A 49,907-nucleotide genomic window follows, 5' to 3' on the forward strand; every position below is an offset into this window, starting at 1 on the left:
CGACCTTGGCGGCGCCGTAGCCGTCGCGACCGGTGGGGTCGCCGTCGCCCGCCGCGACGGTCGGCTGCACCTCGGTCACCGCGCCGCCGAACACGGGCTTGTCGAGCAAGTTCGCGTGCCGACCCTGCTCGTCGGCGTACACGGCCTTCGACGACACGAACACGGTCGAGCCGACGTCGTCGAGGAAGGGCAGGAGCTGCCGGGCGTCGTCGCGGGTGAGGCCGACCGTGTCCACCAGCAGGTCGGCGCCGGGGCGGAGGAGGTCGCGGAGGACGGCGGTGTCGCGACGGTCGCCCGGGAGGAACGTCGCTCCCGCCGCGGTGAGTTCGTCGGCGACGGGGCCACCGCGGCGGGCGACCACGTCCACCTGCCAGTCGTCGCCGCCGCGTCCGGAGGCGTCGAGGAGCGCACGCGCGACGGCCGAACCGATCCCGCCGGTACCGCCGAGGACGACCGCGCGTCTGGTGCTCATGGGTCAACGGTAGTCGGCGCGGGCGTGGGGCCACCCGAGACGGCCGCCGGTGTCGGCCGCCGGTGGCGCCGGGGTCGGCCGCCGGTGTCGGCTGCCGGTGTCACCGGTGTCGGCCGCCGGTGTCACCGGCGTCGGGCTAGGAGGCCAGCGCCTCGGGCTCGCGCCGCCACCAGTCGAGCAGGGACCCGTCGTAGACCCGGACCTTCTCGTGGCCGAGCACCGTCAGCGCGAGGGCGTCGACGCACGCGGCACTGCCGACACCGCAGTACGTCACGATCTCGTCGGCGTCGAGCACCGATGCGAAGGCCTGCTCGAGGGCGGGACGGCGCAGGTAGGCGTTCGTCGCGGGGTCCACGAGCGTGTCCACGGGGATCGGTGTGCTGCCGGGGACGATCGGCGGGTGCTCGGCGCCGAGGGCGGACTCGGGCGCGGCGAACACCAGCGACGCGGGCTGCTCGCCCGAGACGGCACGGAGGACTCGTTCGTGGTCGGCCCAGAGCGGACGCTCCTCGCCCGCGAGGAAGGTCGTGGTCGCCGTCGCGTCGCCCACGTGCGACGCCGGCTTCGGCGCCGATCGGAGCGCACCGACTCGCACCGGGCGACCCTCGTCCCGCCACTTCGTGAAGCCCCCGTCGAGCACAGCGACGGAGTCGAAGCCGAACGAGCGGAAGATCCACCAGAGCCGCGCCGACCACTCGCCGACGCTGTCGTCGTAGACCACGACCGTCGAGGTGTTCGTCACGCCGAGGTCGCCGGCCGCGGACTCGAACCGCTCGGCACCGGGTCGGGTGAACGGGACGTCGGCGTCGGGCGTGGAGAACGCCTCGACGAGGTCGGCGTACCGGGCGCCCGGGACGTGTCCGCGCTGCTCGTAGGACTCCCGCGCCGTCTGCCACGTCGTCTCGAGACCGGTCCCCGCGGTGTGCACGGACGCGTCGAGCACGACGAGCTCGTCAGCACCGAGGTGGTCTGCGAGCCACTGCGTCGACACGAGCGGCGAGGTCAGGACGGGGGCCATGCCGGAAAGGGTAATCGGCACCCCTGACGTGTGCGAGGGAAACCGACACACGACGCAACCGGGCCGCGTCCCGCGGCGGATCGTCAGACCGGACGGAGCGGTTCCGGCGTGCCGGCGGGGACCTCGACGCGGATGCGGTCTCCGGGGCGGACCACCCCGCCGGTGACGACGACGGCCATCACACCACCCTTGCGCTCGACCGAGCCGTCCTCGGCGCGACCGAGCACGGCGCGCAGGAGCCCGGGCTCGAAGTCGTTGATCTGCTGGCACGGGTTCCGCAGGCCGGTCACGCGGACGCACGCGTCGTCGCCGAGGTGCAGGAGCGTGTCGGTCGGCAACCTGAGCAGGTCGACACCGCGGGTGGTGACGTTCTCGCCCATCTGGCCCGGAGCGACCTCGTACCCGGCCTCGGCGACCTCGTCGAAGAGTTCGGTGTGCAGCAGGTGGACCTGCCGCAGGTTCGGCTGCGAGGGGTCCCGCGCGACCCGGGACCGGTGCTGGACGGTGGTGCCGGCGTGTGCGTCGCCCTCGATGCCCCAGCCGGCGACGAGCACGATCTCGTCCACGACCGGCTTGCTGAACCGGTGGTCGGTGTCGCGGCTGACGGAGACGACGTCGGCGTGGTCTTCCTGGTGTTCGGTCACCCCTCGATCCTGGCGCGGATCGGGTCGGGGCGCGAGGGGGTCCCGCGCGGAGTGCGACGTTCCGCGAGTCGATCCGCCCGCGGGTTGTCGAAGACCGCGTGCAACCCAGGGCGAGCCCGCGCACACGAACGGCCCGCCCCGGAGAATCGGGACGGGCCGTACGTGTCGAGCGGGACGGGTCAGTGCGCCGCGGTCGGGATGCTGCCCGTCGTCGCCGCGCTGGCGTGCTCGAGCTTCGCGAGCCGAACCGACTGGCGGTTGATGAGGAGCCCACCGGCCAGGGCGACCAGGACGAGCACGCCCGCCGAGATGCCGAACGCCACGTGGTACCCGTCGAGCACGGCCTGCGCCTGCTGGAGCTTCGTCGGCGCCGCGGAGAGCCCCGAGAGACTGTTCGCCACGACGTCCGCGAAGATCGTCGACAGGAGCGCGGTGCCGATCGAGCCGCCGATCTGCTGCATCGTGTTCACCGTCGCCGAGGCCACGCCCGCGTCGGCACGGGCGACCCCGGTCGTCGCGGTGTTCATCGCGGACGAGAAGATCGTGCCCATGCCGAGGCCGATCACGATGAGCGCCGGCAGGACGGTGCCCGCGTAGGAGCTGTCGAGGTCCGTGCGGAGGAGCAGCAGCAGACCGATCGACGCGACGAGACCACCGGCGAAGATGAGCACCTTCGGCCCGACGCGGGGGAGCAGGCGACCGCCGATCTGCGTCGCCGAGATCATGATCGAGAGCGGCATCGGCAGGAACGCCAGACCCGTCTGCAGCGAGCTGAACCCGAGGGTCTGCTCGAGGTAGTAGGTCAGGAACAGGAAGATGCCGAACATGCCGATCGCCACCAGGCCGATCGCGATGAACGAGCCACCGCGGTCACGGTCGAGCACGACCCGGAGCGGGAGCAGCGGGTGCGCGACGCGGGTCTCGATGAAGACGAACGCCGCGATGAGCACCACGCCCGCGGCGAGCATGACGATCGTGAGCGGGGAGTCCCAGCCGTTGGTCTCGGCGTTGGAGAAGCCGTAGACGACGCCGACCAGGCCGGCGGTGATCGTGAGGACGCCGGCGACGTCGATGCGCGGGCGCTCGACCTTCGGCGGCTTCGCCATGAACACCAGGGCGCCGATCACGCCGAGCACCGCGAACACGACGTTCACGTAGAGGCACCAGCGCCACGACGCGTACTCGGTGAGCACGCCGCCGAGAAGGAGGCCGATCGCGGCACCGGAGCCGGCGATCGACCCGAAGATGCCGAACGCACGGCCGCGTTCCTTCGGGTCGCGGAAGGTCGTCGTCAGCATGCCCAGCGCGGAGGGGGCGAGGAGCGCGCCGAACACGCCCTGCAGTGCACGAGCGGCGACGAGCAGGCCGAACGAATCCGCCAGGCCGCCGAGCACGGACGCCACGGCGAAGCCGACGAGTCCGATGATGAAGGTGTTCTTCCGGCCGAAGAGGTCGCCGAGCCGCCCGCCGAGGAGCAGCAGCGACCCGAACGCGAGCGAGTACGCCGTGACGATCCACTGGCGTTGGTCGGTGCCGAAGTCGAGGTCGGCCTGGGCCGAGGGCAGGGCGATGTTGACGATCGTCGCGTCGAGCACGACCATCAGCTGCGCGAGGGCGATGACCGCCAGGGCGATCCAACGGTGGTTGCTCTTGTCGGGCGTGGAGCCGGAAGTCGTGGGTGCGGTCCCCGTGGGGGTCGGCACGGTCTGTTCTGCCGTCACGGCAGCCTCCTTCGAGAAGGTGGAGGGATGGTGGAGCACGCGCCGTCGGGCGCTCCGGGAGAGGGAGGGGTGAAGCGGATGCGATGCATCCGCTTGTGACCAGTGTAGACCGAAACGGAAGGTCCGCATCCGCTTATTCCCAGAAAGTTCAACTAGCGTCGAGGCCGTGAGCACCACCGACCTCGAGCGCCCCCTCCGCGCCGACGCAGCACGCAACCGCGAGCTGATCCTGCAGACGGCACGCAAGTGCTTCGCAGAACGCGGGTTGTCGGTCACGCTGAACGACATCGCGCACGAGGCCGGGGTCGGCGTCGGGACGGTCTACCGCCGCTTCGCCGACAAGGACTCCCTGATCGAGGCGCTGCTCGCCACCAAGTTCGAGGCGATGAACGACGCCGCGGCACGTGCGGCGGACGAGTCCGATCCGCGCGAGTCCCTGCGGGTGTACCTGATGGGCGTGTTCGAGTTCCGTGCACGCGACCGGGCCCTCGCCGACGCCATCGTGCGTGCCGGCAAGTCGCGTCCGTCGATCGTGCAGGAACGCGATCGACTCGAGACCCAGGTCTCCGAGATCATCCGCCGTGCGCGGGACGCCGGCGTCGTTCGGGTCGGGTTCGACTACCGCGACCTGCCGATGCTCACCTCGATGGTCGGCGCCGTCGCGGACACCACCCGCGCGCACGACCCGAACGCGTGGCGCCGCTACGCCGAGGTCCTCATCGAGGGCGTGCTCCCGGGCGAACGGGAAGCGCCCATGCTCGGCGACCCGCTCGACCGCGAATCGATCGAGCGAGCGCTGCACGCGCAGTCCTGACGGCGCACACGCGCAGTCCCGGCACCTCCGAGCACTACAACCAGCTCGGCACCCAGTAGTGGGACCGGACGAAGTCCCACGGCATCTGCATGCCGGTCCACATCGGGAACCAGTACGCCGACGCGAGCACCACGACCCCGAGGTACACGCCGACCCAGACGACCGCTCGGGTCCGGCGTGGCCGGAGATCGTCCCGTGAACCGAGCACCAACCCGATCGCCGCGGCGAGCGCCATCACCATGAAGGGCTCGAACGAGACCGTGTAGAACTGGAACACCGTTCGGTTCACGTAGAGCAGCCACGGCAGGTACCCCGCCGCGACGCCCATCAGGACGAAGGCGTACTCCCACCGGCGGCGCAGGATCCAGAGCACCAGCAGCGCCACGGTCGCGATGACCGCCGCGTACCAGATGAACGGGTTCGCGATGCCGGTGATGGCCTCCCCGCAGCGGGTCGCCGTGCAGCCGTCCTGGCCGGCGTTCGTGCCGACGTAGTACATCGACGTGGGCCGCTGCATGACCAGCCAGAGCAGTGGGTTCGCCTGGTACGAGTGCGGGGTGTGCAGGCCGATGTTGAAGCCGTAGATCTCGGACTGGTAGTGCCACCAGTTCTGCAGGCTGTCCGGTACCCACGACAGCACGCCGGTCCAGCGCTGCCCGCCCGTGGCGATCCAGTCGCGGTCCCAGCCGTCCTTCGACACGAACCACCCGGTCCACGACGCGACGTAGGTGACCGCCGCGATCGGCACCGTGAGCAGGAACGACGCCGGCCCCTGCTGCAGCCAGGCGCTCGAGGACCAGAACTCGATGCCGGCCCGCTTCCGCAGCATCATGTCGGTCAGCACGGAGTACACCGCGAAGAACGCGAGGAAGTACATGCCGGACCACTTCGTCGCGGTCGCGAGTCCGAGGGCCACCCCCATCGCGATCAGCCACGGACGCCACCAGAGCACCGGTCCCCAGAGCGTGTCGCGGCCGGCTGCCGTGCGCCGGGCGACCCAGGCGTCGAGCCGCTTGGACGTCCAGCGACGGTCGAGCAGCAGCGCGCCGAAGCCGAGCACCACGAAGAACGTCAGGATCCCGTCGAGCAGGCTCACACGGGACAGCACGATCGCCTGCCCGTCGATCGCGAGCAGGAAGCCGGCGAGGGTGCCGACCAGCGTCGATCGGAAGAGCGACCGGGCGATGACCGCCGTGAGGAACACGGTCGCGATGCCGAGCACCGCCACGGCGAACCGCCAGCCGAACGAGTTGTCCGCGCCGAACAGGAGCATCCCGAGGCCGATGAGGTACTTGCCGAGCGGCGGGTGCGCGATGAACTCCGCAGCGCTGGTGAACAGCGAGGTCTCACCGGACGCGAACCGCTGGTCCGTCGTCGGCTGGGAGCTGTCGGCGGGGTTGCCCGGCCAGGTGCCCTCGTACCCGAGGTGCACGATCGACCAGCCGTCCTTGACGTAGTACGTCTCGTCGAACACGAGCGAGTGCGGGTGCCCGAGGGCGACGAGCCGCAGCACCGCGGCCAGCAGCGTGACGGCGAGGGGCCCGGCCCAGCGCCAGACGGCGACGCGCCTGGCGGTCGAGAGCGTGCGCGCCCACCAGTCGTCGAGACGGGAGCCGACCGGCCCGTCGGGGACGGCGGTGCGGTCGTCGGTCAGCTCGCTGGTCATCGGAGAGCATCCTACGGATCGGCGCCATGTCCCCGCAGCCGCGCACAGGCGACCACAATGGTCCCGTGATCGTGCTCGCAGCAACGCCCATCGGCAACCTCGGAGACGCCTCCCGGAGGTTGGTCGAGACCCTCTCGAACGCGAGTGTGGTCGCCGCCGAGGACACCCGCACCGCGATCCACCTCATGCGGGCGCTCGGCATCGAGAACCGCCCGCGCCTCATCGCACTGCACGAGCACAACGAACGGGCGAAGGCGGCCGAGGTCGTCGAGCTCGCGCGGGACGAGGACGTCGTCGTCCTCACCGACGCCGGCATGCCCGCCATCAGCGACCCGGGCTTCCCCCTCGTCGAGGCCGCCGCGGCCGCCGGGGTCACGGTCACCGCGCTGCCGGGCCCCTCGGCGGTGCTCATGGCGCTCGCCGTGTCGGGGTTGCCGACGGACCGCTTCAGCTTCGAGGGGTTCCCGACACGGAAGGGCGGGGAACGTCGGCGGCTCTTCGCGTCGCTCGCCGGGGAGCAGCGGACGATGGTGTTCTTCGAGTCGCCGCACCGGTTGGGCGACACGCTCGCGGACATGGCCGCGGGCTTCGGGGACGACCGGCGCGCGGTCGTCTGCCGCGAGCTGACGAAGCTGCACGAGGAGGTCCGACGCGGGTCCCTCGCGGAGCTCGCGGCGTGGGCAGCTGACGGGGTGCGCGGTGAGATCTGCGTCGTCGTCGAGGGGTCGACCGGAGCGCTCGACGACACGACGATCGAGGACGGCGTCCGGCTCGTGCTGGAGCGGGTGGCCGCCGGGTCGCGTATGAAGGAGGCGGCCGCAGCCGTCGCGGACGCGACGGGGCTGTCGAAGCGCGACCTCTACGAGGGCGCGCTGGCGGCGCGGTAGACGCGAGCGTCACCGGACGGGAGGCGCGGTTCCGGACGCGCACCGCGCCTCCCGTCCGGTTCTCCACAGGTGGCGCGCGGGGCGCGTCATGCGGCTCCCGCCCGCCCGTAGGATGGTCCGCATGTCCGACGGGTCCTCGTTCAGCATCACCACGCCGATCTTCTACGTGAACGACGTGCCCCACATCGGGCACGCCTACACCGAGGTGGCCGCGGACGTCCTCGCGCGCTGGCACCGGCAGCGCGGCGACGACACGTGGCTGCTCACCGGCACCGACGAGCACGGGCAGAAGATCCTGCGGACGGCCTCGGCCAACGACGTCACGCCCAAGGAATGGGCCGACCGGCTCGTGACCGAGGCGTGGAAGCCGCTCCTCGACACCGTCGACGTGGCGAACGACGACTTCATCCGCACCACGGACGAGCGCCACGAGCGCGGCGTGACGGCGTTCCTGCAGAAGCTGTACGACGACGGCTACATCTACGCGGGCGAGTTCGAGGGCTTCTACTGCGTGGGCTGCGAGGAGTACAAGCAGCCGAGCGACCTCGTCCCCGGCACCGGTGCGTACGAGGGGCAGCAGGTCTGCGCGATCCACTCGATCCCGGTCGAGGTGCTGTCCGAGCGCAACTACTTCTTCCGCATGTCCGACTTCGAGCAGCGCCTTCTCGACCTGTACGAGTCGAACCCGCTGTTCATCCAGCCGGAGAGCGTCCGCAACGAGATCATCTCGTTCGTCAAGCAGGGTCTGCGCGACCTGTCGATCTCGCGGTCGAGCTTCGACTGGGGCATCCAGATCCCGTGGGACCACGACCACGTCCTCTACGTGTGGTTCGACGCACTGCTCAACTACGTCACGGCGCTCGGGTACGGCACCGACGACGACGAGGCCTTCCAGCGCCTCTGGCCGAGCGTGCACATCGTCGGCAAGGACATCGCCCGGTTCCACGCGGTGATCTGGCCGGCGATGCTCATGGCCGCCGGGCTGCCCGTCCCCGAGCGGGTGTTCGGCCACGGCTGGCTGCTCGTCGGCGGCGAGAAGATGTCGAAGTCGAAGCTGACCGGGATCGCGCCGTCGGAGATCACCGACACGTTCGGGTCCGACGCCTTCCGCTACTACTTCCTCCGCGCCATCACCTTCGGGCAGGACGGCAACTTCAGCTGGGAGGACATCTCCGCCCGCTACCAGGCCGAGCTCGCGAACGGCTTCGGCAACCTCGCCTCCCGACTCGTCGCGATGCTGCAGAAGTACTTCGACGGTGCGGTGCCCGAGCGTGGGTCGCTGACCTCGTCCGACGAAGCGATCGACGCGCTCGCGGTCTCCGTCACCGAGCGCGCCGACGCCGCCATCGCCGCGTTCGCCCCGCACGAGGCCATCGCCGCGGTGTGGGAGCTCGTCGACGCGCTGAACGGGTACATCACCGAGCAGCAGCCGTGGGCGCTGGCGAAGGACGACGCGCAGCGCGAGCGGCTCGGCACCGTCCTGACCACCGCGCTCCGTGGGCTCGGCACCGTCGCCGTCCTGCTCTCGCCGGTCATGCCGAAGGCGACCGAGAAGCTCTGGGCGTCGATCGGTGCCGGCGGATCGATCGCCGAGCAGCGGGTGGACCGTGCGTGGGAGTGGCAGGGTGCCTCGACCGTGGTCCCGCTCGAGTCCGGGTTGTTCCCGCGCATCGAGCAGTCGGAGCAGGGCGCAGCGTGACCGACGCCCACCTCCGCGCCCGTGGTGACGGCGACGGGTCCAAGCGGGACCTGACCTACCCGCCCCTGCCCGAGGCGCTCGTCGTCCCGGTCTACGACAACCACACCCACATGGAGATCGCCGACGGCGGCGACGGCGCGCTCGACTACCGGGAACACCTCGACCGCGCGTCGAGCGTCGGCGTCCGCGGTGTCGTGCAGGTCGGCACCGACCTGGCGACCTCGGAGTGGTCGGCGGCCATCGCTGCTCGTGAGCCCCGGGTCCTCGCAGCGGTGGCGCTGCACCCGAACGAGGCGCCGTCGCTGCAGGAACAGGGTCTGCTCGACGAGCACCTCGCCGGCATCGAACGGCTCGCGGCACTGCCCCGGGTCCGGGCGATCGGCGAGACCGGTCTCGACTTCTTCCGCACCGGCGAGGACGGCCGCGACGCCCAGGTCCGCTCGTTCGAGGAGCACATCCGCATCGCGAAGGCGCACGACCTCGCGCTGACGATCCACGACCGCGACGCGCACGACGCCGTGGTCGAGGTCCTCGACCGTGTCGGCGCTCCCGAGAAGACCGTGTTCCACTGCTTCTCCGGCGGTCCCGACCTCGCCCGGCTCTGCGCGGAGCGCGGCTGGTACATGTCGTTCGCCGGCACCGTGACCTTCAAGAACGCGGCCCCCCTGCGTTCCGCGCTCGAGGTCGCACCCCGTCACCTGATCATGGTCGAGACCGACGCCCCGTACCTCACGCCGACGCCGTTCCGCGGCCGCCCGAACGCGCCGTACCTCATCCCGCTCACCCTCCGGTCGATGGCCGAGACCCTCGGGACCGACGCCTCGATGCTCGCGGCACAGATCGCCTCGAACACCGAGCTCGTCTACGGCGCGTGGGACGCCGAGCCCGTGACGGTGGAGCAGTAGTGGCATCGCTCCTCGGCCCGGCGGAGATCCGGGACCTCGCGGCCCAGCTCGACGTCACGCCGACGAAGAAGCTCGGCCAGAACTTCGTGCACGACGCGAACACGGTCCGTCGCATCGTGGCGTCCGGTCGGGTCACCGCCGACTCGAAGGTGCTCGAGATCGGTCCCGGTCTCGGCTCGCTGACGCTCGGGTTGACCGAGACGGGCGCCTCCGTCACCGCGGTGGAGATCGACGGCCGGCTCGCCGCCCAGCTGCCGAACACGGTCGCCACGATGCAACCGGCGGCCCGGCTCGAGGTCATCCACCAGGACGCCCTCACCGTCGCCGCGACGGACCTGCCCGAGGCGCCCACGCACGTCGTCGCGAACCTGCCCTACAACGTCTCCGTCCCGGTGCTGCTCCACCTGCTCGCGACCTTCCCGTCGATCGAACGGGCGCTCGTCATGGTGCAGGCCGAGGTCGGCTACCGCATCGCCGCGGGCCCCGGAAGCAAGGTCTACGGAGCGCCGAGCGTGAAGGCCGCCTGGTACGGGTCGTGGTCGATCGCCGGACAGGTCAGCCGGCAGGTGTTCTGGCCGGTGCCGAACGTCGACAGTGTCCTCGTCGGGTTCGACCGGCACGACCCGCCCGGGGACGAAGCACTGCGGGCGCAGGTCTTCGCGCTCGTCGACGGGGCGTTCCAGCAGCGGCGGAAGATGCTCCGCCAGAGCCTCTCCGGTGTCCTCGGCAGCAGTGCCCGGGCGTCGGAACTCCTCACCGCCGGCGGGGTCGACCCGACGGCTCGGGGCGAGATGCTCAGCGCCGACGACTTCGTGCGCCTCGGCCGGACGGTCCTCGCCGCAGCGGAGTGACCCCGGCGGCCGCGTCCGCCGTCGTGCTCCAGTGCCCGGGGCGCTGGAACCCCTCCGGTAGGACCGTGGCCGCGTCACCCCGCGCCGCGTTGACCTGCATCTGCGTGAGGAACACCGCGCCACGGAGATCGGTGCCGCGCAGGTCCGCGTCGCGGAGGTCCACGCCGAGCAGATCGCAACGGTCCAACCGGGCGCCCCGCAGGTCCGCCGCGATGGCGAGCGACCCCCGCAGCGTCGCCCCGCGCAGGTCGGCCCCGCGCAGGTCCGCGCCGACGAGGTCCGTCCCCGGACCGACTCGCTGGTCGTGGGCACCGACCGGACCCTGCCGACGCGCGATCGCACTCGCCTCGAGCAGGAGCGGACGGGCACGGTCGTACTCCGCGTCGACGTCGAGGGTGGCGAGGTCCTCCGGCGTCCCGTCGCTCAGCAGGCGGACGCGCTCGAAGCCCGCGACCCAGGGGGTCTCGTCGTGTGTCGCTCGCACGAGGGTGATCGCCTCGTCGAGGTACCGCAGGAGGTCGTGGAGTCGTCGGACGATCGGGAACGTGGCGAACATGGACCGCTGCGTCTCGGGGTCCTCGCGCCACGAGCGGCCCGCGAAGGTGTGCCGGGAGACCTTCTGCCCTGCCCCCGAGCAGTCGAACACCGTGCAGCCGGAGAAGCCCCGCTCGCGCAGGTGCGGGTGGATCCGGCAGTCGTCCGCGTCGTCGAGGTTCGTGCACGGGTCGCCGGCGTCCTTGTCGAACGGGAAGTCCGCGGACTTCGCGAACGCCAGGGCGACGCAGCACAGGCCGAAGCAGTTCGCGCAGTCGGCGCCGAGGTCCTCTCGTCGCCCCAGCTCGACCCGCGTCCGCGTCGCCATCAGTGGTCGTTGACCCGGACGACCGTCCCACCGGTCAGCGACAGCAACTGCTCGAAGGTCAGGGGGAGCACGCTGTTCGCGGTCCCCGCGGCCGACCAGACCGTGTCGTACTCGCGGAGCGCCTCGTCGACCACCGTGCGGATCGGGGCCGGGTGCCCGACGGGGGAGACGCCGCCGATCGGCTGCCCGGTGATCTCGCGGACCTGCTTCGCGGTGGCCATGGTGAGCTCGGTCGCGTCGATCTGGGCGGCGAGCAGGTCGGTGTCGACCCGGTGCCGGCCGGACGTCATCGCGAGCAGGGGTTCCCCGTCGGCCAGGAACAGCAGGCTGCTCGCGATCGCTCCCGGTTCGGTGCCGAGCGCGGCGGCGGCCTGCGCGGCGCTGTGGGTCGAGTCGGGGAGTTCCCGGGCGGTCGCGTCGATGCCGGCTTCGGCGACGATGCGCTGGACGGTGGCGAGGCGGTCGTTCATCACCGTCCATCCTCGTGGGAAGCGGTGTCGAGCGCGAGCACCTGCCCCGAAGTCATGGAAATCCAACATGTTTGCAGACCGGCTCCGTGCCCGCCTAAGGTCGTCCCCACGAACCGAAGGAGACACCATGAGCGTCCAGTACCGACCGCCCGCCACCGACACCGCTCCGGCAGAGGTGCGTCACGGAGTCCGCGTGTTCACCGCGGCGGAGATGGCATCGATCCTCACACGAACGCCGCCGCGCGAAGGGACGCGGGAAGAGCGTCGAGCTCGGCTGCATCGCGCGCTGAACTCGTTCCAGGGTGAGGTCAGGCCCGCACCGGTCGAACACTTCCGACGCACCGCGGTCTGAGCCGGTGTTCGAGCCGCTCAGCCCGACGGCGTTCGGTGACCGCGGAGTGCTCTCCTACTCCACCTGCACCGCGCGTCCGGACCAGGTACTCCTCGACAGCAGTTTCATGCTGCGCGCCCTGAACCCCTCCGAGCCGGGTCACGTCGAGGCCGTCGCGTTCCTCGACCGCCTCGACCTGATGGACACCAAGATCCTCTACACCACGCTCCTCGAGCTCGACGTGTTCGACGCGGCGTTCGACATCGGCCAGGACGCCGCGGCCTCGTACATCGCGGCTTGGCAGGGCATGCTCGGGTCGATCTCGATGCACTGGGTGGGCGTGGACGAGGTCGCGTCCGATCTCCCGCTCCTGATGTCGACGTGGGGGCTCACCACCCGGGGAGCAGTTCAGGTCGCGACCGCGATCGCCGCCGAAGTCAGCGCCATCGTCACGTGCGACGTCGCGTTCGGCACCGTTCCGCGCGAGGAACTCCCGCTCCTCATCTCGCCTGACGGCGTCGATGCTGCGCGGCGACTGCGGTCCGGATCCGCGAGCTGACGAGATCACGAGCGTGAAGCGATCGCACCGCCCCTACGATGGCGGCATGACCGACGGGACGGTGCGATCGCACGCGCAGGGGATGGCCGCCGACAACGTGCTCGCGGCGACCGGTCGCACGCCGGACGACTGGTACGCCCGCATCGACGAGATCGACGGACGGACGATCGGGCACACCGCCATCGCCGCTTGGATCGTCGAACAGGGCGTCGAGCCGTGGTGGGCGCAGGGCGTCACGATCGGGTACGAGCAGGCGAGGGGCCTCCGGATCCCCGGGCAACGATCGGACGGCTCGTTCGCGGTGTCGGCGTCGCGCCAGGTGCCCGGGGAGCGCGAGACGGTGCTCGACGGGGTCGTGCCGGTCTGCACGACGGCGTTCGGGTTCGCCCCGACCTCGGAACGCCGGGGCGGGAAGCGGCCGTCGGCGCGGTGGACGTTCCCCGATCGCGAGTCGGTGCTGCTCACCACCGAGGACGGCTCCCGGGCGGGCACGGTCCGGATCGCCGTGCAGCGGGAACGGCTCACCGGACCGGAACGCATGCCCGACGCCAAGGCGGAACTCCAGGACCTGCTCGCGGCACTCTGAACCGGGGTCCTGAACGGGGCACGCGCGGATCGATCGGATGGCCCTAGGCTTCGACGGGTGTCTGCACCGCGTTCCCGTTCCGCACTCGTCCTCCTGCTCACGGCAGTGATCGCGGGGTGCGCCATTGTGGTCTTCGCCGTGCTCGCGCTCCTCCGGGATCCGTCCGACGACGCCGCGTGGGTGGCCGTCGTGCTGGGCGGGCTGTTCGTCGCGTGGGGGATCACGTTCGACCGCCTCCCCGACGATGACGATGACGATGACGGCGACGGCGACGGCGACCACCACGACCACAGCCACGGCCAGGGCTGGACGCCCCGCCGCCTCAACGCCGCCCTGTCGACCGGCCTGGCGATGACGGGCGCGTACGTCGTGATCCGCGCGCTCGGCCGCCCGGTCGACACGGCGCTGGTCGGGGCCCTCGCGTGGCCGGCCTGGCGACTCGTCAACCGGATCCTCGACGGCGTGATCCGACGGCGCGGAGCCCGCGGCGAGGCGGACGGCGCCACCGACTGAGCGAGACGGACGGCGAGCCGGTCGTCAGTGCCCCCGCGACGCCAGCGCCTCGATGAGCTGCTGCTGCGTCCCGTCCCGCTCCGACCACCGCAGCGGCAGCACGTTCTGCACCAGGATCTCTGGCGCGGCGCCGGCCTGCAGCAGCGACACCACCTCGTCGAGGAACGAGGACAGCGGCATCCCGCCGAAGTCGACGCCCTCGCCCATCAGGTCCGTGGCGACCGCCGGCGGCACGAGCTCGAGTACCGCGACGGGTGACCCGGTCAGCTGCTGGCGGAGCGACTGCGTGTACGAGTGCACCGCGGCCTTCGTGGCGCTGTAGGTCGGGGTCGCGGCGAGCGGTGTGTACGCCAGCCCCGACGACACGGTGACGATCGTCGACGCCGGACGACCGAGCAGGTGTGGCAGGAAGGCGTCGATGAGGCGGATGGTGCCGAGCAGGTTCGTCTCGACGGTGGCGACGGCGTCGGCCAGGTGTTCCGACGATCGCAGGTCCTCGGCGCGCATGATGCCCGACATCGTGACGAGGGCGTCGAGCGACGGGTAGGCGTCGATGACGGAGGCGGCCGCGGCGGTGATCGACGCCGGGTCGGTGACGTCGAGCTCGACGGTGCCGAAGCCGTATTCGTCGTGCAGTGAGTCGAGCAGGGCGCGACGTCGGCCGCCGATGACGACGGTGCTGCCCGCTGCCTGCAGGCGCTGGGCCAGCCCGAGGCCGATGCCCGAGGTCGCGCCGGGGATGAAGACGGTGGAGTTCGTGATGTCCATGACGACCACGATCCACCCGCCCGACCGCCCGAACCAGAGCGCCGTCATCGGGGGACCGCCGATCCCTGGCACGGTCGCCGGAGCCGGTGCACGATGAAGGCATGGACCGCCCCGGGCTCGCCGACTTCCTCCGCCGCCGCCGCGAACTGCTGCGCCCCGAGGACGTCGGACTCGGATCCGGGCAGCGCCGCCGCACGCCGGGCCTCCGGCGCGAGGAGGTCGCCGCGCTGGCGGGGATGTCCGCCGACTACTACACGCGCCTCGAGCAGCAGCGCGGACCGCAGCCGTCCGAGCAGATGGTCGCGGCGATCGCTCGGGCGCTCCGCTGCAGCCTCGACGAGCGCGACCACCTGTTCCGCCTCGCCGGGCACAACGCGCCCGCTCGGGTCCACCGTTCCGACCACGTCGACCCCGCGATCCTCCGGGTGCTCGACCGCCTCGAGGACACCCCGGCGATCGTGGTGAACGACCTGGGGGAGACCCTCGTCGAGAACCGGCTCGGGGCGGCGCTCCTCGGCACGACCACGGGGTTGCCGGGCAACGAGCGGTACCAGCCGTGGCGCTGGTTCATGACGGGCTACGAACGGGCGAAGTACGCGCCGGAGGAGCACGAGCGGCTCGCCCGGGCACAGGTCGCCGCACTCCGCGCAGCGGTCGGCGCCGCGGGACCGACGGACACCCGGGCAGCGGAGCTCATCGCCGACCTCGAGGCGAACAGCGCGGACTTCCGAGCGCTGTGGTCCCTGCACGAGGTGGCGAGCCGGTGGGAGGACCACAAGACGTTCGTCCACCCCGAGCTCGGTCGCATCACCGTGGACTGCCAGGTGCTCCACACGACGAGCCAGACGCAGGCGCTGCTGCTCTTCACGGCACCGACGGGCAGCGAGGACGCGCAGAAGCTCGAGCTCCTCGGCGTCGTCGGCCAGCAGACCTTCGCCCGCTGACGGAGTAAACCCGCGTCACACACCTGGCGACTCCCGGCAGGCCGTGCCTAGGGTGGCGAGGTGAGCACTCCCCGCGTGTACGTCATCCACGAGAACCCCGAGTGGTTCCCGCCGCTCGCCGCTGCCTTCGAGGCCGAGGGGGTCCCCGTCGAGGAGATCCTCCTCACCGAGGGACAGATCGACCTCGGAGCCGACCCCGAACCGGGCGTGTACTGGTCGCGGATGTCGGCGAGCTCCCACACGCGCGGGCACGAGCACTCGAAGGAGTACACCCGCGCGGTCCTCGGCTGGCTCGAGCGTGCCGGTCGACCGGTCGTCGGCGGCAGTCACGTCCTCGAGCTCGAGGTCTCGAAGGTCGCCCAGCACGGACTGCTCCGGAACGCCGGGTTCGACGTGCCCCGCACCACGGCCGTTTTCGGGCGCACGACGCTCAAGCAGGCGGCCCACGACTTCACCGGCGGCCAGGACGTGCCGTTCATCACGAAGCACAACCAGGGCGGCAAGGGCCTCGGCGTCCGCCGGTTCGACTCGCTCGCCGAGTTCGACGCCTACGTCGACAGCCCGGAGTTCGAGGAGCCCGTCGACGGCATCACCCTGCTGCAGGAGTACCTCACGGCCCGCGAGCCGTTCATCACACGCGTCGAGTTCGTCGGCGGCGAGTTCGTCTACGCCGTCCGCGTCGACACGAGCGCCGGCAGCTTCGAGCTGTGCCCGGCCGACGCGTGCGAGGTCCCCCAGGTCATCGCGGGAGCAGTCTGCGACGTGCCGGGAGCCGAAGAGCCGAGCGCGTTCAGTGTCCGGACCGAGGTCACGGCCGAGCACCCGCTCGTCCAGCAGCTCCGCACGTTCCTGGCCGATCAGCGGATCCAGATCGCGGGCGTCGAGTTCATGGAGACGACGGACGGTCGCACGGTCGTCTACGACATCAACACGAACACGAACTACAACCCCGCCGTCGAGGAGACCGCGCCGGCCTCCGGCCCGCGCTCCATCGCGCGGTACCTCGGCGGCCTGCTGGAGACGCAGTACGCGGCGCAGCTCACGGCCTGAGAACGCAAGATCCACCGGACTGGAGGCGCGGTGCGGGCCCGCCCCGCGCCTCCAGTCCGACCCTCCCCACCTCCCCAAGGAACTCACCCCGTGCGATTCGGATACTGGACCCCGCTCTTCGGCGGCTGGCTGCGCAACGTCGACAACGAGAACATGCCGGTCACCTTCGACTACGTGAAGCGGCTGGCGCAGCGCGCCGAGCGGATCGGCTTCGACCTGACGCTCGTGCCGGAGCTCAACCTCAACGACATCAAGGGCACGGCCGCGCCCTCGCTGGAGGCCTGGTCGCTCGCCGCGGCCATCGCGGCGACGACCGAGCGCCTCGAGATCATGGCGGCGATGCGTCCCGGGTACCACCTGCCCGCGGTGACGGCGAAGCAGGCCGCGACGATCGACGACATCTCGTGCGGCCGGTTCACGTTCAACGTGGTGAGCGCGTGGTGGGCGGAAGAGGCCAAGCAGTACGGCGGCATCTTCTCGGAGCACGACGACCGGTACAAGCGCACGGCGGAGTTCGTCGAGATCATGAAGGGGCTCTGGCGGGAGACGCCGTACTCCTTCCACGGCGAGTACTACGACATCGAGAACAGCCACCTCGAGCCGAAGCCCCGGGTCACCCCGCGCATCTACGCTGGCGGCGAGAGCGAGGCCGGCAAGGCGGCGATCACCGGGTACGCCGACGCCTACGTGACCCACGGCGGCACCGTCGAGGAGCTCCGGACGAAGATCGCCGAGATGAAGCAGCGCCGCGTCGACGCCGGCCTGCCGCCGTTCGAGGCGTTCGGCATGGCCGCCTACGTCATCGTGCGCGAGACCGAGGAGGAGGCGCAGGCCGAGCTCGCCCGGATCACGGACGTGCAGCACGGCAGGGCCTACGAGTCGTACCAGGACTTCATCTCGAAGTCGCAGCTCGAGCACGTGCCGTCGCTCGAGGACTACTCGGTGTCGAACCGTGGGCTCCGCCCCGGGTTCGTGGGGACGCCGGAGCAGGTGGCCGCGCGGATCCGCGAGTTCGAGGACGCCGGGGTGGACACGCTGCTGCTGCAGTTCTCGCCGCAGCTCGAGGAGATGGACCGGTTCGGCGAGCAGGTCATCCCGCTCGTCCGGCCGTCCGTGGCCGCGCCGTCCGGGGCGGTCGTCTGATGGGCGACGCCTCCGACGGCACCGAGGCCGGATGGGCCTTCGAGACCCGGCAGATCCGTGCCGGCTTCCGGGCGGACCCCGGGTTCGGTGCCAACGTGCCGCCGATCGCGCAGAGCGCCGCGTTCGTGTACCCGTCGGGTGAGGACGCGGCCGACCGCTTCATGCTCAACGCGCCCGGTCACACGTACTCGCGGGTGAACAACCCGTCGGCTGCGGCGCTCGAGCGTCGCATCGCCGACCTCGAGGGTGGTGTCGGCGCCCTCGCGCTCGCGTCCGGGCAGGCTGCGACCTCGCTCGCCGTCCTCGGCCTGGCCCGCGCCGGAGACCACATCGTGTCGAGTGCGTCGCTCTACGGCGCGACCTACACGCTCTTCGCCTCCACCCTGGGCGACCTCGGCATCGCGTTCACGTTCGTGCAGGACCCGACGGACCTCGACGAGTGGGCTGCGGCGGTCCGTCCGGAGACGAAGGCGTTCTTCGGCGAGTCGATCCCGAACCCGCGCGGCGACGTCCTCGACTTCGCGGGGGTGGCCGGTGTCGCGCACGAGCACGGCGTGCCGCTCATCGTCGACAACACCATCGCCACGCCGTACCTCGTCCGGCCGATCGAGCACGGTGCGGACATCGTCGTGCACTCGGCGACGAAGTACCTCGCCGGGCACGGCAGCGCCATCGCCGGGCTCATCGTCGACAGCGGGAACTTCGACTGGGCGGCGCACGCCGAGCGGTACCCGCAGCTCGCCACGATCGAGCAGTCCGGGTTCGCGAACACGAACTTCGCGGCGAAGTTCGGGCGGCGCGCCTTCATCCAGCGCACCCGCTCGAAGCTTTCCGCGGACCTCGGGCCGGCGATCGCACCCTTCAACGCCTTCCTCGTGCTGCAGGGCATCCAGACCCTGTCGCTCCGGATGGACCGGCACGTGTCGAACGCGGCCGCGGTGGCGACGTGGCTCGATGCGCACGACCAGGTGCTCGGCGTGCACTACGCCGGGCTTCCGTCGTCGCCGTGGCACGAACTCGCCCAGCAGTACGTGCCGGCGGGTCCGTCGGCGGTGCTCGCGTTCGACCTCGACGGCGGGGTCGACGCCGGGCGGCGGTTCGTCGCGGCGCTCGAGCTGTTCGACCACGTGTCGAACATCGGCGACGTGCGCTCGCTCGTCGTGCACCCGGCGTCGACGACCCACGTGCAGATGACCTCGGCGGAGCGGGCGGCCGCGGGGGTCGGGGACGGGTTGATCCGGCTGTCCATCGGACTCGAGCACGTGGACGACATCCTCGCGGACCTCGCGCGCGGCTTCGCGGCTGCGTCGGGATAGGTTGGGGGCATGACCACGCTGGCCGCACCGACCCGTGTGCGGACGCGCGCCCCCGGGAAGATCAACGTCTACCTGTCGGTGGGGGCCCTGCAGGACGACGGGTACCACGACGTGGCGACGGCGTACCAGGCCGTCTCGTTGTACGAGGACGTCTCGGCCGAGCCGGCGGACGACTTCTCGGTGACCTTCACCGGGCCGATCGACACCCGGTCGGTCCCGGTCGACGAGTCGAACCTCGCGATCCGGGCCGCGCGCCTCGTGGCCGACGCCGCCGGGTACCGCGGGGGCGTCCGGCTCACCATCGACAAGCAGGTCCCGGTCGCCGGTGGGATGGGCGGTGGATCGGCCGACGCCGCAGCGACCCTGCTCGCCGTCGACACGCTGTGGGGGACCGCGCTCGGGCGTGAGGAACTGCTGCGTCTCGCCGCGCAGCTCGGCGCCGACGTGCCCTTCGCCTTCGCCGGCGGGACCGCCGTCGGGACCGGGCGCGGCGACGAGCTGAGCCCGGCGCTGGCCAAGGGCGAGTTCCACTGGGTGCTCGCCCTGAGCGACGCCGGCCTCTCGACGCCCGCCGTGTACCGGGCCCTCGACGAACACCGTGAGCGGTACCGTGCGGACATCGCGCCGGCACCCACCACGCCCGTGGTCGAGGCGAACGTGCTGCAGGCCCTCCGCGCCGGCGATCCCGACCTGCTCGCGGACTGCCTGCACAACGACCTGCAGGCCCCGGCGATGCGCCTCCAGCCCGCGCTCGCGACGACGCTCGAGATCGGGGAGAAGGCCGGTGCCCTCGCCGGACTGGTGTCGGGCAGTGGGCCGACGGTGGCGTTCCTCGTCGCCGACCGCGATGCCGCGCTCGAGGTGCAGGTCGAGCTCAGCGCCGCCGGCATGGTCGCGGTGCGTGCCGCCGGACCGGTGCACGGCGCCCGCGTCCTGCACTGACCGTCCAGCACTGACGGCGGGTCCCGTCGGCCGGTCAGTTCCGGACGTACTCCGTGATGACGACCGTGCCGGTCTTCCAGTGCTCCTTCGCCGTGAAGCCGTGCTCCGCGAGCACCGCGGCCGTCTCCGGCTCGATGTTGCGCGCCTTCACCGTCCCGCCGACGAACCAGACCGTGTCGATGTCGCCCAGGCGGCTCGGGATCGTCGTCTCGAGGTCCCCGGTCTGGTTCCACAGGACGCCGGACTCGGCTCCGACCTTGCGCACGCCGAGGTCCGTCATGCCGGCGAACGCCGACGGGTAGGAGACGCGGATGACGTCGGCGGTGGTGCCGGGGTGCCCGTAGACGCTGCCGAACACGACACCCTCGTCGGCGTCGGCGCGGTTGGTGCTCCGCTCGGCGGCGATGATCGAGGCGGCACGGGCCCAGGTCGAGTCCTGCTTCGCGAGCGGCTCCTTCACGGCCACGGCCGTCGGCACCGACAGCACGAGGACGGCGGCCACGGCTGCGGCGAGCAGTGCCTTCGGCCGGACCAGCGTCAGGGCGAGGGCGATGAGCAGCGCGACGAACGGCAGGCTGAGGGTGGCGTACTTCGGGGAGTACAGGTGCTTCCCCATCGCCGTGGCGAGCACGAGCGCGGCCGTCGGGATGACGACGAGGGGCACGGCGACGCGGACCGCCTGCGCCCGGACGAGCGACCGGACCGTGGCGGAGCGCCGGTGCGCCTCGACGAGGGCGAACACCGTGCCGACGAGCATGAGCGCCCACGCGCCCGCGGCGTACACGTCGACGCCGCCGAACCAGGCCGTGGCGAACACCTGCACACCCGTGCGCTCGCCGATGCCGGCGATCCACGCGACCTGCTTCGACTGCGAGGCGACCTCGACGACGAGCGGCGAGACGGCCACGGCGGCGAAGGCGGCTGCGACGGCCCAGCGGACCAGGACCCCGCGGGTGACGAGCGCCGGACCCAGGTCGTGGCCGCGGCGGGACACCGTGGCGCGACGGACGGCCGCGCGGCGGGCGAGCAGCGTCCACAGCAGGGTCACGGCGTGCGCGACGACCGCGAGCGAGAGGTAGACGTTGAAGGTCACCGAGACGAGTGCGAGTGCTCCGTAGGCCGCCCACCAGTGCAGGCTGCGACCCGTCCGGGTGCGGCGGACCGCGGTCAGGCCGACGAGGGTGAGGCAGACGGCCAGGGTCGTGATCGTGGCGTACGGCCGGCCCTCGGACCCGGCCCACTGCACGCGGGGCAGCGCGAGGAACACGAGCCCGGCGGTGATGCCCAGGCGAAGTCCGCCGAGCCGGCGCCCGAGCGCGACGAGGAGCCCCGCCGCCACGCCGATGGCCAGGGCGCTCGGGAACCGCAGCGTGAACGGTGTGTACCCGACGAGCCAGAACCAGACGTGCATCAGCGAGTAGTAGAGCCCGTGCACGGCGTCGACGCTGTGCAGCTCGGCCCAGAGCTGCGGCCAGGTCCGCTGGGCGCTCGTGACCGTCGCGGCCTCGTCGTACCAGAGCGACGGGACCCAGGCGAAGGCGGCGCAGACGATCACGCCGAACGCGCCGACCGTCAACTCGGGCGTACGGACGACGGCGGTGCCGATGCTCGACACGAGGCCGCGGAACCAGGAGCGGGAGCGGGCACGAACCGGCGCGATCCCCGACGTTCGGGGGATGCTGATGGTGCCGGTCCGTGGTGCAGTCACGGTGAGGACGGTATCCGCGGCGGCTGGGCAGGTGCCCGGCGTCCCCGCAGCCCAGACTGAGAGTTCCACATACCGGTATCGTGCGGAGGACCATGACGAAGCTCCGCATCCGCGACGCCGCGCGGTACCTCGGCGTCAGCGACGACACCGTCCGGCGGATGGTCGACGCCGGGACCTTCACGCGGGGGACCGACCCCTCCGGACGGACCGTCGTGGACGGGCGGGAACTCGCGGCGCACATCCGCGGCACCGGCGGGCAGCTCGACGACCCGTCGGGGACCAAGAGCTCGGCTCGCAACCGGTTCGTCGGGATCGTCACCGACCTCGTGGTCGACGGCGTGATGGCGCAGGTGGAGCTGCAGAGCGGCCCGCACCGGGTCGTGTCGCTCATGAGCGCCGAGGCCGTCCGCGACCTCGGGCTCGAGGTCGGGACGGTCGCCGTCGCATCGGTCAAGGCGACGATGGTGTCGGTCGAGGTGCCGGCGGAACCGACGGACGCATGACCGACGACCGGCACCCGAGCGACGACCGCCGTCGGTTGCTGTCCCGGACCGCGGCGCTCCAGGGCGCGGGGGACCGGGCCGTCCGGGCGCTGTCCGAGGCGAGCGTCCTCGTCGTCGGCGCCGGTGGCCTCGGCGCGCCCGTGCTCACGTACCTGGCCGGGTCGGGGCTCCGCCGCGTCACCATCGTCGACCACGACGTCGTCGACACGTCCAACCTGGCACGGCAGACGCTCTTCGCCGCGGCGGACGTCGGACGGCCCAAGGCCGAGTGCGCGGCCGAGCGGGTGCGGGGCGTCGATCCGGAGCTCGAGGTCGTCGCACTCGCCGAGCCCTTCCACGCCGACCACGTGGCGGGCCACGACGTGGTCGTCGACGCCGCGGACAGCGTCGAGGTCACCCGGGCGATCTCGGACGCCTGCTCCACGGCCGGGGTGCCGTTCGTGTGGGGCACGGTCCTCGGCACCGACGGGCAGGTGTCCGTGTTCCACGACGCCGGGCCGGAGCCGATCGACTTCCACGACCTGCACCCGGACGCCCTGCCGGACGAGGGGTCCTGCGCGCTCGACGGCGTGCTGCCCGCGCTGTGCGGCGCCGTCGGCTCGGTGATGGCGGCCCAGGTGACCGCGCTCGTCGCCGGCATCGGGGAGCCGTTGACCGGCCGGGTGCTCACGGTCGACGCGCGACGGTGGCGCTGGACCGAGAGCACGCTGCGACGCGGCCCGGGCTCCCGGCGTCCGGCCCCCTCGGTGGACGAGGCCCCGCCCCGGATCGCCCCGGCGGCACTCGCCGCCCGACTCGACCGGACCGCCGGCGGCAGCGGCGGACCCGTCCTCGTCGACGTCCGCACCCCGGCGGAACGCGCCACCGGGATCGTCGCCGGCAGCCTCCCGCCGGACGACCTCGCCGCAGACGACGACCGACCCGTCGTCGTGGTGTGCGCCAGCGGCGTCCGCGCGACCGCCTGGGCACGCGCAGCCCGTGCCGCAGGTCGTGACGCGACGGTCCTCGACGGTGGGATCCAGGCCTGGGACCGGGAGGGCCTGCCGACGATCCGGCCCACAGCGACCGCAGATGCGGATACGATCGAGCGATGACGACGCACGTGCGGAACGCCGCCTTCTTGATCGCCGCGACCGCCCTCGTCGCCGTCGGCCTCGCCGGCTGCAGCACGGCCGACACGGCCGACACGGCTGGCACGGCCGGCACGACGGACACGACCGCCCCGAGCAGCAGCGCGAGCAGCACGGCCGGGGCCCCGACCGGGAAGATCACCGTCTTCGCCGCGGCGTCGCTCCAGAAGACGTTCACGACCCTCGGTGAGCAGTACGAGGCCGCCCACCCGGGGACCACGATCACCTTCTCGTTCGCCGGCTCGAGCGACCTCGTCACGCAGATCCAGAACGGTGCCCCCGCCGACGTCTTCGCGTCCGCCGACGAGGCGAACATGGACAAGCTGGTGAAGACCGACATCGCCGCCGGTTCGCCGCGGGACTTCGCCACGAACGTCCTCGAGATCGCCGTGGCTCCCGGCAACCCGAAGGGGATCACGACCCTCGACGACCTGACCGCCTCGGACGTGCAGCTCGTCACCTGCGCCACCCCGGTGCCGTGCGGTGCCGCGACGGCGAAGGTCGAGCAGGCCACCGGTGTCGACCTGCAGCCGGTCAGCGAGGAGCAGTCGGTGACCGACGTCCTCGGCAAGGTCGAGTCCGGCCAGGCGGACGCGGGACTCGTCTACGTCACCGACGTCGAGGGTGCCGGCGGCAAGGTCGACGGCGTCCGGTTCGACGCGGCGTCGAAGGCCGTGAACACCTACCCGATCGGTGTCCTGAAGGACGCGTCGAACCCCGACCTCGCGGCGGCGTTCACGGCGTACGTGCGTTCCGACACCGGCCAGAAGGTGCTCGCCGACGCCGGCTTCGGAGCCCCCTGAGCCGTGCCCGACCACACTGACCGAACACCCCGGGCGAGCCCGTCCGTCCGCACCCCGGTGCCGTGGTGGCTGCCGGTCCCGGCGGTCCTCGGCGGCCTGTTCGTGGTGGTCCCGGTCCTGGCGATGGTCGGCCGCGTCGACTGGGGGTCGTTCGGCGCACTCGTCACGTCGCCCGCGTCGCTCACCGCCCTCGGACTGAGCCTCGGGACCGCTGCCGCCGCGACGGGCATCGCCTTCGTGCTCGGCTACCCGCTCGCCGTCCTGTTCGCCCGGTCCACGTCGCGGTGGATCGGGGCCGCACGCGCCCTGGTCCTGCTGCCGCTCGTGCTGCCGCCGGTCGTCGGGGGACTGGCCCTCCTCGCGGCGTTCGGTCGGCTCGGCGTCGTCGGGGCGTGGCTCGACGAGCACGGCCTCCGGATCGCCTTCACCACGGCCGCGGTCGTGATCGCGCAGACCTTCGTCGCGATGCCGTTCCTGGTGTCCTCGATCGAGGGTGCGCTGCGCGTCGGGGGCGACCGGTTCGAGCGGGTCGCCGCGACGCTCGGTGCGTCCCCGACCCGGACGTTCCTGACGGTGACGACACCGCGGGTGCTCCCGGGCATCCTGGCCGGCCTCGTCCTCTGCTTCGCCCGTGCCCTCGGGGAGTTCGGCGCGACCCTCACGTTCGCCGGCAGCCTGCAGGGCGTCACCCGGACGCTGCCCCTCGAGATATACCTGCAGCGCGAGATCGACCCGGACACCGCGGTCGCGCTGGCGCTCGTGCTGGTCGTCGTCGCGCTCGTGGTCATCGGCGCCTCCGCGCTCCGCACCCGGACGGCACTCGCATGAGCCGCGAGCGTCCGGCGCACAGCGGCCTCCGCGCCCACGTCGTCGTCCCCGACCGTGGCGTCGACGTCCACCTCGACGTCGCACCGGACGAGTGCGTCGCGCTGGTCGGGCCGAACGGCGCGGGCAAGTCCACGGTCGTCGAGGCCCTCGCCGGACTGCTGCGCATCCGGTCCGGATCGGTCCTGCTCGGCGACCGCGACCTCACGGGCGTCCGAGCGCACCGCCGCGGGGTCGGGCTCGTCGCCCAGCGCGCGGACCTCTTCCCCCACCTGTCGGTCGCTCGCAACGTCGGCTACGGACCGCGCGCGGCCGGTTCCGGGGGCCAGGAGGCGCGGCTCCGCTCCGACGCGGCCCTCGCCGCCGTCGGCGTGGCCGGTCTGGCGGACCGCGCACCGGGAACGCTCTCGGGAGGGCAGGCCCAGCGCGTGGCGATCGCCCGGGCCCTCGCCACCGAGCCGGCGCTCCTGCTGCTCGACGAGCCCACCTCGGCGCTCGACGTCGACGCCCGGGCCGAGGTCCGCTCCGCCCTCGGGACCGCCCGGACCGGTCGACCGACGGTCCTCGTCACGCACGACCCGCTCGAGGCCGTCACCCTCGCGGACCGCATCGTCGTGCTCGAGGGCGGCCGGGTCGCCGAGCAGGGGCCGACCGCCGTCGTCCTCGGGCGTCCGACCGGCGCGTTCGCGGCGTCCTTCTCGGGCCTGACGCTCCTGCGCGGCACCGCCACCCGGGGTGGGATCGCCCTCGACGACGGGGGTGCGCTCGCGTCGTCGACCGGCACCGCGCCTCCTGGCTCGTCCGCCCTCGCCGTCTACCACCCGACGGCCGCCGTCGTGACGCGCGACGGTGCCGGGCCGGAGCGCCGGTTGACCGGACTCGAACCGCGGGACGGGCTCGTCCGGGTGCGGGCCGGCGACCTCGTGGCGGACGTCACGGTCGCGGTGGCTGCGGCGCTGGGGCTCGCGCCGGGGGATGCCGTGCGGATCGCGGTCCCGGCGGACGAACTGACGGTCTACCGGCCGGACGGACCCACCCAGGACTGAGTCGGACACGGCCGCGGGGCGCAGCTGCCGGACTCGGCCGCCGGGCTCAGTCGCCGGGCTCAGCCGCCGGCGAAGGGCGGCATGACGTCGACGACCGCCACGCCGTCGAGCCCGGTCGCTCGATCGCGCGTGGTCACCCCGTCGACGAGGTACGAGCAGCGCTCCTGCAGTGCCCGCCACCGATCGGGGTCGTCCGCCGTCACCGACCGCAGGGCCTCGTCGAGCGTCGCTGCCCGCACGGCGACGTCGTCCACGCCCACCGCTGCCCGTGCCGCGGCGAAGAACCGGATCGTCGTCACCGTCATCCGCCGATCGCGCTCATGCCCCGCGTGGGGTGCACCAGGTCGTCGCTGTCGTCGCCGTGGTCGCGGGGCTTCGCCCACATCGCCAGGCGCCAGAGCTCGGCGACCTCGTCGTCGGAGGCGCCCTTGCGCATCGGGCCGAGCACGTCGGTCTCGTCGTCCGAGAAGAGGCAGCTGCGGACGTTGCCGTCGGCCGTCAGACGGGTGCGGGTGCAGTCGGCGCAGAACGACTCGGTGATGCTCGCGATGATGCCGATCGTGCCGAGCTCCGCACCGACGCCGCCGTCGGCCGTCCGTGCGAGCACCCGGAAACGCTCCGCCGGGGCGCCGTCGCGGGGCGCCTCGTCCGGCACCAGGGCGAACGACTCGGACAGCATCGCCCGGGTCTCGGCCGCGGTCACCATCGACGTGCGGTCCCAGGCGTGGTCGGGGTCGAGCGGCATCTGCTCGATGAACCGGAGCTCGTAGCCGCGGTCGAGGCACCACCGCATGAGGTCCGGCGCCAGGTGGTCGTTCACGCCGCGCAGCAGCACCGCGTTGACCTTGATCGCGAGCCCCGCTGCCCGTGCGGCCTCGAGCCCGGCGATGACCTTGTCGAGGAACGGGCGCCGGGTGACGGTGGTGAAGACGTCCGGGTCGACGGTGTCGAGCGACACGTTCACGCGTCGGAGGCCGGCGTCGTACAGGGCGGCCGCGCGGTGGGCGAGCCCGATCGCGTTCGTGGTGAGCGACAGCTCCGGGGCGTCGGGGAGCGCGGCGCACCGGGCGATCACGTCGACGAGGTCGTGGCGGAGCATCGGCTCACCGCCGGTGAAGCGGACCTTGCGCACGCCGAAGCGGTCGGTCGCGAGCCGGACGAGCCGCTCGATCTCGGCCGCGGTCATGAGTGCGTCGTCGGGGGCGAACGGCAGCCCGGCCGCCGGCATGCAGTAGGTGCAGCGGAGGTTGCAGCGCTCGGTGAGCGACACGCGCAGGTCGACCGCGCGCCGCCCGAACCGGTCGAGCAGGCCGCCGGTGGAGCCGAGCATGGTCGCGGGTGCCATGAGCGTCAGCGTACGGGGTCGGCGGGTCCTCCACCTGATGACATCGCGAGCGCTCGTTCCCGGAAGGCGAGCCGGCGCCCCCAGCGCTCCCAGTCGGCCCGCCGGGTGCGCACCAGCGTGACCACGATGACCACGACGACCGCGGCGGCGAGCCACCAGCGGTACGCGTCCGCCGACGGCCAGACGCCGCGCAGGGCGATGGCGAGCCCGATCGACAGCCACTCCCAGCGTCCGGAGAGCACCACGAAGGGGATGAGGAGCAGCGCGTACCAGGGGTAGCGCGGGCTCACCGCGAGGAACGTCACGCCGATGAGGAGGACCTCGCCGGACCACGGCCGCGCGGGGTCGGACAGCCGCCACGCCACGAACGCCGCCAGCAGGACGAGCAGTCCGACCACGAGCGTCGCCGCGTCGCCGTGGAAGACGAGCGAGACCAGGGCGAACCGGGAGCCGTCCTCGTAGCCCTCTTCCGACAGGTACCCGGGCAGGTAGCCGAGGACGTCGAGGCCCGTCGTCAGCACGTACGGCACGTAGAGCAGCCCGAACACCGCGATGCCGACCGGGATCGCCCACCAGTTCCGCCACCGACCGAGCAGTGGCGGGTACGCGATCGCGGGGATGAGCTTCGTCGCGGTCGCGGCGCCGAGGGCGATCCCGCCCCAGATCGGGCGGCCGAAGGCGACGAGCACGGCGCCGGCGGTGGCCAGGGCCGCGCCGAGGGCATCGACGTGCGAGTTGGTGACGGCTTCGGACGCGACGAGCGGGGACCACGCCCACAGTGCGGCCCACCACGTCGGTCGTCCGAGCTTGCGGAGCACGACGACCAGGCCCAGGGTGACGCCGAGCGACAGGAGCAGCCCCGCGACCTGGAACGGCATGTACTGCGCGGTGGCCGGCACGAACGCCCGCACCGCCGCGAACCAGAGCTGGGCCATCGGCGGGTAGATCGTCACGACGTCCGGGCGGTTGATCGCGACGCAGTGCCCGTCCGCGCCGTCGCCGAGGCCGCGGAACCGGGGCTCGAGGGGCTTGCACGTGCCGTCGACCTTGTCGGGGAAGAGCCAGTCGGGGCGCAGACCGGACAACGCGGTCGACTGCGGCGTGTGCGCGTACGGCGAGATCCCGGCGTGCTGCACGATGCCGTCCCAGGCGTAGCGAGCAGAGTCGGTACTGGTGTTCGGCGGCCCGGCGATGGCGGCGAGCCCGACCACCAGGCCACCGCCGACCACGAGCCACGTCATCCACTTCGCCGGGACGAACCGCAGCGCGAGCACCGCGAGCGCGAACACCGTCCAAGCGATCAGGGTCCACGCAACGAATGGGGAACGATGACCGGACCGGAGGAACCCCAGATGCGTGACGCCGAAGGCGATGACGCCCGACAGAGCGAGCACGCCGACCACGGCCAGCACGGTCGGCAGGAGTCGGCCGGGGCGAAGTCGTTCACTCATGGTGCGACGAGGCTATCCATGGTCCGCGGGCTGCTCCTGGATGCACGATCCGCGATGGCGTCGCCGAACCGGAACGCGCGGACGGCGGTCGCCCTGGGGCGGTTGCTCGGGGTGGCGTTCCTGGTCTGCTTCGCGACCGGCGTCTACAGCTACTTCCTGCAGCAGCCGCTGCCGTGGATGCGGTTCCCGACCCGTCCCGCGCAGCTCTACCAGTTCACGCAGGGCGTGCACATCACCGCGGGGATCGCGATCATCCCGCTGCTGCTCGCGAAGCTCAACACGGTCATGCCGGCACTCGTGCAGACCCCGCCGGTGCGTGGTCCGCTGCACCTGCTCGAGCGGCTGTCCATCGCGGTGTTCGTGGCGTCGGCGATCGTGCAGGTGACGACGGGCCTGCTGAACACGTACCAGTGGTACCCGTGGCCGTTCCCGTTCAAGCAAGTCCACAACGCGCTCGCGTACGTGCTCATCGGGTCGCTCGTGCTGCACATCGGCGTGAAGCTCCGGCTGATCACCCGGTACTGGCGGAAGCGGGACTCGTACGACGAGCACGGCCGGTTCGTGGTCGACCCGGCCGCGGGGAGCGAGTTGCTCTCGCCTTCTCAGGAGGCACGGGTCGACCCCGCCACGTCGGCTCCGGCACCGCAGGCGGTCGCCTCCTACCCCCGCGGCATCACCGGCCGTGTGCTCCGCTGGGTCGACGGCGTGCCGGCCGTCCCGGCCGTCCCGGCGGACGCTGCCGAGACTCGTCCCGGCGGACCGGACTCGGCGTCCGCGACCCGAGCGGCGTCCGCAAAGCCGAGTCTCGGCGTGCCGCAGGACGGTGCGGCGGAGGCGAGCCGCGCCTCCAGGACCACGCCGGAGGCGACCGACGGTCGACGTGAGCGGATCGCCCGACGCGGGTTCTTCGCCGGCGTGACCGCCGCGACGGTCGGTGTCGTGGCGTTGACCGCCGGACAGTCGAGCACGCTCGCCGAGCCGTTCAACGTGTTCGGCGCCCGACAGCGGCACCGCGGGCCGAACGACCTGCCGGTCAACCGCACGGCCCGTGCCGCCGGTGTGCTGGCCACCGCCACCGCCGCCGACTGGTCCCTGACCGTCGTCGGGCACGACGTGGTCCGCACCTTCTCGCGAGCCGAGCTCGTGGCGCTCGGCACCGCCCAGGCCGAGCTCCCGATCTCCTGCGTCGAGGGCTGGAGCCAGATGGCGACCTGGAAGGGCGTGCGGATGCGCGACCTGCTCGGCGCCGTGCAGGCGGCGCCGGGGTCGCACGTGCGGGTGACGAGCCTCGAGCGGCACGGCGGCTACCGCATCATGGACATGGGCCCCGAGTACGCCGAGGACCCGACGACGCTCATCGCGCTCGAGCTGAACGGCGCGACGCTCGACCTCGACCACGGGTTCCCGGCGCGGATCATCGCTCCCGGACGACCCGGTGTGCTGCAGACCAAGTGGATCGAGAAGATCGAGGTGATCGCATGAGGGCCGCACGCATCGTGCTCGTCGTGGTCGGGGTGCTCGTCATCGCGTTCGGGGCGTACGTCCTCGTGACGACGGTCCGACCGAACCGGATCTGGGGGCTGGCGACCTGGCTCCTCGGGGCCGTGATCCTGCACGACGCGATCCTGTCGCCGTTCGTCGTCGGAGTGGGGCTCCTGCTCCGCCGGACCGGGCGGACGCTGCGTGGCTGGGCGCTCGTCGTCGTGCAGGCGGTCGTCGTACTCGGGAGCGTCCTCGCGCTCGTGGTCCTGCCGGAGATCGCGGCGAAGGCGCACGGGCAGAAGAACCCGACGGTGCTGCCGTTCGACTACGGCGCGCGGCTCCTCCTCGTCGAAGGGGTCCTGCTGCTCGTCGTCGTGGTGGTGCTCGTGGTCGCCGCACGTCGTCCGGCACGCGTTCGCGCGAGTACTGGTTGAACCGACAACCTTTCGGTAGACTCGACGCATGACCGACGACACCCCGTGGCTCACCCGCGACCAGCTGCGCGCGTGGATGAAGCTCGTCGCGGTCATGGAGCTCCTGCCGGCCGCGCTCGACCAGCAGCTCCAGCGTGACGCCGACCTGACGCACTTCGACTACATGGTCATCGCGATGCTCTCCGAGACCGACTCCCGGACGCTCCGGATGTCGGCGCTCGCCTCGGCGACGAACGCCTCGCTGCCGCGGCTGTCCCACGTGGTGTCCCGGCTCGAGAAGCGCGGCCTCGTGGCGCGCTGTCCCTCGACCGACGACCGGCGCGCGACCGACGTCCGGCTGACCGACGCCGGCTACGCGACCATCGTCGACGCGGCGCCCGACCACGTCCGGACCGCCCGTCGCGTGGTGATCGACGCGCTGAGCGACGAGCAGGTCGGGCAGCTCGACGGCATCGCCGCGGCGCTCCTCAGCCGGCTCGACCCCGAGGGCCGGTTCGCCGCCCTGACCTACCCGCGCGACGACGACGAGCCCGCCATCTGCGAGGCCCGGCTGACCGGCACGGCCACCGACTGACGCCACCGTCACGCACGCCTGCGGGCCGTGGGCGTTGCAATAGGCTCGCCGCATGACCGAGTCCGCCGCGCCGTCCGACACGTACTCCTACCTCGGACCCGCAGGGACCTTCACCGAGGCTGCGCTCAAGCTCGTGGACGCGGCGGCCGGCAAGCCCTGGCGGAGCGTGAACAACGTCGGCGAGGCCCTCGACGACGTCGTCAGCGGCCGGTCGATCGGTGCCGTCATCGCCATCGAGAACAGCGTCGACGGCGGGGTCAGCGCGACGCAGGACGCCCTCGCCCGGATCCCCGGCGTGCGCATCGTGGGGGAGTACCTCGTCCCCGTCGACTTCGTGCTCGTCGCCCGCCCCGGCACCGCGCTCGCCGACGTCCGCACCGTGAACGCGCACCCCGTGGCCTACGCCCAGACACACAACTGGCTCGAGGCGAACGTCCGCGGCCACGGGCACATCCCGGCGTCCTCGAACGTGGCCGCCGCGGCAGCCCTGCTCGACGAGCACCCCACCGCCGACGCTGCCGTCGCACCCCCGGGGATCACCGACCACTACGCGCTCGAGGTCCTGGCCTCGTCCATCGGGGACAACGCCTCGGCGGTCACCCGGTTCGTGCTCGTGTCGAAGACCCTGGCGCTGCCCGAGCCGACCGGCGCCGACAAGACCAGCGTCATCGTCGAACTGCCCGCCGACCACCCCGGCGCCCTGGTCGACATGCTCGAGCAGTTCGCGACGCGGGGCATCAACATGGGGTTGCTGTCCTCGCGGCCGATCGGCGACGAGCTCGGGCGGTACCGGTTCGTCATCGACCTCGACGGGCACGTGCGCGACGAGCGCGTGGCGGACGCGCTGCTCGGCCTGCGGCGGTTCAGCCCGCGCGTGACGTTCCTCGGGTCGTACCCGCGGGCCGACGGGGTCCGGCCCGAGGTGCCCGCGCGCTACTCGGACGTCGCGTTCGTCGAGGCGCGCGACTGGCTGCGCGCGATCGTGTCGGGCGAGCCCGAGGCGCGCTGAGCGCTGCGCGGCGCTGAGCCCCGCAGTGTGCGAGGTCCCGACCAGTGTGGGAGCGCGAGCGCGTCCCACCGCGAGCGGAACCTCGCACGCTGCGCAGCGCTACCGCCGGCGGCCGCGGCCCGTCGCCGGCTCGACCGCGGGGATCCGCACGTCCAGCGAGCCCGGGTCGATCTTCGCGCGGAACGCCACGATCTCGCCCACCGGGTCGCCGTCGATCTCGAACTCGTCCGGCTTCGCCAGGCGCAGCGTGAACTCCTCGCCGCGCAGGTACCGCAGCGGGCGCTCCTGCTTCGCGGCCGTGGTGATCCGGCGGCCGATCACGGTGTCGGACAGGGCCGACCGGCGGAACCACCGCAGGATCCCGTTCTCCCAGAACACCCGGGCCGCGATGCGCACCCAGCCGAAGAACCCCCGAGGCCGCATCACGACGATGTCGAACACCCCGTCGTCGATCTCGGCATCGGGCAGGAGCATGGCGTTTGCCTGGAGCATGCCGCAGTTGCCGACGATGACCGAGTGCGCCCGGACCGAGCCGTTGCGTGCCGACTCGTCGAGCCGGTACTTGAACTCGAAGCCGTCGGTGTCCCGGACGGAGCGGAACAGCGAGTCGAGGTAGGCGAGCCACCCGACGCGCTTCTTCAGCTCGGGGCGCGTGTTCGCGAGCATGCGGGCGTCGAGCCCGAGGCCGGCCATCACGACGAAGCCGAACCGGTCGCGGGAGCCGTCGGGACGCTCGACACCGAGCAGACCGAAATCGATCGAACGGTCGTGCCCGGTGAAGATCGCCTTGGCCATCCCGCCGAGGTCGTCCAGCGGCAACTTCATGTTCCGCGCGAGCAGGTTGCCCGTGCCGCTCGGCAGCAGCGCCAGCGAGGCGTCGGACCCGTGCACCACCTCGGCCACGGCGCGGACGGTGCCGTCCCCACCCGCGGCGGCGACGACGTCGGCTCCGGCTTCGAGTGCGGCGCGGGCCATGCCGCCGCCCGGGTCCTCCTCCGTCGTCTCGAACCAGAGGGTCTCGGCCCAGCCGGCCTCCTGCTGGTGCTTCTCGACGGTGCGCTTGAGGGTCGGCAGGTGGACCTTGACCGGGTTGTAGACCACCGCGGCCGTCCGCTGTTCGGTCTGGAGGGCGTCCTGGTCCGCGGGCGCGGTCTCCGAAGGGGTCGACATGCACCAACGGTACCGATCGGATGCTGCGAGCGGACGGTCGTGACGACCCGTCTCGGGCCTGGAGGCGCGGGTCGGGCCCGCACCGCGCCTCCAGTCCGTCCGCAACTCGGCCCCTTTAGGATGGTGCGGTGATCGATCCCCAGCTGCTGCGTGACAACCCGGACGTCATCAAGGCCTCGCAGGAGGCGCGCGGCGCCTCCGTCGCCGTCGTCGACGAGGCCGTCGCCGCGGACGCGGCACGGCGGAGCGCGATCACCTCGTTCGAGTCCCTCCGGGCCGAGCAGAACGCCTTCGGCAAGACCGTCGCGAAGGCCCCGAAGGACGAGAAGGCCGCGCTCGTGCAGCAGGCCCAGGCGCTCGCCGCGAAGGTGAAGGAAGCGCAGGCGACCGTCACCGCGGCCGAGGAGTCCTTCAACGCGGTCGTCCGGAGCATCCCGAACGTCGTGCTGCCCGACGTGCCGAAGGGCGGCGAGGACGACTTCGTCACGCTCCGCACCGTCGGCACGAAGCCGGAGTTCGACTTCGAGCCGAAGGACCACGCCGACCTCGGCGAGCACCTCGGCATCATCGACATCCCGCGGGGCGTGAAGGTCTCCGGCTCGCGGTTCTACTTCCTGCGCGGCCTCGGTGCCCGGCTCGAGATCGCCCTGATGTCGCTCGGCCTCGACCGTGCGATCGCCGCCGGCTTCGAGCCGCTCATCACCCCGACGCTCGTGCGCCCCGAGACCATGGCCGGCACGGGCTTCCTCGGCGAGCACGCGGCCGAGGTCTACCGGCTCGAGGCGGACGACCTCTACCTGACCGGCACGAGCGAGGTCGCCCTCGCCGGGTTCCACGCCGACGAGATCCTCTCCTTCGACGGTGGCGACGGCCTGCGGTACGCCGGTTGGTCGACCTGCTACCGGCGCGAGGCGGGGTCGGCGGGCAAGGACAACCGCGGCATCCTGCGCGTGCACCAGTTCAACAAGCTCGAGATGTTCGCCTACGTCCACCCGGACCAGGCCGAGGCCGAGCACGCCAAGCTCGTCGGCTACCAGGAGCAGATGCTGCAGGACCTCGGGCTGCACTACCGCGTGATCGACGTGGCCGGCGGCGACCTCGGCACGAGTGCGGCGCGCAAGTACGACATCGAGGCGTGGGTCCCGACGCAGGGCACCTTCCGCGAGCTCACGTCGACGTCGAACTGCACGACGTTCCAGGCGCGGCGCCTCGACATCCGGTACCGCACCGAGAGCGGGAAGACCGCGCCGGTCGCGACCCTGAACGGCACGCTCGCGACGACCCGGTGGATCGTCGCGATCCTCGAGACGCACCAGCAGGCCGACGGCTCGGTCGTCGTGCCCGAGGTCCTCCGTCCCTACCTGGGCGGCGTCGAGGTGATCGAACCCCGATGAGCACGCAGGGTCGGTTCGTCGACGGTTCGGCCGGTGCGGGTGCGCCGGCCCGGACGAAGCGCTGGTTGGTGGCGCTCGACATCGACGGCACCACCATGCGCGAGGACGGTGTCGTCACCGACACCGTGATCGCCGCGCTCCGCGATGCCGAGGCAGCCGGGCACGAGGTCATGCTCAGCACCGGTCGCAGCGAGGGCATGACCGTCCCGCTGCTCGACACGCTCGGCATCCAGCCGAAGTACCTCGTCTGCGCGAACGGCGCGCTGACCCTGGGGCGCCGGTCCGACGGTTCCTACGAGCGGGTGCACGTCGAGCAGTTCGACCCGAGCGAGGTCCTCCGGACGATCCACGGCGCCCTCGAGAACGCCGCGTTCGGCGTCGAGGACCAGACCGGCCACTTCCTGCTCTCCGGCAACTTCCCCGACGACACGATGACCGTCGCCGGCGAGCACGTCCCGTTCGAACGGTTGCTCGGCGTCGAGGCGACCCGTGTCGTCGTCATCTCGCCCGGCCACGACACCGAGGACTTCCTGCAGATCGTCGAGCGGATGGGGCTGCACAAGGTGTCCTACTCGGTGGGCTGGACGTCGTGGCTCGACATCGCACCCGAGGGCGTGACGAAAGCGACCGCGATGGAACGGGTCCGTGAGTGGCTCGACATCCCGCGCTCCCGGGTGTTCGCGGCGGGGGACGGTCGGAACGACATCGACATGCTCCGGTGGGCCTCGACCTCGGGGCGCGGCGTCGTCATGGGGCAGGCACCCGAGGACGTCGTGGACGCGGGCAACGAGCTCACGGGTGGCGTGACCGACGACGGCCTGGCGGCTGCGCTCGACTCCCTGCCGCGCTAGCCCGGTAGACTTCCCGGGACGCGATCACGTCTCGCCACGTGGTCGCGTCGCTGGAGGGTTGTCCGAGCGGCCGATGGAGCCTGTCTTGAAAACAGGTGGGCAGAGATGTCTCGTGGGTTCGAATCCCACACCCTCCGCCATGGACACACGCCTGCGCCTGATCCGCGTCGACGACGCCGCGACGCTCGCGGCCGTCGTGACCGCGAGCGCCGAGCACCTGCGGCCGTGGGAACCGACCCGTTCGCCCGCCTAATTAACCGAGGCGGGGCAGCACGACGTCATCGTCCAGGCCCTCGCGGCCGAGCGTGCCGGCACGTCCGTCCCGTTCGTGATCGAGTCGGTCGACGGTGAACTGCTCGGCCGGATCACGCTGAGCGGCATCACCCGTGGCGCGTTGCAGTCGTGTGCGATGGGGTACTGGATCCGCGCCGACCGGGTCCGGCAGGGGCATGCCTCCCGAGCGGTCCGGGCGGCTGCGGCGCACGCGTTCGAGGTGCTGCGGCTCCACCGTGTCCAGGCGGAGACCCTGCCCGAGAACGTGGGCTCGCAGCGTGCACTGCAGGCAGCGGGGTTCACGCGCTACGGCCTGGCGCCCGAGTACCTCAGGATCGCCGGGGCGTGGCGCGGCCACGTCATGTTCCAGCTCCTCGCTCCGACCGACCGGTGAGTCCCCGGTTCAGCTGACGAGCCCCGTCACCACGTCGTGCACCACGTGGGCGGCACGGGCGGCCGCATCGTCGAGGTGCTCCTTGAACTCGTCGCCGTCCGGCGCGCACAGGTCGCTGATGCACCGGACGGACACGAACGGCATGGCGTGGACGTGCGCGAACTGCGCGATCGCCGCCGACTCCATGTCGACCGCCGCGACCGTGGGGAACGCCGTCCGGAGCAAACGCGCTCGACCCTCGGTGACGAAGATCTCGCTCGAGCCGATCGTGGCCGAGCGGAGGCGGTACCCGGCGTCCGAGGCGAGTGCCAGCTCGACGAGCCGGTCGTCGGGCTCGTACCCGGTGGGCATGCCCGGGACCTGGCCGAGCGCGTACCCGAACGCCGTCGCGTCGGCGTTGAGGTTGACGTAGCGGTCCCCGACGACGACGTCGCCGATCTCGACGCCGTGCATCAGCCCACCGGCCGTCCCGACGCTGATCACCGGGATGCCGGAGCCGAAGTCGTGGAAGGCGTGGGCGACCGCTGCCGTGGCGTTCGTGAACCCGATGCCGCTGCGGCGCACGGCGACCGTGGCCCCACCGACGTCGAGCAAGTGGTGTTCGTCGTGGCCGCCGACCGGACCGTCGAGGATCGGGACACCGCCGAGGAGCCCGGCGAACGCGGACACCTCTTCGCTCATGGCGGCGATGACGACCGCGATCGGGGGAGGGAGTTGCACTGATCGATGATCGCACGGGCCGCCGACCGTCGGGACACCGGGACGCGTACCGTGCACCGTGCGCGAGGAGATCCGGGGGGGCGGTGTGGTCGAGGTCGTCGAGTACCGGGCGGAGTGGCCGCGGCGCTTCGAGGCGCTGCGGACGACGTACGGTGCGGCGCTCCTCGCCGCCGGGGTCCCGCACCGCATCGAGCACGTCGGGAGCACGGCGGTGCCCGGCCTCGCGGCGAAGCCCGTGATCGACGTCGACGTGGTCGTCGGGGCGGCGGACGTGCCCGCGGCCGTCGAGGTGCTCGCTGCGATCGGCTTCCTGCCGCGCGGTGACCTCGGCATCCCGGGGCGGCAGGCGTTCCGCACGCCCGAGCGCTTCGGCCCGAGCAACACCTACGTCGTGGCCGAGGGATCGCTCGCGCTCCGCAACCACCTCGGCGTGCGTGATGTCCTGCGCGCGGACGTCGCACTCCGCGAGGAGTACGCCGCCGTGAAGCGTCGGGCTGCCGCCGAGGCGCTGGACATCGACGACTACCTCGTGCGCAAGACCGCGGTGCTCGACCGGGTGTTGCGCGCGGCGGGCCTCACCGACTCCGAGCGCGCGTCGATCGCCGATGCCACCGCGGGCATCACCGGCCGAGGCGCCCACGGCTGACCCCGGACGGGCGGGGAGGACCCGACCGGCAGGGATCGGCCGACTCGCGGCGGTCGTGCGCGTGTCGTCCCGCCGTCGTGACCGTTCCGGTTCGCGGATCACGGGATTCGCGAACCGGAACGGTCACGCGCCCCGCGGAACAGGCGGTCCCGCCGCGTCCCGACGCTTCAGTGCGCCGCGGCGTGTCCCGATGCCTCGCCGTCGCGCGGAACGGCGGGCCGGGTCGCGAGCGCCGCCGAGCCCATCGACAGCGAAGGCGTCAGGCCGACGCCAGCGCCGGGTAGAGCGCGGTGAGCGGGGCGCTCAGTCCGGCGCGGACGTCGCGGCTGACCTGGTCGGCCAGGACCTCGTGCTCGCCGGCCTCGAGGGCGTCGTAGATCGCCGCCACGATGTCCGCCGGGTCGGCCTTCTCGACGTCGAGGTCGGCCGTCATGCCGGTGTCCGTGTAACCGAGGTGCGCTCCGAGGACCTGGGTCCCCTGGGGTGCGAGCTCGAGGCGCAGGGAGTTCGTGATCGACCAGAACGCGGCCTTCGAGGCGGAGTAGCCCCCGGCCAGCGCGATCCAGCTGAGCACCGAGTGCACGTCGATGAGCGCGCCCCCGGCCAGCGACGGCGCGAAGGCCTTGGCGACCCGGAGCGCACCGAACACGTTCGTGGCGAAGACGTGCTCGACCTCGTCGACCGAGGTCTCGAGGAGCGGCGCGGAGCCACCGATACCGGCGTTGTTCACGACGATCGTGGCATCGGCTGCTGCACGGGCGGCGGCGTCGACGCTCGCCTGGTCGGTGACGTCGAGGGCGAGCGGCACGATGCGCTCGTCGTCCCAGGTGCGCGGGGTCCGGGCCGTGGCGTAGACCTTGGCGGCGCCGCGGTCGAGGGCCCGCTGGACGAACGCGGCGCCGAGGCCGCCGTTCGCTCCGGTGACGAGGACGGTCGCGTCGGTGAGTGTGGTCATGGTGTGCTCCTGTCGAAGAGGTTGAGTACGGAAGGTGAACCTAGCACGGTGTGTCTGGATTCCGAACCCAGGTAGGATCAACACATGCTCGGCATCCTCGGCGGCGACGAGCGCTGCCCCATCGCGCGGTCCCTCGACGTCCTCGGTGAGAAGTGGACGCTCATGATCGTCCGCGACGCGCTCGCGGGGTCGACCCGCTTCAGCCAGTTCCAGCAGAGCCTCGGGGTCCCGCGGGAGGTCCTCACGGCACGCCTCGGCTCCCTCGTCGAGGGCGGCGTGTTCGAACGCCACGCCTACAAGCCGGACAGTGGACGGGTCCGTGACGAGTACGTCCTCACCGAGGCCGGCCGCGACCTCTCGCTCGTGCTGCTCGCTCTCGGCGGGTGGGCGGACCGGCACCGGCCCTCCGAGCGCACGTCCGACCTCCGCTTCGTCGAGGCGGCCACCGGCGAGCCGGTCGAAGCGGTCGCCGTGACGCGCAGCGGGCACCGCCGCGTCGCGCTCGACGCGCTCGAGGCGGTCATGGAGGGCTGATGGTGCGAGCAGGCGGGCTGGCGTGACCACCGTCGGACGGGAGGCGCGGGTCGGCCCCGCACCGCGCCTCCCGGACCGCAGGCGGGTGCGTCAGCGACGCACGCCGCACCCGCAACTGGCGCCGAGCACCAACTCGGCGGGGACGAGGTCCCGGTGCCACTGGTTGTCCGCGTCGAGGCCGAGCACCCGGTCGACGGCGGCGGTCGCCATCGTCTCGATCGGCTGCCGGACCGTGGTGAGCTGCGGGTTCGTGTAGTCGGCCTCGACCGCGCCGTCGAAGGAGACGATCGCGACGTCGTCGGGCGCGGACAGTCCGAGCTCGAAGAGGGCGCGCAGGAGCCCGACCGCCTGCATGTCGGAGCTGACGAACACCGCTCGGGGGCCGGAGCCCTCGCCGAACATGCGGAGACCGGCCTCGTAGCCGCCCCGTCGGGTGAAGTCGCAGCGGACGATCGGGCCGTCGGGCAGCCCGGCGTCGCGGAGCGCCCGCATCCAGCCCTGCTCGCGGAGCTCCATCGAGCCGGCGTGCCCCATGATCAGGCCGATCGAGCGGTAGCCGTGCTCGACGAGGTGCTGCGTGCCGTCGTACGCGCCACGGAGGGCGTCGACGCCGATGCTCGCGTAGTCGGGGACCTCGAAGAAGGTGTTGAGCAGGACCATCGGGATGCCGGGGTCCGTCACGGTGGACAGGTCGGGCCGCGTCATGATGCTCGTGACGATGATGCCGTCGACCTGCCGGGCGGAGAGGCTGCGCAGGCGCTCCCGTTCCTGCGCGGCGTCGCCGTCGCTGTTGGCGAGCAGGACGTCGTACCCGCGCGCGGCGGCGGCGTGCGTGACCGCGACGCCGAGCTCGGACCAGAACGGGTTGTCGAGCTCGGGGACGATGAGTCCGAGCATCTTCGAGGACCCGGTGCGGAGGGCCTGGGCGCTCGCGTTCGGGCGGTAGCCGAGGACGCGGATCGCCTCGCGGACGCGTGCCGCGGTGGCCGCTGCGACCGGACGGGGTCCGTCGTGCACGACGTAGCTCACGACGGAGGTGCTCACGCCGGCGTACCGGGCGACGTCGGCGCGGGTGACCGCCCTCGGGGTCGTCGGGACGGTCACGGGTGCCACCTTCGTCGGGTCGGAAGTCGCGTTCGGGTGCCGGCCCGTGCGGACCGACACCCGAACACCACTTGCTAGTCGCTGGCGATACTAGACGAGCCCACCGCCTCGACCGTCTCCGGGGCGTCGCCGAAGTCCGGCACCTCGAGGCGGACGCCGCCCTGCAGTGCGGACTGGTGGGCGATGATGCCGGGCAGCGTGAACCGGGCGGCGGTCCAGGCGTTCACCGGCGGCAGGGTCCGGTCGACGACGGCGCGGACGAAGTCGTCGGCGAGGAACTGGTGGCTGCCCTCGTGTCCGGTCGGCACGCCGGCGTACTCGGCCGGCAGGCGCGACGTGTCGTGCACGGCCGCGTAGCCGGAGACGAACGCGTCACGGAGCGAGGGGTCGACGCCAGCGAGGCGGGGGTCGTCGAGCTCCATCGTCGCCTGGGTGTCGATCTGGTCGCTGATGTCGTGCGAGTCCTCCTTGTCCTGCCAGACGCTGACCTTGGCGAGCTGCTCGAAGCTCGCCTCGGTGCCGAAGTAGCGGAAGCGGGACTCGCGGATGTGCGACGGGTAGCCGACGCGGCGCATCTCGTTGATCCGCATGACCCCGCCGTTGTCGAGCTCGAACAGGGCGGTGGCGTTCGAGAAGTCGTTGTCGAACTGGCTGACGTCCTTGTCGAAGACCCCGTCGCCGCGGTCGTCCTTGACGCCGATGCAGCTGACGCTGACCGCGTGCCCCGGGATCGCACCGAGGACCCCGCCGACCGAATGCGTCGGGTAGAGCATGGGCGGGTAGCTGGCGGTGCGCTTCCAGTCCTCGCCGCCGCTGAACTGGTAGGCGGCGTAGAAGCCGAGGTCCATGTCGTGCACGTAGTCGCCCTCGGCGTAGAAGACCCGGCCGAAGGCACCCTCGGCGACCTTCGAGCGGGCGAACACCGTCGCGGGGTTGTAGTAGCTCGTCTCGCCCATCATGTAGGTGAGTCCGGTCTCGCGGACGGCCTCGATGATGGCCTGGATCTCCTCGACGGAGATCGCCATCGGCACGGCCGAGTACACGTGCTTGCCGGCGCGGAGGGCCTTGACCACGAGCGGCCCGTGCGTCCAGCGCTGCGTGAAGATCGCGACGGCGTCGACGTCCGAGGCGAGCACGGCGTCGAAGTCCGGGAACGTGCCGTCGAGGTGCTGCGACTCGACGAGCTCGGATGCCCGGTCGTCGACGAGGTCGGTGACGAAGACGCGGTCGACGTCCGGGTGCAGCTTGAACAGCTTGGCGAACTGGGGGGCGAACTGGCCCGCGCCGACCATTCCGACAGAGATCATCAGTGACCTTTCCAGGTGGGGGATGCGTCGCCGGGCAGGTCGCTCCGATGCGATCGAGGGCCATCCTGGCACCGATGTCTACACGTGACAACCCCTGATTCGAACGAAGAAAAAGCCTCTTGCCACCCGCTGTCCCCACGTGTAGATTCCCGGCTCACGGACTGCTGCACGTCAGTCCACCGCAGACGAAGGAGTCGCGATGGCCACCGAGAGCCCTGTGTCGTCACCCTTGACGACGGCCAGCACGAGACGGAGGAGTCGGGCGACCGACCGCGCCCGTGCCGGCACCACCTCCCCGCGACGCCGGCCCAGGAACGACCTCTGGCTGGCGCTGATCTTCATCGCCCCGGCATCGGTCGGCTTCGCCGTGTTCCTCGCGTGGCCCACCGTCCGGGGCATCTACCTCAGCTTCACGTCGTTCAACCTGCTCACACCGCCGGTGTTCACCGGCCTGCAGAACTACGAGCGCCTGGTGCAGGACTCGATCTTCTGGCACTCGATGGCGGTGACGGTCGAGTACGTCCTGCTCAACATCGGGTTCCAGACGATCCTCGCGCTGTTCATCGCCGTGATGATGCACCGCCTCACCAAGTCGACCTTCGTCCGGGGCATCGTCCTCGCGCCGTACCTCGTGTCGAACGTCGTCGCGGCGCTCATCTGGCTGTGGATCCTCGACACGCAGCTCGGCATCGGCAACGAGATCCTGTCGGCGATCGGTGTGGGCCGCATCCCGTTCCTGCAGAGCGACTTCTGGGGCATCCCGACCATCGCGTTCATCAACGTGTGGCGGAACGTCGGCTACACGGCCCTCCTCATCTTCGCGGGCCTGCAGGCACTGCCGGAGCAGGTCTACGAAGCCGGCCGCATCGACGGCGCCAGCGAGTGGAAGATGTTCTGGCGCATCACCGTGCCGCTGCTCCGACCGATCCTCTCGCTCGTGCTCATCATCACGATCATCGGGTCGTTCCAGGTGTTCGACACCGTCGCCATCGCCACCCAGGGCGGACCCGCGAACGCCACGAACGTCGTGCAGAACTACATCTACAACCTGGCGTTCGGCCGGTTCCAGTTCGGCTACGCGTCCGCCGTCTCGGTGGCCCTCCTCATCGTCCTCAGCATCATCACGATCATCCAGTACCGACTCTCGCGTTCCGGCGAGAGCGACCTGGACTGACGGCCACAGCACACGGAAGCGAGTCGAAGATGACCAGCACCCTGCCCCCGGTGGTCGAACCGCAGACCACCCGCGCGATCACCACCCGCGGCGGCCCCCGACCGCCTCGTCGGAAGCCCTCCGTCGGACGGGTCATCGCCTGGATCGCGATGATCGCCGTCATCGTCGTGACCCTGTTCCCGTTCTACTGGATCCTCCGCACCGCCCTGTCCTCGAACGGTGCGATCTCGGCCGACCCCACCTCGCTCCTCCCCACGGGCTTCAGCCTCGGTGGCTTCGAGCGCGTGTTCGGCTTGCAGTCCACGAAGGAGGCGCTCGCCCAGGGTGGGTCCGGCGCTGCCATCAACTTCTGGCAGTACCTGCTGAACTCCGTGCTCACCGCGACGATGATCACCGTCGGCCAGGTGTTCTTCTCCGCCGGGGCGGCCTACGCGTTCGCGCGGTTGCGGTGGCCCGGGCGCGACCGCGTCTTCGCGGTCTTCCTCGCCGGACTGATGGTGCCGACGATCTTCACGCTCCTGCCGAACTTCACGCTGATCAAGTCGCTCGGCCTGGTCGACACCCTGTTCGGGATCGCCCTGCCGTCGATGCTCATGACGCCGTTCGCGGTGTTCTTCCTCCGGCAGTTCTTCCTCGGGATCTCCCGCGAGGTCGAGGAGGCGGCACTCATCGACGGCGCCGGCAAGGTCCGGGTCTTCTTCCGGCTCATCCTCCCGATGGCCTCCGCCCCGATCGCGACGCTCGCCGTCCTGACGTACATCACGGCGTGGAACGACTACTTCTGGCCGCTGATGGTCTCGTACACCGACAGCTCCCGCGTGCTCACGGTGGCGCTCGGGGTCTTCAAGTCGCAGTCGCCGCAGTCCGGCACCGACTGGGCCGGGCTCATGGCCGCGACGCTCGTGGCGGCGCTCCCGATGATCGTGCTCTTCGGCGTCTTCGCCAAGCGGATCGTCAACTCCATCGGCTTCTCCGGCATCAAGTAGGGATCCGCACATGACGAACTCCATCACCCGCCGCGCCCTCTTCGCCGGCGGAGCGTCTGCCCTGGCGCTCGGTGCGCTCGCCGCCTGCTCCACCACGGGCACCCCGAACCCGCGGAGCGGTGCGACCGGCACGGTGTCCTACTGGCTCTGGGACTCGAACCAGCTGCCGGCGTACCAGGCCGTCGCCAAGGCCTTCGAGCGCGAGAACCCCGGCATCACGATCAGGATCACCCAGCTCGGGTGGGCCGACTACTGGACGAAGCTCACCGCCGGGTTCATCGCCGGCACCGCGCCGGACGTGTTCACGGACCACCTGTCGAAGTTCCCGCAGTTCGCCGACCTCGACGTGTTGTACAAGCTCGACGAGCTCGAGGCGACGTCGGGGATCCGTGACGACGACTACCAGTCCGGGCTCGCCCAGCTCTGGAAGGGGCGGGACGGCCACCGGTACGGCTCGCCGAAGGACTGGGACACGGTCGCGATGTTCTACGACCAGAAGGTCATCGCGAAGGCCGGGTACACCGCCGACGATCTGGCCGCCCTGTCCTGGAACCCCGATGACGGCGGCACCTTCGAGCGCGCCGTCGCGCACCTCACGATCGACGGCAAGGGGCGCCGCGGGGACGAGCCGGGTTTCGACAAGACGGACGTCGCCGTCTACGGGATGAGCGCCAACGGCAGCGGGGGCGACGGGTTCGGGCAGACCCAGTGGTCGCCGTTCACCGGGTCGATCGACTGGTTCTACACGAACAAGAACCCCTGGGGGAACCGGTTCCGCTACGACGACGCCGGGTTCCAGAAGACGATCTCGTGGTACTTCGGACTCGCCGAGAAGGGCTACATGCCGAAGTACGGGGTCTTCTCCACGACGACCGGACCGGACGTCCAGCTCGGCTCGAAGAAGGTCGCGCTCTCGTTCAACGGCTCGTGGATGATCGGGACGTACGCGAACCTCCCGGGCATCGACGTCGGCATCGCGCCGACGCCGACCGGGCCGATCGGGCACCGCGCGTCGATGTTCAACGGTCTCGGCGACTCGATCACGAAGCAGGCGCGGAACCCGGAGGCAGCGGCGAAGTGGGTCGCGTTCCTCGGCAGCGCTGCCGCCCAGGAGATCGTCGGCCGTGCGGGCATCGTCTTCCCGGCACGCCGATCGGGGACCGACGCAGCGGTGGCGGCGTACGCGAAGCGGGGCCTCGACGTGACGGCCTTCACCGAGCAGGTCGAGGACGGCACGACGTTCCTCTTCCCCGTGACCCGGAACCCGGCCGACGTGCAGGCCCTCGTGCAACCCGCGTTCGACGACATCTACGCGAACGGCAAGCCGATCAGCACGCTGACGGGCGTGAACGAGCAGGTCAACAACCTCCTCGCCCTCACCTGAGCCGCCGTCGGTCGACCGACTGGAGGCGCGGGTCGGGCCCGCAACGCGCCTCCGGTCCGCACGTGGGGGACTGGAGGCGCGGGTCCGGCCCGCACCGCGCCTCCAGTCCGCCCGTTGGGACGCCGACGCGCGGGTCCGGGCCGCACCGCGCCTCGAGTCCGCCCGTGGGGACGCGCACGCCGACGCGCGGACGTGCGCACCCTGACGACGACTGCGCGTGGTGGAACGCGCGCAGTCGTCGTCAGCGCGCGCACTCACGCCCGCGCCCGACCGCGCCCGCCCGCGCCCGCCCGCGCGCCCCGCCGCCCCCGCCCGCGCGCCCTACCGCTCCGGCGCGCGCTGGAACCCGATCTCGAGCAGCAGGTTCGCGTGCGACCGCTGGTCGCCGGTCGCGATGACCAACCCGGTCTCGGGCGCCCGGACCGCGTCGTAGAACGCGAACCGGTCGAGCGCACCGAGCGGCACGTCCGGCCCGAGGATGCGGCGGTAGCCCTCGTGCGCCGCGACGACGGTGTCCGCCGGAGCCTCCATGACCGTCGCCGCCTCGACCGGGACCGCGTCGAGCAGGGTCGTCAGGACCTCGTCGACGTCGAGCAGTCCGGGGCGGAAGTTGAGGTGCACGAGCGCGGCGCCGGGCCGCATCGCCGTCGCGAACGGGTAGTTCCCGTCGGCGACCAGCACCTTGGAGCCGTGCCCGAGCGACGCGAGCGCGCTCAGCGTCGGTTGGTGGGTGAGGGTGTAGCGCAGCATCATGCCTCCGTGGGGGTGACGAGTCGGGCGACCGATCCACCGGCGACCAGACGGGGTGCGACGACGACGTCGACGGGAGCCGGGTCGGCGTCGGGGTCCGTCAGGCGAGCGTGGATCAGGTCGGCGGCCCGGACGGCGAGCTCGTGCGTGGGCTGCACGATGACGGTGAGCTTCGGGACGGTGGCCTGGGCGAGTTCGAGGCCGTCGAACCCGAGCACGGAGAGCTCCCGGCCGAGGGTCAGCCCGGACTCGTTCAGCGCGATGACGGCTCCGAGGGTGAGTTCGTAGTTCGCGCAGAAGACCGCGGTCGGGCGGTCCGGCTGCACGAGGAGCCGCTGCATCGCCGCCTGCCCGTGCTGCACCGTGAGGGGCCCCTCGACGACCGAGTCCGGTCCGAGGACACCGCCCTCCCGTTCGACCACCGCACGGAAGCCCGCGGTGCGCTCCCGCATGGTGGAGACCGCGGGGTCGCCCGCGACGACCCCGACCCGGCGGTGCCCGTGGTCGAGGAGGTGGCGGGCGGCGAGGGCGCCGGCGCCGCGGTTGTCGAGGAAGACGCCGTCGGTGGCGAGGGCGCCCGCACGCCAGTCGATCTGCACGACCGGCACGCGCTCGGCCGCACGCGCCAGGGCCTCGACGTCGTGGTCCGACGGCACCGCGATGATGCCGTCCACCATCCGGCTGAGGAGCAGGTCGACCGCGCCCACGGCGGCGTCCGGGCTCGACGAGACGATGACGCTCGTCCCGTGCGCCCGGAGTGCGCTCTCGACCCCGGCGATCACGGTGAGGTGGAAGTCGTTGTCGAGCGCCGGCAGGAGGACGCCGATCGTGCCGGACCGCCGGGAGCGCAGGCTCCGGGCGAACCCGTTGGGACGGAACCCGAGCGTCGCCGCGGCCCGTTCGATCGCCTGCGCGTTCTCGTCGCGGACGGTGCCGCCGTTGTAGAACTTCGAGATCGTCGCGAGCGAGAGCCCCGTCGCCCGCTGCAGGTCCTTGTAGGTCGCCGTCACCCGACGCCCCCGGGGATCGTGCCGTCCTCGTCCCACAGGTCGTGCCAGCTGTCGGCGCCCGACCACAGGAACACCTGCCCCTTGATGAGCCGGACGCCGCGGTCGACGTCCTGCATCGCCCGGAGTTCCTCGTCGGTGAGGGGGTCCGTCAGCGCGCCGTCGAGGTTCGCGCGGTACTGCTCGGGCTTCACCGAGAACGGTATCGGGACCTGCCCGCGCGCGACCGCCCACTTGAGGCAGACCACGGCGGGGTGCACGCCGTGCGCCTCGGCGATCCGCCGGACGACGGGGTGGTCGACGTCCACGGGGTCGTCGTCCTCGCGGTCGCGCTCCGGGCGGGACGGTGACCCGAGCGGCGAGTAAGCCACGGGCTGGATGTCGTTCGCGCGGCAGAAGTCGAACAGCTCCGGTTGCTGGAACGTCGGGTGCAGCTCCATCTCGTTGAGCGCCGGGAGGACCCGGGCGTCGCGGAGCAGCAGCCGCAGCTTCGGGACCGTCGTGTTCGACGTGCCGAGGTGCCGGACCAGTCCGGCGTCGACGAGCCCCTCGAGCGCCCGCCAGAGCGCGAGGTACGCGGCGTGGTCGTAGGGGCGGGCGGACCGGTCGCGGTCCTCGACCGAGGCGTGCGGCGCGTGGTGGTTCGGGAACGGCCAGTGCACGAACACCGCGTCGAGGTGGTCGACCCGCAGGTCCCGGAGCGATCGCTCGACCGACGCGACCGCATCGGCCGGGTCGTGCGCGTCGTTCCAGACCTTCGACATCACGAAGAGGTCCTCGCGCGGGACACCGCTCGCCGCGATCGCTGCGCCGACCTCGGGCTCGTTGCCGTAGACCGAGGCGCAGTCGACCAACCGGTAGCCGGCGTCGAGGCCGCCGCGGACCGCCGCCGCCACCTCGTCCGGGCCGTACCGGTCGGAGCCGAACGTGCCGAGCCCGATCGTCGGGATGTGCGCACCGGTTCGCAAGGTGCGGGTCGTCAGGACGTCCACGGTGGTCCTCTCCCTGCGCGTCGTCGCGCATCACTCAACGTTTCACCCATGCGGGTGCGATGCACGCTACCGTAGAACCGTCTCCAGGACGAAACGTTTCGCTCGACTCGAGGAGGAGTCATGCCCGAACCCCACGACCTGCCACGGATCGACCCGGCGGCCCTGCCGGAGCCGGTCGACGTCAGCGACAACTCGGTGGCGCTCGCCGCCGTCGCCGCGGTCGTCGCTGCCGGCCCGTACGAGGCGACCTGGGAGTCACTCCGCGGGTACACGCCGCCGCGCTGGTACGAGGACGCCAAGTTCGGGGTCTTCCTGCACTGGGGCGTCTACTCGGTGCCGGCCTTCCGGAACGAGTGGTACTCGCGGGACATGTACCGCGCGGGCACCCCCGAGTTCGAGCACCACGTGGCCACCTACGGACCGCAGTCGGAGTTCGGGTACAAGGACTTCATCCCGTCGTTCACGATGGAGCACTTCGACCCGCAGGACTGGGCGACCCTGTTCCGTCGCGCGGGGGCGCAGTTCGTGGTCCCCGTCGCCGAGCACCACGACGGCTTCGCGATGTACGACACCGACCGCTCCCGGTGGAGCGCGGCGCGGATGGGGCCGGAGCGCGACGTGTTCGGCGACCTGCTCCAAGCGGTCGACGACGCGTTCATGGTGCGGGGCGCTTCCTCGCACCGGGCCGAGCACTGGTTCTTCATGAACGGGGGCGCCCGGTTCGACTCGGACGTGCTCGACCCGCGGTTCATCGACTTCTACGGCCCGGCCCAGCGCGAGGAGACCGCGCCGAACGAGCGACACCTCGAGGACTGGCTGCTCCGGACCGTCGAGGTCATCGACAAGTACCGGCCGCAGGTGCTCTGGTTCGACTGGTGGATCGAGCAGCCGGCGTTCGAGCCGTGGCTGCGCACCCTCGCCGCGTACTACTACAACCGTGCCGCCGAGTGGGGGCGCGAGGTCGTCATCAACTACAAGTGGCAGGCGTTCGCGGACGGCTCCGCCGTCTACGACATCGAGCGCGGTGCGATGGGGGACATCCCGCCGGTCGTCTGGCAGAACGACACCTCGGTGTCCAAGTCCGCCTGGTGCTGGATCGAGGGGCACGACTACAAGACCGCGCGCGACCTCGTCGCCGAGCTCGTCGACGTCGTCGCGAAGAACGGCGTCCTCCTGCTCAACGTCGGCCCGAAGCCGGACGGCACGATCGCCGAGCGCGAGCAGCGGCTGCTGGAGGGCATCGGCCGGTGGTTGACCGCCAACGGCGAGGCGATCTACGGCACCCGTCCCTGGCGCGTCTTCGGCGAGGGTCCGACGCACGTCCAGGCGGGGTCGTTCGTCGACGGCGCCGCTCCGGCCTACACGTCCGAGGACGTCCGGTTCACCACCCGCCACGACGTCACCGGCGAGTACGTCTACGCGGTCCTGCTCGCCGACCCGGCGGACGGTGTCGCGCGCATCCGCTCGTTCGGCAGCGGGACGAACCTGCTCGGACGGCCGATCCGCAGCGTCGAGGTGCTCGGCGCCGACGGCGAGGTGCAGTGGACGCAGACCGCCACGGCGCTCGAGGTCGTGGTGCCGACCGGTACCGATCCCGATTCCGGCCCGGTCGTGAAGGTCTGGCTGCGTCCGGAGGAGCGGCAGGAACGAACCGACTCGCTGCACGGGTGAGCGAGCGGTCCGACGGTGACCCCCCTCGGACGGGTGGGGGGGGGGGGGGGGCCCCCCCCCCCCCCCCCCCCGGCCCAGCAAGCGGGTGTCGCCCTGGCCCGTGACTGGGGGCCGCCCCCCCGCG

Annotated in this window: 51 protein-coding genes, 1 tRNA gene and 1 pseudogene (1 of these 53 only partly in view); 33 read left to right on the forward strand and 20 right to left on the reverse strand. The window is 71.8% G+C overall.

The features are described from left to right. The 4 genes from ACIPEP_RS02710 to ACIPEP_RS02725 form a co-directional block, all read right to left on the reverse strand. Window positions 1-472 carry the 5' end (the start) of an NAD-dependent epimerase/dehydratase family protein gene (locus ACIPEP_RS02710; protein ID WP_402716423.1) on the reverse strand. 596 nt of this gene lie to the left of the window's left edge, so the window shows 472 of its 1,068 coding nt (coding positions 1-472); it begins with the start codon at window positions 470-472; the stop codon falls past the left edge of the window. Between the two features lie 136 nt (window positions 473-608). Further along, window positions 609-1,490, reverse strand: a complete 882-nt coding sequence (locus ACIPEP_RS02715) for a sulfurtransferase (RefSeq protein ID WP_402716424.1) — start codon at window positions 1,488-1,490, stop codon at window positions 609-611. Between the two features lie 83 nt (window positions 1,491-1,573). Further along, the gene (locus ACIPEP_RS02720; protein WP_402716425.1) at window positions 1,574-2,134 is read right to left on the reverse strand and encodes an MOSC domain-containing protein; all 561 of its coding nucleotides are present in this window, start codon (window positions 2,132-2,134) and stop codon (window positions 1,574-1,576) included. 179 nt (window positions 2,135-2,313) lie between these two features. Then, complete coding sequence (locus ACIPEP_RS02725) at window positions 2,314-3,855, reverse strand: MFS transporter (RefSeq protein WP_309776680.1); 1,542 nt, start codon at window positions 3,853-3,855, stop codon at window positions 2,314-2,316. 166 nt (window positions 3,856-4,021) lie between these two features. On the opposite strand from ACIPEP_RS02725, the gene ACIPEP_RS02730 reads away from it, so the two are divergent. Further along, on the forward strand, window positions 4,022-4,669 hold the full coding sequence (locus tag ACIPEP_RS02730) for a TetR/AcrR family transcriptional regulator (protein ID WP_071296070.1): 648 nt from the start codon (window positions 4,022-4,024) through the stop codon (window positions 4,667-4,669). 34 nt (window positions 4,670-4,703) lie between these two features. Here the strand turns inward: ACIPEP_RS02730 and ACIPEP_RS02735 are convergent, their stop codons facing one another. Beyond that, window positions 4,704-6,335 (reverse strand): dolichyl-phosphate-mannose--protein mannosyltransferase, encoded by a 1,632-nt coding sequence (locus tag ACIPEP_RS02735; RefSeq protein ID WP_402716426.1) that lies wholly within the window; start codon window positions 6,333-6,335, stop codon window positions 4,704-4,706. A 65-nt stretch (window positions 6,336-6,400) separates the two neighbouring features. On the opposite strand from ACIPEP_RS02735, the gene rsmI reads away from it, so the two are divergent. From rsmI to rsmA, 4 genes are all read left to right on the forward strand, one after another. Next, window positions 6,401-7,222, forward strand: coding sequence for a 16S rRNA (cytidine(1402)-2'-O)-methyltransferase (gene rsmI / locus ACIPEP_RS02740; protein ID WP_070418096.1), 822 nt, complete (start codon window positions 6,401-6,403; stop codon window positions 7,220-7,222). A 121-nt stretch (window positions 7,223-7,343) separates the two neighbouring features. Next, a complete protein-coding gene (gene metG / locus ACIPEP_RS02745; protein WP_402716427.1) occupies window positions 7,344-8,921 on the forward strand; it encodes a methionine--tRNA ligase in 1,578 nt (525 codons plus the stop codon). Then, a complete protein-coding gene (locus ACIPEP_RS02750) occupies window positions 8,918-9,826 on the forward strand; it encodes a TatD family hydrolase (RefSeq protein ID WP_402716428.1) in 909 nt (302 codons plus the stop codon). The genes metG and ACIPEP_RS02750 overlap by 4 nt, the downstream gene beginning before the upstream one ends. After that, on the forward strand, window positions 9,826-10,677 hold the full coding sequence (gene rsmA / locus ACIPEP_RS02755; protein WP_402716429.1) for a 16S rRNA (adenine(1518)-N(6)/adenine(1519)-N(6))-dimethyltransferase RsmA: 852 nt from the start codon (window positions 9,826-9,828) through the stop codon (window positions 10,675-10,677). Before ACIPEP_RS02750 ends, rsmA begins: the two co-directional genes overlap by 1 nt. On the opposite strand, the gene ACIPEP_RS02760 is transcribed toward rsmA, so the two are convergent. Both ACIPEP_RS02760 and ACIPEP_RS02765 read right to left on the reverse strand, forming a co-directional pair. After that, window positions 10,622-11,539 carry a pentapeptide repeat-containing protein gene (locus tag ACIPEP_RS02760; protein WP_402716430.1) on the reverse strand — a complete coding sequence of 306 codons (918 nt, stop codon included), beginning with the start codon at window positions 11,537-11,539 and terminating at the stop codon, window positions 10,622-10,624. The genes rsmA and ACIPEP_RS02760 overlap by 56 nt on opposite strands. Further along, window positions 11,539-12,009 carry a YbaK/EbsC family protein gene (locus tag ACIPEP_RS02765; protein ID WP_071296066.1) on the reverse strand — a complete coding sequence of 157 codons (471 nt, stop codon included), beginning with the start codon at window positions 12,007-12,009 and terminating at the stop codon, window positions 11,539-11,541. The genes ACIPEP_RS02760 and ACIPEP_RS02765 overlap by 1 nt, the downstream gene beginning before the upstream one ends. A gap of 127 nt (window positions 12,010-12,136) precedes the next feature. On the opposite strand from ACIPEP_RS02765, the gene ACIPEP_RS02770 reads away from it, so the two are divergent. Genes ACIPEP_RS02770 through ACIPEP_RS02785 form a run of 4 tightly spaced genes read left to right on the forward strand, consistent with a single transcriptional unit; the run spans window position 12,137 to window position 13,998 of the window. Continuing rightward, window positions 12,137-12,361, forward strand: a complete 225-nt coding sequence (locus tag ACIPEP_RS02770; protein ID WP_139219788.1) for a hypothetical protein — start codon at window positions 12,137-12,139, stop codon at window positions 12,359-12,361. 4 nt (window positions 12,362-12,365) lie between these two features. Continuing rightward, window positions 12,366-12,899, forward strand: coding sequence for a type II toxin-antitoxin system VapC family toxin (locus ACIPEP_RS02775; protein WP_402716431.1), 534 nt, complete (start codon window positions 12,366-12,368; stop codon window positions 12,897-12,899). 46 nt (window positions 12,900-12,945) lie between these two features. Further along, window positions 12,946-13,485 (forward strand): hypothetical protein, encoded by a 540-nt coding sequence (locus ACIPEP_RS02780; RefSeq protein ID WP_402716432.1) that lies wholly within the window; start codon window positions 12,946-12,948, stop codon window positions 13,483-13,485. A gap of 57 nt (window positions 13,486-13,542) precedes the next feature. Then, a complete protein-coding gene (locus ACIPEP_RS02785) occupies window positions 13,543-13,998 on the forward strand; it encodes a hypothetical protein (RefSeq protein WP_402716433.1) in 456 nt (151 codons plus the stop codon). A gap of 24 nt (window positions 13,999-14,022) precedes the next feature. On the opposite strand, the gene ACIPEP_RS02790 is transcribed toward ACIPEP_RS02785, so the two are convergent. Next, on the reverse strand, window positions 14,023-14,814 hold the full coding sequence (locus ACIPEP_RS02790; RefSeq protein ID WP_402716434.1) for an SDR family oxidoreductase: 792 nt from the start codon (window positions 14,812-14,814) through the stop codon (window positions 14,023-14,025). Between the two features lie 53 nt (window positions 14,815-14,867). Between ACIPEP_RS02790 and ACIPEP_RS02795 the strand changes: the two genes are divergently transcribed. The 5 genes from ACIPEP_RS02795 (at window position 14,868) to ACIPEP_RS02815 (ending at window position 20,161) form a co-directional block, all read left to right on the forward strand. Further along, entirely contained in the window at window positions 14,868-15,710 is an 843-nt protein-coding gene (locus tag ACIPEP_RS02795) for a helix-turn-helix transcriptional regulator (protein WP_071296062.1), read from the forward strand. A 60-nt stretch (window positions 15,711-15,770) separates the two neighbouring features. Beyond that, on the forward strand, window positions 15,771-16,760 hold the full coding sequence (locus ACIPEP_RS02800; protein ID WP_402716435.1) for a RimK family alpha-L-glutamate ligase: 990 nt from the start codon (window positions 15,771-15,773) through the stop codon (window positions 16,758-16,760). A gap of 90 nt (window positions 16,761-16,850) precedes the next feature. Next, window positions 16,851-17,903: an LLM class flavin-dependent oxidoreductase gene (locus tag ACIPEP_RS02805; protein WP_261646206.1), complete on the forward strand. Its 1,053-nt coding sequence runs from the start codon at window positions 16,851-16,853 to the stop codon at window positions 17,901-17,903. Beyond that, window positions 17,903-19,219, forward strand: coding sequence for an O-acetylhomoserine aminocarboxypropyltransferase/cysteine synthase family protein (locus tag ACIPEP_RS02810; RefSeq protein ID WP_261646205.1), 1,317 nt, complete (start codon window positions 17,903-17,905; stop codon window positions 19,217-19,219). The genes ACIPEP_RS02805 and ACIPEP_RS02810 overlap by 1 nt, the downstream gene beginning before the upstream one ends. Before the next feature lie 9 nt (window positions 19,220-19,228). After that, the gene (locus ACIPEP_RS02815; protein ID WP_070418109.1) at window positions 19,229-20,161 is read left to right on the forward strand and encodes a 4-(cytidine 5'-diphospho)-2-C-methyl-D-erythritol kinase; all 933 of its coding nucleotides are present in this window, start codon (window positions 19,229-19,231) and stop codon (window positions 20,159-20,161) included. Window positions 20,162-20,195: 34 nt separating this feature from the next. Here the strand turns inward: ACIPEP_RS02815 and ACIPEP_RS02820 are convergent, their stop codons facing one another. Then, entirely contained in the window at window positions 20,196-21,869 is a 1,674-nt protein-coding gene (locus ACIPEP_RS02820; RefSeq protein ID WP_402716436.1) for a hypothetical protein, read from the reverse strand. A 92-nt stretch (window positions 21,870-21,961) separates the two neighbouring features. Here ACIPEP_RS02820 and ACIPEP_RS02825 point away from each other — a divergent pair, with 92 nt between their 5' ends. Genes ACIPEP_RS02825 through ACIPEP_RS02845 form a run of 5 tightly spaced genes read left to right on the forward strand, consistent with a single transcriptional unit; the run spans window position 21,962 to window position 26,176 of the window. Next, the gene (locus ACIPEP_RS02825) at window positions 21,962-22,372 is read left to right on the forward strand and encodes a molybdopterin-binding protein (RefSeq protein ID WP_071296058.1); all 411 of its coding nucleotides are present in this window, start codon (window positions 21,962-21,964) and stop codon (window positions 22,370-22,372) included. After that, window positions 22,369-23,466, forward strand: a complete 1,098-nt coding sequence (locus ACIPEP_RS02830) for a ThiF family adenylyltransferase (RefSeq protein WP_402716437.1) — start codon at window positions 22,369-22,371, stop codon at window positions 23,464-23,466. The genes ACIPEP_RS02825 and ACIPEP_RS02830 overlap by 4 nt, the downstream gene beginning before the upstream one ends. Further along, window positions 23,463-24,305: a molybdate ABC transporter substrate-binding protein gene (gene modA / locus ACIPEP_RS02835; RefSeq protein WP_402716438.1), complete on the forward strand. Its 843-nt coding sequence runs from the start codon at window positions 23,463-23,465 to the stop codon at window positions 24,303-24,305. Before ACIPEP_RS02830 ends, modA begins: the two co-directional genes overlap by 4 nt. 3 nt (window positions 24,306-24,308) lie before the next feature. Beyond that, the gene (locus ACIPEP_RS02840) at window positions 24,309-25,133 is read left to right on the forward strand and encodes an ABC transporter permease (RefSeq protein ID WP_261646202.1); all 825 of its coding nucleotides are present in this window, start codon (window positions 24,309-24,311) and stop codon (window positions 25,131-25,133) included. Further along, entirely contained in the window at window positions 25,130-26,176 is a 1,047-nt protein-coding gene (locus ACIPEP_RS02845; RefSeq protein WP_402716439.1) for an ABC transporter ATP-binding protein, read from the forward strand. Before ACIPEP_RS02840 ends, ACIPEP_RS02845 begins: the two co-directional genes overlap by 4 nt. Before the next feature lie 59 nt (window positions 26,177-26,235). Here ACIPEP_RS02845 and ACIPEP_RS02850 read toward each other — a convergent pair whose 3' ends face one another. From ACIPEP_RS02850 to ACIPEP_RS02860, 3 genes are read right to left on the reverse strand one after another with little or no spacing between them, the layout of a single operon-like run. Further along, complete coding sequence (locus ACIPEP_RS02850; protein WP_229087358.1) at window positions 26,236-26,481, reverse strand: MoaD/ThiS family protein; 246 nt, start codon at window positions 26,479-26,481, stop codon at window positions 26,236-26,238. Continuing rightward, a complete protein-coding gene (gene moaA / locus ACIPEP_RS02855) occupies window positions 26,478-27,521 on the reverse strand; it encodes a GTP 3',8-cyclase MoaA (RefSeq protein ID WP_229087356.1) in 1,044 nt (347 codons plus the stop codon). Before moaA ends, ACIPEP_RS02850 begins: the two co-directional genes overlap by 4 nt. Before the next feature lie 5 nt (window positions 27,522-27,526). Next, the gene (locus ACIPEP_RS02860; protein ID WP_402716440.1) at window positions 27,527-28,972 is read right to left on the reverse strand and encodes a glycosyltransferase 87 family protein; all 1,446 of its coding nucleotides are present in this window, start codon (window positions 28,970-28,972) and stop codon (window positions 27,527-27,529) included. A 54-nt stretch (window positions 28,973-29,026) separates the two neighbouring features. On the opposite strand from ACIPEP_RS02860, the gene ACIPEP_RS02865 reads away from it, so the two are divergent. From ACIPEP_RS02865 to pheA, 4 genes are read left to right on the forward strand one after another with little or no spacing between them, the layout of a single operon-like run. After that, on the forward strand, window positions 29,027-30,454 hold the full coding sequence (locus ACIPEP_RS02865) for a molybdopterin-dependent oxidoreductase (protein WP_402716441.1): 1,428 nt from the start codon (window positions 29,027-29,029) through the stop codon (window positions 30,452-30,454). Continuing rightward, window positions 30,451-30,888 carry a hypothetical protein gene (locus ACIPEP_RS02870; protein ID WP_402716442.1) on the forward strand — a complete coding sequence of 146 codons (438 nt, stop codon included), beginning with the start codon at window positions 30,451-30,453 and terminating at the stop codon, window positions 30,886-30,888. Before ACIPEP_RS02865 ends, ACIPEP_RS02870 begins: the two co-directional genes overlap by 4 nt. Window positions 30,889-30,916: 28 nt before the next feature. Next, window positions 30,917-31,462 (forward strand): MarR family winged helix-turn-helix transcriptional regulator, encoded by a 546-nt coding sequence (locus tag ACIPEP_RS02875; protein WP_070418120.1) that lies wholly within the window; start codon window positions 30,917-30,919, stop codon window positions 31,460-31,462. A 52-nt stretch (window positions 31,463-31,514) separates the two neighbouring features. Continuing rightward, window positions 31,515-32,471, forward strand: a complete 957-nt coding sequence (gene pheA, locus ACIPEP_RS02880) for a prephenate dehydratase (protein ID WP_071296051.1) — start codon at window positions 31,515-31,517, stop codon at window positions 32,469-32,471. A 99-nt stretch (window positions 32,472-32,570) separates the two neighbouring features. Here pheA and ACIPEP_RS02885 read toward each other — a convergent pair whose 3' ends face one another. Further along, on the reverse strand, window positions 32,571-33,641 hold the full coding sequence (locus ACIPEP_RS02885) for a diacylglycerol kinase family protein (RefSeq protein WP_083403430.1): 1,071 nt from the start codon (window positions 33,639-33,641) through the stop codon (window positions 32,571-32,573). 128 nt (window positions 33,642-33,769) lie between these two features. On the opposite strand from ACIPEP_RS02885, the gene serS reads away from it, so the two are divergent. From serS to ACIPEP_RS02905, 4 genes and pseudogenes are all read left to right on the forward strand, one after another. Next, the gene (gene serS, locus ACIPEP_RS02890; RefSeq protein WP_070418122.1) at window positions 33,770-35,035 is read left to right on the forward strand and encodes a serine--tRNA ligase; all 1,266 of its coding nucleotides are present in this window, start codon (window positions 33,770-33,772) and stop codon (window positions 35,033-35,035) included. Continuing rightward, entirely contained in the window at window positions 35,032-35,886 is an 855-nt protein-coding gene (locus tag ACIPEP_RS02895; RefSeq protein WP_175473690.1) for an HAD family hydrolase, read from the forward strand. The genes serS and ACIPEP_RS02895 overlap by 4 nt, the downstream gene beginning before the upstream one ends. Before the next feature lie 52 nt (window positions 35,887-35,938). Then, window positions 35,939-36,026: transfer RNA gene (locus ACIPEP_RS02900), tRNA-Ser, on the forward strand. Between the two features lie 137 nt (window positions 36,027-36,163). Beyond that, window positions 36,164-36,553, forward strand: a pseudogene (locus ACIPEP_RS02905) (GNAT family N-acetyltransferase); the annotation flags it as partial. Window positions 36,554-36,562: 9 nt separating this feature from the next. Here the strand turns inward: ACIPEP_RS02905 and mtnN are convergent. Further along, entirely contained in the window at window positions 36,563-37,273 is a 711-nt protein-coding gene (gene mtnN, locus ACIPEP_RS02910; RefSeq protein ID WP_402716443.1) for a 5'-methylthioadenosine/S-adenosylhomocysteine nucleosidase, read from the reverse strand. 58 nt (window positions 37,274-37,331) lie between these two features. Between mtnN and ACIPEP_RS02915 the strand changes: the two genes are divergently transcribed. Then, window positions 37,332-37,919 (forward strand): GrpB family protein, encoded by a 588-nt coding sequence (locus ACIPEP_RS02915; RefSeq protein ID WP_402716444.1) that lies wholly within the window; start codon window positions 37,332-37,334, stop codon window positions 37,917-37,919. A gap of 259 nt (window positions 37,920-38,178) precedes the next feature. Here ACIPEP_RS02915 and ACIPEP_RS02920 read toward each other — a convergent pair whose 3' ends face one another. After that, window positions 38,179-38,874 (reverse strand): SDR family oxidoreductase, encoded by a 696-nt coding sequence (locus tag ACIPEP_RS02920; protein WP_402716445.1) that lies wholly within the window; start codon window positions 38,872-38,874, stop codon window positions 38,179-38,181. A gap of 84 nt (window positions 38,875-38,958) precedes the next feature. Here ACIPEP_RS02920 and ACIPEP_RS02925 point away from each other — a divergent pair, with 84 nt between their 5' ends. Further along, window positions 38,959-39,408: a winged helix-turn-helix transcriptional regulator gene (locus tag ACIPEP_RS02925; RefSeq protein ID WP_402716446.1), complete on the forward strand. Its 450-nt coding sequence runs from the start codon at window positions 38,959-38,961 to the stop codon at window positions 39,406-39,408. Window positions 39,409-39,498: 90 nt separating this feature from the next. On the opposite strand, the gene ACIPEP_RS02930 is transcribed toward ACIPEP_RS02925, so the two are convergent. Then, entirely contained in the window at window positions 39,499-40,512 is a 1,014-nt protein-coding gene (locus tag ACIPEP_RS02930; RefSeq protein ID WP_402716447.1) for a LacI family DNA-binding transcriptional regulator, read from the reverse strand. A gap of 74 nt (window positions 40,513-40,586) precedes the next feature. Beyond that, complete coding sequence (locus tag ACIPEP_RS02935; protein ID WP_071296046.1) at window positions 40,587-41,819, reverse strand: Gfo/Idh/MocA family protein; 1,233 nt, start codon at window positions 41,817-41,819, stop codon at window positions 40,587-40,589. A gap of 199 nt (window positions 41,820-42,018) precedes the next feature. Between ACIPEP_RS02935 and ACIPEP_RS02940 the strand changes: the two genes are divergently transcribed. The 3 genes from ACIPEP_RS02940 to ACIPEP_RS02950 are packed head-to-tail and all read left to right on the forward strand — an operon-like array spanning window position 42,019 to window position 45,363. Further along, entirely contained in the window at window positions 42,019-42,993 is a 975-nt protein-coding gene (locus ACIPEP_RS02940) for a carbohydrate ABC transporter permease (protein ID WP_229087209.1), read from the forward strand. Window positions 42,994-43,022: 29 nt separating this feature from the next. Further along, window positions 43,023-43,979, forward strand: coding sequence for a carbohydrate ABC transporter permease (locus ACIPEP_RS02945; protein ID WP_083295227.1), 957 nt, complete (start codon window positions 43,023-43,025; stop codon window positions 43,977-43,979). A 10-nt stretch (window positions 43,980-43,989) separates the two neighbouring features. Then, window positions 43,990-45,363: a sugar ABC transporter substrate-binding protein gene (locus ACIPEP_RS02950; RefSeq protein WP_071296045.1), complete on the forward strand. Its 1,374-nt coding sequence runs from the start codon at window positions 43,990-43,992 to the stop codon at window positions 45,361-45,363. A 321-nt stretch (window positions 45,364-45,684) separates the two neighbouring features. Here the strand turns inward: ACIPEP_RS02950 and ACIPEP_RS02955 are convergent, their stop codons facing one another. The 3 genes from ACIPEP_RS02955 to ACIPEP_RS02965 are packed head-to-tail and all read right to left on the reverse strand — an operon-like array spanning window position 45,685 to window position 48,112. Beyond that, complete coding sequence (locus ACIPEP_RS02955) at window positions 45,685-46,116, reverse strand: RbsD/FucU family protein (protein ID WP_229086088.1); 432 nt, start codon at window positions 46,114-46,116, stop codon at window positions 45,685-45,687. Continuing rightward, window positions 46,113-47,123, reverse strand: a complete 1,011-nt coding sequence (locus ACIPEP_RS02960) for a LacI family DNA-binding transcriptional regulator (protein WP_402716448.1) — start codon at window positions 47,121-47,123, stop codon at window positions 46,113-46,115. Before ACIPEP_RS02960 ends, ACIPEP_RS02955 begins: the two co-directional genes overlap by 4 nt. Continuing rightward, complete coding sequence (locus ACIPEP_RS02965) at window positions 47,120-48,112, reverse strand: aldo/keto reductase (RefSeq protein WP_402716449.1); 993 nt, start codon at window positions 48,110-48,112, stop codon at window positions 47,120-47,122. The genes ACIPEP_RS02960 and ACIPEP_RS02965 overlap by 4 nt, the downstream gene beginning before the upstream one ends. A 120-nt stretch (window positions 48,113-48,232) precedes the next feature. Between ACIPEP_RS02965 and ACIPEP_RS02970 the strand changes: the two genes are divergently transcribed. Further along, entirely contained in the window at window positions 48,233-49,783 is a 1,551-nt protein-coding gene (locus ACIPEP_RS02970) for an alpha-L-fucosidase (protein WP_402716450.1), read from the forward strand. Window positions 49,784-49,907: the final 124 nt, after the last annotated feature.

Origin of the sequence: Curtobacterium sp. NPDC087082, from assembly GCF_044745045.1 — a bacterium.
Classification (GTDB): Bacteria; Actinomycetota; Actinomycetes; order Actinomycetales; family Microbacteriaceae; genus Curtobacterium.

What these genes read in the sequence shown, in the direction of transcription:
- ACIPEP_RS02935 (WP_071296046.1), bottom strand. Translation starts at nt 41,819, where the DNA reads ATGATCTCTGTCGGAATGGTCGGCGCGGGCCAGTTCGCCCCCCAGTTC.
- ACIPEP_RS02955 (WP_229086088.1), bottom strand. Translation starts at nt 46,116, where the DNA reads ATGATGCTGCGCTACACCCTCACCCACCAACCGACGCTGAGCGCGCTC.
- ACIPEP_RS02760 (WP_402716430.1), bottom strand. Translation starts at nt 11,539, where the DNA reads ATGGCGACGCGGACGCGGGTCGAGCTGGGGCGACGAGAGGACCTCGGC.
- ACIPEP_RS02925 (WP_402716446.1), top strand. Translation starts at nt 38,959, where the DNA reads ATGCTCGGCATCCTCGGCGGCGACGAGCGCTGCCCCATCGCGCGGTCC.
- ACIPEP_RS02885 (WP_083403430.1), bottom strand. Translation starts at nt 33,641, where the DNA reads ATGTCGACCCCTTCGGAGACCGCGCCCGCGGACCAGGACGCCCTCCAG.
- ACIPEP_RS02870 (WP_402716442.1), top strand. Translation starts at nt 30,451, where the DNA reads ATGAGGGCCGCACGCATCGTGCTCGTCGTGGTCGGGGTGCTCGTCATC.
- ACIPEP_RS02765 (WP_071296066.1), bottom strand. Translation starts at nt 12,009, where the DNA reads ATGAACGACCGCCTCGCCACCGTCCAGCGCATCGTCGCCGAAGCCGGC.
- ACIPEP_RS02945 (WP_083295227.1), top strand. Translation starts at nt 43,023, where the DNA reads ATGACCAGCACCCTGCCCCCGGTGGTCGAACCGCAGACCACCCGCGCG.
- ACIPEP_RS02795 (WP_071296062.1), top strand. Translation starts at nt 14,868, where the DNA reads ATGGACCGCCCCGGGCTCGCCGACTTCCTCCGCCGCCGCCGCGAACTG.
- ACIPEP_RS02780 (WP_402716432.1), top strand. Translation starts at nt 12,946, where the DNA reads ATGACCGACGGGACGGTGCGATCGCACGCGCAGGGGATGGCCGCCGAC.
- ACIPEP_RS02920 (WP_402716445.1), bottom strand. Translation starts at nt 38,874, where the DNA reads ATGACCACACTCACCGACGCGACCGTCCTCGTCACCGGAGCGAACGGC.
- metG (WP_402716427.1), top strand. Translation starts at nt 7,344, where the DNA reads ATGTCCGACGGGTCCTCGTTCAGCATCACCACGCCGATCTTCTACGTG.
- ACIPEP_RS02845 (WP_402716439.1), top strand. Translation starts at nt 25,130, where the DNA reads ATGAGCCGCGAGCGTCCGGCGCACAGCGGCCTCCGCGCCCACGTCGTC.
- ACIPEP_RS02940 (WP_229087209.1), top strand. Translation starts at nt 42,019, where the DNA reads ATGGCCACCGAGAGCCCTGTGTCGTCACCCTTGACGACGGCCAGCACG.
- ACIPEP_RS02875 (WP_070418120.1), top strand. Translation starts at nt 30,917, where the DNA reads ATGACCGACGACACCCCGTGGCTCACCCGCGACCAGCTGCGCGCGTGG.
- ACIPEP_RS02810 (WP_261646205.1), top strand. Translation starts at nt 17,903, where the DNA reads ATGGGCGACGCCTCCGACGGCACCGAGGCCGGATGGGCCTTCGAGACC.
- ACIPEP_RS02735 (WP_402716426.1), bottom strand. Translation starts at nt 6,335, where the DNA reads ATGACCAGCGAGCTGACCGACGACCGCACCGCCGTCCCCGACGGGCCG.
- ACIPEP_RS02715 (WP_402716424.1), bottom strand. Translation starts at nt 1,490, where the DNA reads ATGGCCCCCGTCCTGACCTCGCCGCTCGTGTCGACGCAGTGGCTCGCA.
- ACIPEP_RS02815 (WP_070418109.1), top strand. Translation starts at nt 19,229, where the DNA reads ATGACCACGCTGGCCGCACCGACCCGTGTGCGGACGCGCGCCCCCGGG.
- ACIPEP_RS02860 (WP_402716440.1), bottom strand. Translation starts at nt 28,972, where the DNA reads ATGAGTGAACGACTTCGCCCCGGCCGACTCCTGCCGACCGTGCTGGCC.
- modA (WP_402716438.1), top strand. Translation starts at nt 23,463, where the DNA reads ATGACGACGCACGTGCGGAACGCCGCCTTCTTGATCGCCGCGACCGCC.
- ACIPEP_RS02825 (WP_071296058.1), top strand. Translation starts at nt 21,962, where the DNA reads ATGACGAAGCTCCGCATCCGCGACGCCGCGCGGTACCTCGGCGTCAGC.
- ACIPEP_RS02970 (WP_402716450.1), top strand. Translation starts at nt 48,233, where the DNA reads ATGCCCGAACCCCACGACCTGCCACGGATCGACCCGGCGGCCCTGCCG.
- ACIPEP_RS02830 (WP_402716437.1), top strand. Translation starts at nt 22,369, where the DNA reads ATGACCGACGACCGGCACCCGAGCGACGACCGCCGTCGGTTGCTGTCC.
- moaA (WP_229087356.1), bottom strand. Translation starts at nt 27,521, where the DNA reads ATGGCACCCGCGACCATGCTCGGCTCCACCGGCGGCCTGCTCGACCGG.
- ACIPEP_RS02895 (WP_175473690.1), top strand. Translation starts at nt 35,032, where the DNA reads ATGAGCACGCAGGGTCGGTTCGTCGACGGTTCGGCCGGTGCGGGTGCG.
- pheA (WP_071296051.1), top strand. Translation starts at nt 31,515, where the DNA reads ATGACCGAGTCCGCCGCGCCGTCCGACACGTACTCCTACCTCGGACCC.
- ACIPEP_RS02865 (WP_402716441.1), top strand. Translation starts at nt 29,027, where the DNA reads ATGGCGTCGCCGAACCGGAACGCGCGGACGGCGGTCGCCCTGGGGCGG.
- ACIPEP_RS02950 (WP_071296045.1), top strand. Translation starts at nt 43,990, where the DNA reads ATGACGAACTCCATCACCCGCCGCGCCCTCTTCGCCGGCGGAGCGTCT.
- ACIPEP_RS02850 (WP_229087358.1), bottom strand. Translation starts at nt 26,481, where the DNA reads ATGACGGTGACGACGATCCGGTTCTTCGCCGCGGCACGGGCAGCGGTG.
- ACIPEP_RS02770 (WP_139219788.1), top strand. Translation starts at nt 12,137, where the DNA reads ATGAGCGTCCAGTACCGACCGCCCGCCACCGACACCGCTCCGGCAGAG.
- ACIPEP_RS02790 (WP_402716434.1), bottom strand. Translation starts at nt 14,814, where the DNA reads ATGACGGCGCTCTGGTTCGGGCGGTCGGGCGGGTGGATCGTGGTCGTC.